Source organism: Exiguobacterium sp. SH0S7, assembly GCF_004337195.1.
Taxonomy (GTDB): domain Bacteria; phylum Bacillota; class Bacilli; order Exiguobacteriales; family Exiguobacteriaceae; genus Exiguobacterium; species Exiguobacterium aurantiacum_A.
Genome location: NZ_SJVA01000017.1, coordinates 1 through 41,584 on the forward strand (window position 1 = coordinate 1; position 41,584 = coordinate 41,584).

The 41,584-nt window shown below is 54.1% G+C and carries 30 protein-coding genes and 2 pseudogenes; 12 read left to right on the top strand and 20 right to left on the bottom strand.

The window, feature by feature from the left end:
- Nucleotides 1-134: 134 nt before the first annotated feature.
- Nucleotides 135-833, top strand: a pseudogene (locus EVJ22_RS14270) (exo-beta-N-acetylmuramidase NamZ family protein); the annotation flags it as partial.
- A gap of 109 nt (nucleotides 834-942) precedes the next feature.
- Complete coding sequence (locus EVJ22_RS14275) at nucleotides 943-1,866, top strand: CAP domain-containing protein (protein ID WP_131444167.1); 924 nt, start codon at nucleotides 943-945, stop codon at nucleotides 1,864-1,866.
- Between the two features lie 38 nt (nucleotides 1,867-1,904).
- Here EVJ22_RS14275 and EVJ22_RS14280 read toward each other — a convergent pair whose 3' ends face one another.
- A complete protein-coding gene (locus EVJ22_RS14280; protein WP_071398105.1) occupies nucleotides 1,905-2,102 on the bottom strand; it encodes a CsbD family protein in 198 nt (65 codons plus the stop codon).
- Nucleotides 2,103-2,157: 55 nt separating this feature from the next.
- On the bottom strand, nucleotides 2,158-2,556 hold the full coding sequence (locus tag EVJ22_RS14285) for a hypothetical protein (RefSeq protein WP_070328546.1): 399 nt from the start codon (nucleotides 2,554-2,556) through the stop codon (nucleotides 2,158-2,160).
- Nucleotides 2,557-2,705: 149 nt separating this feature from the next.
- On the opposite strand from EVJ22_RS14285, the gene EVJ22_RS14290 reads away from it, so the two are divergent.
- Genes EVJ22_RS14290 through EVJ22_RS14300 form a run of 3 tightly spaced genes read left to right on the top strand, consistent with a single transcriptional unit; the run spans nucleotide 2,706 to nucleotide 5,870 of the window.
- Nucleotides 2,706-3,638, top strand: coding sequence for an ABC transporter ATP-binding protein (locus EVJ22_RS14290; protein WP_070328545.1), 933 nt, complete (start codon nucleotides 2,706-2,708; stop codon nucleotides 3,636-3,638).
- Nucleotides 3,639-3,643: 5 nt separating this feature from the next.
- Nucleotides 3,644-4,783, top strand: a complete 1,140-nt coding sequence (locus EVJ22_RS14295; RefSeq protein ID WP_233589732.1) for an ABC transporter permease — start codon at nucleotides 3,644-3,646, stop codon at nucleotides 4,781-4,783.
- Nucleotides 4,770-5,870: an ABC transporter permease gene (locus EVJ22_RS14300; protein ID WP_131444169.1), complete on the top strand. Its 1,101-nt coding sequence runs from the start codon at nucleotides 4,770-4,772 to the stop codon at nucleotides 5,868-5,870. The genes EVJ22_RS14295 and EVJ22_RS14300 overlap by 14 nt, the downstream gene beginning before the upstream one ends.
- Nucleotides 5,871-5,909: 39 nt before the next feature.
- Here the strand turns inward: EVJ22_RS14300 and EVJ22_RS14305 are convergent, their stop codons facing one another.
- Nucleotides 5,910-8,594: an HD domain-containing phosphohydrolase gene (locus EVJ22_RS14305; RefSeq protein WP_233589733.1), complete on the bottom strand. Its 2,685-nt coding sequence runs from the start codon at nucleotides 8,592-8,594 to the stop codon at nucleotides 5,910-5,912.
- Nucleotides 8,595-8,796: 202 nt separating this feature from the next.
- On the opposite strand from EVJ22_RS14305, the gene EVJ22_RS14310 reads away from it, so the two are divergent.
- From EVJ22_RS14310 to EVJ22_RS14320, 3 genes are all read left to right on the top strand, one after another.
- Nucleotides 8,797-9,105, top strand: a complete 309-nt coding sequence (locus EVJ22_RS14310; RefSeq protein WP_071398108.1) for a PadR family transcriptional regulator — start codon at nucleotides 8,797-8,799, stop codon at nucleotides 9,103-9,105.
- Nucleotides 9,106-9,110: 5 nt separating this feature from the next.
- On the top strand, nucleotides 9,111-10,295 hold the full coding sequence (gene chrA / locus EVJ22_RS14315; protein ID WP_131444170.1) for a chromate efflux transporter: 1,185 nt from the start codon (nucleotides 9,111-9,113) through the stop codon (nucleotides 10,293-10,295).
- A 172-nt stretch (nucleotides 10,296-10,467) separates the two neighbouring features.
- Nucleotides 10,468-12,243 carry an acyltransferase family protein gene (locus EVJ22_RS14320; RefSeq protein WP_131444171.1) on the top strand — a complete coding sequence of 592 codons (1,776 nt, stop codon included), beginning with the start codon at nucleotides 10,468-10,470 and terminating at the stop codon, nucleotides 12,241-12,243.
- A 10-nt stretch (nucleotides 12,244-12,253) separates the two neighbouring features.
- Here the strand turns inward: EVJ22_RS14320 and EVJ22_RS14325 are convergent, their stop codons facing one another.
- Nucleotides 12,254-12,757: a YdcF family protein gene (locus EVJ22_RS14325; protein ID WP_071398111.1), complete on the bottom strand. Its 504-nt coding sequence runs from the start codon at nucleotides 12,755-12,757 to the stop codon at nucleotides 12,254-12,256.
- Between the two features lie 237 nt (nucleotides 12,758-12,994).
- Between EVJ22_RS14325 and EVJ22_RS14330 the strand changes: the two genes are divergently transcribed.
- Nucleotides 12,995-13,291, top strand: coding sequence for a hypothetical protein (locus tag EVJ22_RS14330; RefSeq protein WP_071398112.1), 297 nt, complete (start codon nucleotides 12,995-12,997; stop codon nucleotides 13,289-13,291).
- 52 nt (nucleotides 13,292-13,343) lie between these two features.
- Here the strand turns inward: EVJ22_RS14330 and EVJ22_RS14335 are convergent, their stop codons facing one another.
- The 13 genes and pseudogenes from EVJ22_RS14335 to EVJ22_RS14395 form a co-directional block, all read right to left on the bottom strand.
- Nucleotides 13,344-14,546, bottom strand: a complete 1,203-nt coding sequence (locus EVJ22_RS14335) for a glycosyltransferase family 4 protein (protein WP_131444172.1) — start codon at nucleotides 14,544-14,546, stop codon at nucleotides 13,344-13,346.
- Between the two features lie 14 nt (nucleotides 14,547-14,560).
- Entirely contained in the window at nucleotides 14,561-15,781 is a 1,221-nt protein-coding gene (locus tag EVJ22_RS14340; protein ID WP_131444173.1) for a DHHW family protein, read from the bottom strand.
- A gap of 12 nt (nucleotides 15,782-15,793) precedes the next feature.
- Nucleotides 15,794-17,224 carry an MBOAT family O-acyltransferase gene (locus tag EVJ22_RS14345; RefSeq protein WP_131444174.1) on the bottom strand — a complete coding sequence of 477 codons (1,431 nt, stop codon included), beginning with the start codon at nucleotides 17,222-17,224 and terminating at the stop codon, nucleotides 15,794-15,796.
- 41 nt (nucleotides 17,225-17,265) lie between these two features.
- Nucleotides 17,266-17,745, bottom strand: a complete 480-nt coding sequence (locus tag EVJ22_RS14350; RefSeq protein WP_131444175.1) for a hypothetical protein — start codon at nucleotides 17,743-17,745, stop codon at nucleotides 17,266-17,268.
- 80 nt (nucleotides 17,746-17,825) lie between these two features.
- Nucleotides 17,826-18,926 carry a non-hydrolyzing UDP-N-acetylglucosamine 2-epimerase gene (gene wecB / locus EVJ22_RS14355; RefSeq protein WP_071398117.1) on the bottom strand — a complete coding sequence of 367 codons (1,101 nt, stop codon included), beginning with the start codon at nucleotides 18,924-18,926 and terminating at the stop codon, nucleotides 17,826-17,828.
- A gap of 161 nt (nucleotides 18,927-19,087) precedes the next feature.
- Nucleotides 19,088-19,864 (bottom strand): annotated as a pseudogene (gene tagH, locus EVJ22_RS14360) (teichoic acids export ABC transporter ATP-binding subunit TagH); the annotation flags it as partial.
- A 7-nt stretch (nucleotides 19,865-19,871) separates the two neighbouring features.
- Complete coding sequence (locus EVJ22_RS14365) at nucleotides 19,872-20,669, bottom strand: ABC transporter permease (protein ID WP_071398135.1); 798 nt, start codon at nucleotides 20,667-20,669, stop codon at nucleotides 19,872-19,874.
- A 15-nt stretch (nucleotides 20,670-20,684) separates the two neighbouring features.
- Nucleotides 20,685-21,974, bottom strand: coding sequence for a nucleotide sugar dehydrogenase (locus EVJ22_RS14370; protein WP_071398119.1), 1,290 nt, complete (start codon nucleotides 21,972-21,974; stop codon nucleotides 20,685-20,687).
- A gap of 127 nt (nucleotides 21,975-22,101) precedes the next feature.
- The gene (locus EVJ22_RS14375; RefSeq protein WP_131444176.1) at nucleotides 22,102-24,273 is read right to left on the bottom strand and encodes a glycosyltransferase; all 2,172 of its coding nucleotides are present in this window, start codon (nucleotides 24,271-24,273) and stop codon (nucleotides 22,102-22,104) included.
- Complete coding sequence (locus EVJ22_RS14380) at nucleotides 24,270-27,338, bottom strand: CgeB family protein (protein WP_131444177.1); 3,069 nt, start codon at nucleotides 27,336-27,338, stop codon at nucleotides 24,270-24,272. Before EVJ22_RS14380 ends, EVJ22_RS14375 begins: the two co-directional genes overlap by 4 nt.
- A gap of 69 nt (nucleotides 27,339-27,407) precedes the next feature.
- On the bottom strand, nucleotides 27,408-27,725 hold the full coding sequence (locus tag EVJ22_RS14385) for a hypothetical protein (RefSeq protein ID WP_071398121.1): 318 nt from the start codon (nucleotides 27,723-27,725) through the stop codon (nucleotides 27,408-27,410).
- A gap of 9 nt (nucleotides 27,726-27,734) precedes the next feature.
- The gene (locus EVJ22_RS14390) at nucleotides 27,735-30,383 is read right to left on the bottom strand and encodes a glycosyltransferase (protein ID WP_131444178.1); all 2,649 of its coding nucleotides are present in this window, start codon (nucleotides 30,381-30,383) and stop codon (nucleotides 27,735-27,737) included.
- 170 nt (nucleotides 30,384-30,553) lie between these two features.
- Nucleotides 30,554-32,611, bottom strand: a complete 2,058-nt coding sequence (locus EVJ22_RS14395) for a bifunctional metallophosphatase/5'-nucleotidase (protein ID WP_199749343.1) — start codon at nucleotides 32,609-32,611, stop codon at nucleotides 30,554-30,556.
- A gap of 286 nt (nucleotides 32,612-32,897) precedes the next feature.
- Here EVJ22_RS14395 and EVJ22_RS14400 point away from each other — a divergent pair, with 286 nt between their 5' ends.
- Nucleotides 32,898-34,724, top strand: a complete 1,827-nt coding sequence (locus EVJ22_RS14400; protein WP_131444180.1) for a hypothetical protein — start codon at nucleotides 32,898-32,900, stop codon at nucleotides 34,722-34,724.
- A 34-nt stretch (nucleotides 34,725-34,758) separates the two neighbouring features.
- Here EVJ22_RS14400 and EVJ22_RS14405 read toward each other — a convergent pair whose 3' ends face one another.
- From EVJ22_RS14405 to EVJ22_RS14415, 3 genes are all read right to left on the bottom strand, one after another.
- The gene (locus EVJ22_RS14405) at nucleotides 34,759-35,265 is read right to left on the bottom strand and encodes a hypothetical protein (RefSeq protein ID WP_233589734.1); all 507 of its coding nucleotides are present in this window, start codon (nucleotides 35,263-35,265) and stop codon (nucleotides 34,759-34,761) included.
- A 171-nt stretch (nucleotides 35,266-35,436) separates the two neighbouring features.
- Nucleotides 35,437-37,497, bottom strand: a complete 2,061-nt coding sequence (locus EVJ22_RS14410; RefSeq protein ID WP_233589735.1) for a heparinase II/III family protein — start codon at nucleotides 37,495-37,497, stop codon at nucleotides 35,437-35,439.
- 115 nt (nucleotides 37,498-37,612) lie between these two features.
- Nucleotides 37,613-39,700, bottom strand: a complete 2,088-nt coding sequence (locus EVJ22_RS14415) for a heparinase II/III family protein (RefSeq protein ID WP_131444182.1) — start codon at nucleotides 39,698-39,700, stop codon at nucleotides 37,613-37,615.
- 318 nt (nucleotides 39,701-40,018) lie between these two features.
- Here EVJ22_RS14415 and EVJ22_RS14420 point away from each other — a divergent pair, with 318 nt between their 5' ends.
- Both EVJ22_RS14420 and EVJ22_RS14425 read left to right on the top strand, forming a co-directional pair.
- Nucleotides 40,019-40,474, top strand: coding sequence for a sigma factor (locus EVJ22_RS14420; protein WP_131444183.1), 456 nt, complete (start codon nucleotides 40,019-40,021; stop codon nucleotides 40,472-40,474).
- A 4-nt stretch (nucleotides 40,475-40,478) separates the two neighbouring features.
- Nucleotides 40,479-41,339, top strand: coding sequence for a tyrosine-type recombinase/integrase (locus EVJ22_RS14425; protein WP_233589736.1), 861 nt, complete (start codon nucleotides 40,479-40,481; stop codon nucleotides 41,337-41,339).
- Nucleotides 41,340-41,584 lie beyond the last annotated feature (245 nt).

Consider the following 41,584-nt stretch of genomic DNA (forward strand, 5'->3'; position numbering starts at 1 on the left):
TGCTTTGAATTCATCTGTATAGGTGCGGTGCGCTCTTTTTGGCATATCTGATGTTCTCCTCGTATGGATAATTTGTTTCAGTCTAATCGACCTCTACTTTTATGTCCAATTGAGTGTAGCCTATCCACCTCCGTGTCGAAGGACCGGTGCTCGATCCGGCCTATTCAAGCTTCATCGGCCTGTACCCGATCCCGCTCAAACACGGCATGACCGTCGGCGAACTCGCTCGTCTGTTCAACCGTGAATACCAACTTCAAGCCGACCTCGAAGTCGTCAAGATGAAAGGCTGGAAACGCTCGATGCTGTACGAAGATACAGGCCTCCCGTTCGTCATGCCGTCACCGAACATGCCGACGACCGACACGGTCAACGTCTATCCGGCGACCGGACTGTTCGAAGGGACGAACCTGTCCGAAGGGCGCGGCACGACGAAACCGTTCGAATTGATCGGCGCCCCGTACATCAACGCGCACGAGTACGCTAAGACGCTGAACGCGCTCGACCTTTCAGGTGTCACGTTCCGCGCCGCCTCGTTCACACCGACGTTCTCGAAGAATGCGGGCAAGCTGTCGCACGGCGTCGAAGTGTACGTCACCGAACCGACGAAGTTCAAAGCGGTCAAGACCGGCATCGCCATGTTGAAAGTGGCGCACGACTTGTACCCGGACGACTTCGAGTTCCTCGCGAACGACTTCATCACGAAGCTGACCGGTAACACCTACGTGAAGGACATGATCCTCGATGGGGAGTCGCTTGAATCGATCATGGATAAAGTCGAAGCCGAGCGCGACGCGTTCTTACCGATCCGTAAAAACTATCTCCTCTATAAGTAAAACGAAGGCAGGCTCAACCGAGTCTGCCTTTTGTAACACAATGGTAAAACCAATATTCACCTTTTCGATATATTATGAAGGTAGATCACTAAAAAAGGAGACTTCCCTCTTGAAAAAACCAACTGCCATCCTCGTATCAAGCGCACTCGCCGTGGCGCTCACGTTCAGCCCGTCGACAGCTTCACTCCCGCTCGAACAGGCCACCGTCCAAGCGGCGTATACAGAAACAGCTATTAATACGAAAGGTTCTGTCACGGGCATCAGTCAACTCAACGTCCGGAAGACACCGTCAAAATCGGCGACAAGTTTAGGTAAGATTGTCCGCTACGGCACGATGACCGTCCGGACGTCGTTTACCGTCGGTGGTTCAAAGTGGTACAAAATTCAATGGGGGGCTGGCGTCGCTTACGTCCCTGCCGCTTACGTCAAACTGTCAACGGCGGAAATCGCCTTCAAGAAAACAGCTTACGTCGCCCCGTCGAGCGTCTACTTGAAGTCGCGCCCGCTCACGACCTCGTCGAACGTCGTGTTCCTTCGAAAAGACATGAAGCTCGAGACGAGCTCGTACCGTTATACCGGCACGACGCGTTGGTATAAAGTGAACATCGGCACGAAGACCGGTTACATTTTGGCGAAACACGTCACATTCACCGCTCCTGCGAGCGGCGTCTTGTCCGAGACGAACAAAGAACGCCAAGCGGCCGGTCTGGCAACGCTCGCCGCCTCGAGCGAAGCGAACCGCGTCGCTCAAGCCCGGGCCGATGAGATGGCACGCACCGGTCAGTTCTCGCACCAACTCCGTGAGAACGGCAGCCCGGGTGACACGCTCGACGCCTACAACGTCAGCTACCGCGGCTGGGGCGAGAACATCTATATGGGTTCGAGCGATCCTGGACAAGCCGTCGATGCATGGATGAACTCGAGCGGGCACCGCGCCAACATCTTGAACGGCCGCTTCACGCATCTCGGGGTCGGCACAGCGAAAAACGAACAAGGATCGACGATTCACGTCCAAGTGTTTTTGACGAAATGAAAAATGGAGGATCGCCCCATGGCGGTCCTCCATTTTGATTAGCGGCGCTCGTCTTTCAGGCTTTCGAGATTTTGCTGGGCTTGGCCCGTCTTCTCTTTTGCCGTGCCCTTCACTTGGTCTTTTTGGCCTTCACGTTTGAGCGACTGATTGTCCGACGATTTGCCGACTGCTTCTTTCGCTTTTCCGGCCGCTTTATCGATGAAACCGTCGACTTTTTTGTTTAGTCCGTCTTTCATATGAATCTCCTCCTCGTGGTATCGTGTCTAAACAATGTACCACTCTGAAGAAAACTCAAACATAGTGCTCTTTGACGAGCACACGAAACCGCGGTCGGACGGTCAGCTCGATCGTCGTCACGGTCCGGGTCCGGTCCTCGGTCATGACGATTAAAAGCTCCCCGTGATCGCGTCGGTCTTCGAGCACTTCGACTTTACTGACGGTGCGGAGCAGTTGATAGTAGAGCAGTTCGCCCGTCTCGCCTTTGACGTTCACCTCGAACTCGTGGTAGCTTGGGGAGACTTTAAAATAGAACGACTCTTTCCCGTTCGTGAAGCGGAACACCGACTCGTCATAATAAAACGGGAGCGTCGCATCCATCCGTTTCGGCTCGACCGTGCAAAACAACGCCCACGCCATCTCGTCAGGAAATTTTTCGCCCGCTTCCCCTTTGTTGAACTGCCACCCTTTCATACTCAATCCCTACTTCCCTCTGTTTATAATTGTCTGAATAATCGGACTATAATAAATTGATTCGTCATCACGTTCAAAATCCCTGCAAACGGGAACAAATCTCTGTATGCTCTTTTTCTGTCCGTCCATCTGAAAGGGGTTGCGTCCACGTGTCCATCATCGCACTCGACCATGTCACGAAGCGTTTCGGGGAAACGATCGCCTTGAACGACTTCTCGCTCCACGTCGAAGCAGGCGAACTGTTCGGTCTGCTCGGTCCGAACGGGGCCGGCAAGACGACCGCCATCTCCGTCATGCTCAACCTATATCCTGCCGACAGTGGTACGATCCGTATCTTTGACCGCGTCATGCCGAAAGACGAACAGGCGATCAAGCAACGCGTCGGCATCGTCCCGCAGCACGTCTCCGTCTATGACCAGCTGACCGTGTTCGAGAACATCCAATTTTTCGCCGAACTTTATGGCTTCAAGCCGGCCGAGGCGAAACAAAAGACCGAGGCCGCCCTCGACTTCGTCGAGCTGACCGCTCACCAAAAGAAACGTCCGCCGGAACTGTCCGGAGGGCTACTGCGTCGTTTAAATATCGCCTGCGGCATCGTCCATGAACCGGAGCTCATCTTTATGGACGAACCGACCGTCGCCATCGACCCGCAGTCGCGGAACACGATTCTCGAGAACATCCGTGAGTTGAACCGGCGCGGGGCGACGATCATCTATACGTCCCATTACATGGAGGAAGTCGAGATGCTGTGCGACCGCGTCGCCATCGTCGACGAAGGAAAGATCATCGCCGAAGGGACGCAAGACGAGTTGAAAGACCAAGTCATGACGCTCGAGACGGCCCGCATCAAAGTCGATGCCTTGACGCCCGGGCTCATCGAACGGCTCGGCGCACTTAGTCAAGTAAAGAAAGTCGAGTATCATGAGCCGTACATCGAGGTGTCGCTCGAGAAAGACACGCCGCTCGCCCCGCTCCTCGACGTGCTCCACGACGCGAAGGTCCGCTTCACGTCGATCACTGTCGACCGCCCGTCCTTGAATACCGTCTTCCTGGCCTTGACCGGCAAGACGCTAAGGGAGTGACGGTCATGAAGACGTGGACGTTCATCAAATACGATGTCAAACAACAACTGCGCGACCGCTCGACCTTGTTTTGGATGTTGCTGTTCCCGATCATTCTCATTTTCGGGCTCGGCACGATGCTGTCTGCCATTTTCAGTAACGACTTCTCACTCCCGGTCACAGACGTCGCTTATGTCGAGCAGTCGACCGACGACTATCGCGTCCCGCTCGAGACGTTCCTAGCCGACGATGACATCAAGGCGTTCGTCAACCTCGTCCCGTACGACAGCGTCGCCGCTGCCGAACGTGGCGTCAACGACGGCGATGCCGACGTCATCTTGCACCTCGACGGGTCAAACGTGCGTCTCTTGTATGAAGAACCGACGACGATCGAGTTCGATGTGCTCGAGGCGGTCATCCGGCAATATACCGACGTCGCCAATCAACAGATCATGCTCGCCGAGTCAGGCGTCGCCGTCCCGTTCGAGCCGGAGACGTTCATCGACAGCGAGAGCGTCGACTTGTCGGGCCGCACCCCGACCTCGCTCGAATACTTCACGGTCACGATTTCGATCATGACCGCCTTGTTCGGCGCTTTCTATATCACGGGCATGCTCAGTGAGGAACAGCCGATGAAAGGCAGCTATCTCCGGATCCAGGCCGCTCCGGTCAAGACAATCGACTACCGGCTCGCCCGCACGTTCAGCCGTTACGTGCTCATCTTCCTGCAGCTCGTGCTCGTCTTTTGGTTCAGCCACTTCGTCTACCGAAGCTTCTCGCTCGACTACGTCCACTTCGGACTGTTGTTTCTCGCCTGGACCGCGCTCGCCCTTTACGGCACTGCGTTCGGATTTATAATCGCTAGTCTGCCTCGCGTCACGCGAAGTACGAAAGACGCGATCGTCAACGGTAGCGTCGCCATCATCATGATCCTCTCCGGGGGCTACGTGCCTGGATTCGACCAAGTGACGCTGAGCGTCGCACCGTGGGCGAAGTACGTGTTCATGCCGATCTTTATGCGCGACGGCATCCTCCAAGTGCTGCTCCGGGGCGGGGACGTCACCTTGTTTTGGCAAGGTCTCGGTTGGCTCGCCCTGCACGTCACTGTCTTCACCGTGATCAGCCTGCTGTTGTGGAAAGGAGTGAGCCTCCGTGGTCTTGTTTAGACACGTCGCCAAACGGATGCTCCGAAGAAAAGGGTTATGGGTGTTCACGTTCGTATCCGTGTTCGGATTCGCCCTCGTCCTGTCGTTCCTCAACTCGACGTCTGCTTTGAACGTCTCGATCGGTATTCTCGACCGTGACGGCGGCTCGTTGTCGGGCCGGGTCATCGAAGAGGCGGGCCGGTTCGGTTCGGTGACACCGCTTGAGACGGACGAGGCCGACGAGGCGCTGCTCGAAGGACAAGATATCGTCTTAACGATCCCGGACGGTTTTACGGAAGACTTGTTCGCCGGCGACATTCCGCGGCTCTCGTTCAGCGCGACCGAAGGGAGTGACGCCGCCTTGATCGAACAGGCGCTCAACTCCCATCTTTCCCGCGAACGGCAACTACTCGTCGCGAGCGAGTTTAACGAAGGGCGATTCCTCGAGTTGGCGGAAGCGGAGACAATGAACGGTTACACGCTCTCGAGCGAGCCGTTCCAAGAAAGTGTCGGCACGACCGCGCGGACACAGGCGTTCCTCGGATTGTTGTCGTTCGTCATGATGTCGGCGTTCCTCCAGTTCATTCCGCTTTTTGTCGCCGACGACCGGGATGAATTGATCTACTCGCGCTTGTTCGCGGCACCGGTCACGCCGCGCCGCTACGTCGGGTCGCTGTTTTTATCATTTTGTGCCGTCGGGCTCATCTACGTGCTCATGCTGCTCGTCTTTAGCGCCGTCCTCTATCGGCAAGACATCATCGCTCACCTGCCCGTGCTCACGTTGTTGTTCACCGTCTATTTGTTCGTCTGTCTCGCAATCGGTTCACTCATCGCGGTCCTCGCGACGAATCGGGACAAGGCGAACATTTGGCAGACGTCGGTCACGATGGCAGCCGCCATCACCGGGGGCGCCTTTATCAGCTTGACGTGGCTCCCGGAGTCGCTCCAGCTCGTCGGACGCTTCTTGCCGACCTATTGGTTCAACAGCGGGGTCGCCGACATGTATGACGATCGGTTCCCAACGCTGTCTGTCCTCGTCATGGTCGGTATGGCGCTCATCGTGTTCGCGGCGACCGTCTTCGCGTTGAAAAAACGACCGCTCACATGACACAAAAAAGGCGAGACACTCATCAGAGCGTCTCGCCTTTTAGCGTTGTAACGTCGGAACAATCTTTTGGAAGAACACCTCGACGAGCACAGGGTCGAACTGACGACCTGCCTCTTGTTCGATGACGGCGAGCGCCTCGGCGAGCGTCTTCGCTTGGCGGTACGGTCGGCCCGTCATCATGACGTCGAACGTGTCGGCGAGCGCGATGATCCGGGAGGCGAGCGGAATATCAAATCCGCTTATGCCGTTTGGATAACCGTTCCCGTCCCAACGTTCATGGTGCGCCAGCACAATCTCTGACAGCGTCCCGTACTCAGGGACAGTGCTCAAAATATTGTAGCTCACCTCGGGATGACGTTTGATCTCGCGCCACTCGGCTTCGGTCAAAGCACCCGTTTTGTCGAGAATCTCATTGCTGATCGCGACCTTGCCGATATCGTGCAAGATGGCGGCCGTCTTCAACTCGTTCACGTCACTGCTCGTCAAGTTCATCGCCTCGCCAAGCTGACCGGATAGCTCGGCGACACGCTGCGAGTGCGCCTCTTCGCGCGGGATTTTCTCATACAACGTCCGCATGATCAATTGAATCGAAGAGTGGCGGCGGCTCTGCTTCTCGGACACTTTATGATGGTACATCTGGTCTTCAGCCAAATTGAACACGTCCATGATCGACAGTGCGCCGTCGGTTTTGACCGCTTCTCCGAACGATGCCGAGATCGGCAACCCTTCAATCGATTTTTCAAGGAATAAACGGCTCAATCGATTGGACAACTGCTGCGCATCAGATAACGACGTATTCGGCAAGATGATCACGAATTCGTCACCGCCGATCCGGGCGACCGTATCGACACCACTGATTTCACGCTTCAAAATATTCGTCGCTTCAATCAAGAGACGGTCTCCGACCAAGTGGCCGAACGCGTCATTCGTCAGTTTCAGGCCGTTGATGTCGACGACGATGAGGGCGAGCGGGTAATAGCCCGGCTCGTCGAACGTGACGAGCGCCTCGTCGAAGTAGCGGCGGTTTTTCACCCCGGTCAACTGGTCGTGATAGCTCAAATACTCGATTTCCATCTCGTACGTCTTCTTCTCGGTCACGTCCCCGATGTAGCCGTGCCAAAGCACGTGCCCCTCGGCGAGCTTCTCGGGACGGGACGACCCGAGGATCCACTTCGTCCGCCCGTCCGGCGCATACACCCGGAACTCGGCGTCCCAAATCGTCAAGCTGCGATATGACTCTTGGATGCTCGCCATCACTTGCGGATAATCGTCCGGATGGATTTTTGAGAAGACGAGATTCGCATCCCGTTTCACCTCGTCCGCCGTGACCCCGGTCAACACTTCAAAACCACGGCTGAAGAACGGGAAGTAGAACGAACCGTCCGGCCGGAGCTCGAACTGGTAGATGGCGCCAGGGACCTGGTCGGACAATTTTGTCAGCAGACGGTCGCGCTCGGCGAGTTCCTCTTCGAGCTGGACGCGTTCGGTCACGTCCTTGGCGACGGCGTAGATGTAGTTGCCTTGGACTTTGCAATGCCATTCAATCGAGCGGTAATCTCCATCGATCGTCCGGAAGCGGTTGACGAACCGGAACAGTTCACGCGCCGTATCGAGCTCACTAAAGGCCGCTTCGGTCTTCACCTGATCGTCAGGATGGACGAGCCCGATGAAGTCCATGTTCTCGAGTGACTCGATTGGGAAGCCGAGTACACGCTCCCACGCCTTATTCAAATGCAGTACGTCTCGCGTCGTCAATGACATGATGCACTCGAGGTCGACGGTGGCGAACCCTTCAAACATCGATTCTTTCGCCTCACCGACTTGACGGTCGACTTTCGTCATCTGTTCGAGGATATGGACGATGTACAGCTCGACGAGACCGAGACGATCGGCCCGCTTCTTCCCTTGCATGACAATCGTCAAATCACCATAAAAGACGCCGTCTTTTTCAATCTTGAACAAGATGACTTGCCCGAGGTCGAAGATGCGTAAAATGTTTTTGACGAGCCGTTTCGGCAACACCCCGTCCATGAGTGGTTCGATCTCGTCCAAGATGATCGGACTCGGCAACTCCAACAGCTCGATGCGTTTCCGGCTCATCGGCCATTTCTTGCCGACCGGGTGGAAGCCGAGGACATCCAAGCTGCGTTCGAGCAGCTCGTCGATTCCAGAGATCGCGACCGTCGAGTACGTTTGTCCATCGTCATTCATCAAGTTGAGCGTCACCGCTTTCGCACCGGTGAAGTCCCGGATCTGGTCGAGGAAATGTTGGTTCATCAACAGTTCCCGGCCCGTGGCGACGAAGCGATGCGACACGTTGACGAGTTGCTTCAAGGCGTTGTTCTCTTGGACGTGCGGGGTGATGTCATGGAACAAGGTCGAGACGTGACCTGGCCGTTCGCTGAAGACCGACAGTTCATACCACGACTTGTTCCGGCGCGAGAAATGTTCGAACTTGATCGTCTCCCCGTTGTTCACCGCTCGCGCGACTTGAACGATCCATTCGCGTTCGCTGTATTCAAAGTCTTTCAACTGCTCGGTGATGCGTCCGCCGAGAAACTGCTTTCGCTTCGCCTTCATCATCTTTTCGAACGCTTCGTTCACTTCGACAAACTCATAATCGACCGGCTCCCCGGCACCGTCGAAGATGACTTTGAATTCGACGTAGCCTTGGGGCATATGGCGCAACAAAGATCTGTAATGGGTGCTGTCTCGTTCTGTCACGTCATTTCCTCCTACGCTGTTTTTCTACATTTTAGTTTACCTCATTTTCGATGAATTCCCTATATTTTCCGAATCGATTCCTCCCGATGTGCACACATTAAGTTTCTGTAAATCCCACCTCACAGGTTGCACGGTTCGCTCCTCGTTGTTAGTATGATTACGAAACCCGATATCGAAAATCGATTCCAAGGAGATGAAGCAAGTGGAAGACCGCGTCCTTCGTAAGCTGTTTCTTGGTTTTATTCATATCCACATCTTGCACCATGCGTCCGAACATCCCGTTTATGGGGCGTGGATGGTCGAAGAGCTACGCGAGCACGGTTACGCGATCAGTGCCGGGACGCTCTATCCGATCCTGCACGGCATGGAACAAGACGGCCTGCTCGCGCGGACGAACGAGTTGGTCGACGGTCATATCCGCAAGAACTATACGACGACCGAAAAAGGGCTCGTCGTCTTGGCCGAAGCCCGTCAAAAAGCGTACGAACTATTCAAAGAGATCAAGGAGTGAAACCAATGGCCAATCAACGTGTGACGTTCAAGACGTTACTGGAGATTTTATTCGTATCGACCCGGCTCGGCTTGACGTCGTTCGGCGGACCGGTCGCCCACCTCGGCTACTTCCACGAGGAATACGTAAGGCGCCGGAAATGGATGGACGAGCGCGCATATGCCGACCTCGTCGCCCTCTGTCAGTTTTTACCTGGCCCTGCGAGCAGTCAAGTCGGGATCGGCATCGGCATCGTCCGTGGCGGTATCCTCGGCGGTATCACCTCGTTCATCGGCTTCACGGCACCGTCCGTCATCGCCCTCATCTTGTTCGCCCTTTTAGTCTCAGGACTCGACGTCTCCGACGCGGGCTGGCTGTACGGCTTGAAAGTCGTCGCCGTCGCCATCGTCGCCCACGCCATTCTCGGTATGGCCGGCAAGCTGACACCGGACGCTAAGACGCGGACCATCGCCTTCTTCGCGCTCGCCGGTGTGCTCCTCTGGCAGACGACGTATAGCCAAGTGCTCGTCATCGTCTTGGCCGCGCTCGCCGGGTTCTTGCTGTTCAAGCCGCAACACCTCGACGTCAAGTCGGCGACGTTCCCGCTCTCGAAACGGCTCGGGGCAACGCTGCTCGGTCTGTTCGGTGCCTTGCTCGTCATCTTGCCACTCTTGCGCGAGGCGATCGAAAGCCAGTCGCTCGCCATGTTCGACAGCTTTTACCGGGCCGGTGCCCTCGTCTTCGGTGGTGGTCACGTCGTCTTGCCGCTCCTCGAGCGCGAGCTCGTACCGGCCGGATTCTTGAGCGAAGAGGCATTCCTCGCCGGCTACGGGGCGGCCCAAGCCGTACCAGGTCCGCTGTTCACGTTCGCGTCGTACCTCGGGACCGTCATCAACGGTGTCCCGGGAGGACTGCTCGCGACGTTCGCCATCTTCTTGCCGGCGTTCCTGCTCATCCTCGGGGCGTTGCCGTTTTGGGATGCACTCCGGCGCAATCCAAAAGTGGCCGGTGCGTTGATCGGTGTCAATGCGGCCGTCGTCGGAATTTTGATCGCCGCGTTCTATCAGCCGATCTTCACGAGCACGGTGAACGGCGCCGTCGACTTTGTCTTCGCCGCCCTCTTGTTCGTCATGATCGCCTATTGGAAACTGCCGCCTTGGGCACTCGTCATCGCTGGCGTTATCGGCGGGACGATTATCGGAATGTTGTAACGGGACTAGGGACTTCGTGTCCCTTTTTTCGTTCCCTGTTATTCTCCACTTCGGAAGCTAAAATGTTAATCATTTGAAACTTTTTCTAGTCTGGCACTCGCTATACTGGAGTATAGGTCCCTTTACAAATGAGGGAAACGTTCCGCTTGGATTTGAGAAAGGAAGTGGGGTCATGCAGCCCTTACACCATAAAGCAACGTATATGCCGGGTCTCGACGGCCTGCGCACGTTCGCCGTTTTTGCAGTCATACTCTTTCATTTGAACGCACCATACATACCCGGCGGCTTCCTCGGCGTCGACTTATTCTTCGTCCTGTCCGGTTATTTGATCACCGGCATCTTGCTTCGCGAGCAAGCAAAACACGGACGGATCAATTTGAAACGGTTTTATATCGCCCGGTTCCGGCGCCTATTGCCGGCGCTCGTCTTTATGCTCTCGGTCGTCATGGCGTACGTCACGTTGTTCGAGCGCGGACTGCTTGATACGGTGCGCCAAGACACACTAGCCGCGCTAGCCTACGTGAACAACTGGTGGTATATCTTCCACGACGTCTCGTACTTTGAGAGTTTTGGCAAGCCGTCACCACTCCAAAACCTGTGGTCGCTCTCGATCGAGGAGCAGTTCTACCTGGTCTGGCCGCTGCTGTTGATCTTTGGGCTGACCGTGAAGAAGCGTTTCCTCCAGCTCACTGGCATCGTTTTACTCGCCTCCACCGTTTGGATGGCGATCAGCTTCACACCCGGGACCGACCCGAGCCGTGTCTATTACGGTACCGACACGCGCCTGTTCGCGCTCCTCATCGGGGCGTTGCTCGCGTTCGGTTGGCGTCCGGATGCGTTCAAGCGCGAGATGCCAGCGCTAGGCCTTCGTATTTTGAACGTCGGTGGTGCCGGAGCGCTCATAACGCTTGTCACAGTCATGATGACAGCGAACGCTTATGATGCGTTCCTCTATTATGGAGGTTTCTTGCTCGTCGCCGTGGCGTCAGGTGTGTTGATCGCCGCGACGGCCCATCCGTCGACGCTCTGGTCCCGTCTGTTTGGAAGCGCTTGGCTTCGATTGATCGGGACACGGACGTACGGCATCTATTTATGGCACTACCCGGTCATCATCTTGACGACCCCGCTTGAGCGGATCAGTTCGTTCAATCCCCTTCTCGCACTCGGTCAAGTCATGGTCACGCTGCTCATCGCTGAAGTGTCTTACCGCTACATCGAGACGCCGATTCGCCGTAACGGGTTCCGCCATGTCATCCGCAACCTGATCCCGACTCGCAACATCAAACCGGCTCGACTGTTCGCGATCACAATCGCAACGGTCTTGTCATTCGTCCTTGTCGGGAATTTGACGATCCTCGCGTTCACGGATAACTCGGACCGGCAACACGAGCTCCCGGTCGTCAAAGCACCGAAGCCGAAGCCAAAAGAAACGACGGCCGAACGGCCGGTCGAGTCGTGTCCGCAAGCCCTTGCCATCGGCGACTCGGTCTTGCTCGGCTTGAACGAGTATCTCGGTACCACGTTCCCGAACATGACAATCGACGCCGAAGTCGGTCGCCAAGTCCATGACGCGCAAGATGTCGCCGAGGGCTATCGTGAATTCGATGCCCCCGGCCATGTCGTTTTCCTCCACCTCGGCACGAACGGAGCTTTCAAGATGGAACAGCTTGACACGTTGATCGGTATGTTTGAATCAGCCGATCAAGTGTACGTCATCAATACGCATGTCCCGCGCCCATGGGAACGCGAAGTGAACGAAAAGCTCAAGCGCGCGAGCGAACTGCACGATTTCGTCACGCTCATTGACTGGCATGAAGTATCCGCTGATAAAGGCGACTATTTCGAGAGCGATGGCGTCCATTTGAACATCGATGGCGCCGAGGCGTTCGGGAAGTTGTTATCTGAAGAAATCGGCTGTCACGACGAACAAGGACTTAGCAACCGCTAAGTCCTTGTTTTCATGGGCGCCACTTCCAGCGCATATAGTTGATGAACAGCTTGATATAGGCGAGCTGTTCGCGGATGACATACTTCGCTTTCGCCGCAGCCGGCGTCGGTGCATAGAGCGCGTCCGTCACGAGCCCGAAGTAGAGCCTCCCGACGAGCCGGGCCCGGCGCACATGGAAGTCGTTCGTCACGACCGTCAGTCCCGTCTCGCCTGCCCATACGTCGCGGCTGAATAAAAAGTTCTCGTACGTCGACGTCGATTCGGCTTCGACGTGAATTCGTTTCGGGTCGATGCCGCGGTCGATCAATTCCCGGGCAATGACGCGTCCCTCGGCCATCCCTTCGTCCGGACCTTGCCCGCCGGAAGCGATTAGTTTGACGTGCGGATATTGGTGCGCGTATGTAGCCGCCACGTCGATTCGGTTTCGGAGCGCCCGTGACGGTGCCGTCCCGTTCACTTTCGCCCCTAAGATGAGGACGTACCGATACGTACCGTCCGCCTGATGTCGTCGCATAGGGGTCACCTGCCTCTCACCTCTCATTGTATCATCCTACTTAGCACGAATCGGATTACGATAGTCTAATCCATCAGAAAGAAATAGATGCTTCGTTTCCAACATATTAACCTGAGTCACCTTATTAGATACGTCGAAATCATTGCCATTATATGAAAAATGAGGTTTTAAAAAACCCATTTTATAGTCTATAATGAAAATAATAAGGTTTATTAAGGAAGGATATGGGATGTTATCATGGAGCATGAACGATTCGGATCGACTCGCTTTTTGTATAAACGAGATACTCAGCTGTTTGCTGAGATTGAAGTGGTCGGGATTGACGACTCACTTTACAAATTCGTGATTTATCCTACAAAATTGTGGGACAACCATGATGGCTTACAGCACACGGGTCAATTCGATTCACTCACGCTCCCCTCTTCCTGTTACCACGTGAACCAAACGTACGATGAACAGTTGACTTGTTTGCGGGCAGCGATTCGCTACTTGTCTTCGCTCGGACCGTCTCGTCTTACTCCTCATGGGGCGTAATCAATAAAGAAAGGTGTACTGTTTCGGTTAATCGAAACAGTACACCTTTTTATCATTCTTCTATATCGTTGCGCAGCTGTTTCAGCTTCTCGTCTCGGGCCGACAATCGTCTTGCCAGTAAGGCGTTGGCCCGATGAAGGTGCAACTGTTCATACCGCGCGGCCGCATAATCGATTGGGGACGGACGCGGCCCTTCTTTGACGACACGGTCGAATAATGACATCAGGCACTCTTGAATCACTTCGTCTTCATAACGTTTCGCGAGCGAGGCGCTAAAGGCTGCGGTGCGATGACGGAACTCGACGTCTAGAAGTTTGAGCACCTCGTCGCCGAGCGCACCTCGTCGATATGATGCATGACGGGTACCGATGCCGCCGTAGTTCGTCGCTTCCGCGTCTACCCATGTGTCTTCTGTAATGAGACCGTGATAGCCTTTGCTGCCGGCCGCGATAGTCGGTCGACCGAGCGCTAAGCTCTCGATCGCTGCCCGGCTCGGAGCGACGACGAAGTCGGATTGACGCATCCTGTCCGCCACTTCATCTGACTCCAACCAACCGGCCCAATGAATCGACTGATTTGTCCCCTCGAGCTCGTCATCAAACCGCGCCTCATATTTTTCCCGTTGCGTCCCTGTTCCGACAAACGTCCAATCGATTGGCACGTCCTGTATCCGCTCATCGCCGACCCCGTCTAAGAGTACGTCTAACGGAAATACCATATCCGCGTCCATTCGGGATACGAACGTGGCGCGAATCCGGTCACGGGGCATCGGTTGCGGCGTTATCGTATAGCTTTCATCGACACCGTTCATGAGCACCGTCATTTTATCGTGAACGCTCGCGCACCGTTCAATCAAATATTTCGCGATCGCTTCCGCCACCACGATGACATGACTCGTCTGATCGATATAGTAAGGCAAGTCGTCGTCATACATCCCGTGAATGACGAGCACGAACGGGATGTGTTGGACCTCGGCGACGGCGAGCCCGATTTGCCTCGAATCGAACGGGTGGGCATAGACGAAGTCGAACGGTTCCTTGATAAGTTGTCGGAGTAAGCGGTGAACATCATTCGTCTGATAATCGGTCGTGATGACACGAGCACCTAAGTTACGCGCTTTGCCCGCAAACGGTCCCGGCTTACAGACGATCGTGACCTCGTGCCCGGCTCGCAGCACATGCCGGGTCGTCGCTAACACATGATGATGCAACCCGCCCATCGGTGCGTGAAAGAAGACGGGGACTAGGATACGCATACACTCATCTCCTTTTACAAACCTTCTTGGTACGTCGAACCTAACCCTGAGATGCGGTCGTTATGAAGGAACAAGATGCCATCGACATCGTTCTCTCTTGCATAGTCAGTAATATCGACCGGATAGTCCTCGAAATAACGGACATCGAGCGCGGTGACTTGCCCGAATGACTCGCCGAGATAGCCGAGTACCGGGTTGGCGTAAGAGTCTTTCAAGACGAGTAAATGATAATCGTTATCAGGGTTTTCTTGAGTGATCGTCGCTTGGGCGTAATTGTCGCCCATGAACAAGTTGTAATAGTTCGTGAAGTCGGTCGTATTGTTCAAGACGTCGCGGTCTAACACTTCATACCCGCAGTCATCGCCATTTCGGCAGACCGTCGTCGAAAAGCCGTCTTTTGGTTCAAGATACGTGAACGTATCGGGCTCTTCGACGTACGAGATCGAAATCTCACGCGCGCTCGACCCATAGAACGGGCCGTCGACCGTTTTCGTCTCCATGTCGCTCAAGCTGAGCGCGTCCGCGCCCGGAAACTGCTCACCGAGATCGCGCATGATTTGTTCATACGCTTTAAACGCCCCTTCAGCCCGCCAATGGTGGTCGGTCATGAAGTAGATGTCTTCCCCTTCATACTCGCCGAGCCGCTCCTCAAGATTAAATAACGGAATGTCCGCTTCTTCAATCCGTTGGTGGAGCTCGTCCCGGTTCGCCGCGTCTACGCTCTCGACGTATGGAGGGAACAGGTCTCTCCGTGTCGCATAGACCGGCTTACTCGGAGCCGAGGCGAAGTAGACCGGGATGTCCGCTTCATCCATCTCGACTTTCAAATCCTTTAAAAATTCACCGAAACTCGAGTATTCACTCGCATTCGTCTCTGGTGACAATAGCATCCCGTCGACGTTTATTACCCCGTTGTTCATCGCTTGGCGAAGAACGTTACGTTGAAACCACGATTGGCCTTCAATCCATAAATCACGTTGGAAGACTTGGTCGTTCGCAGACGATGCGAACGTCTCCATATAGGTCCCGTCTAAAAAGGTCGAGACCGAAAACTCAGGACGCTGTTCTAAAGCGCGTCCTTCAATATCAGACGTGTCCTCTTCTGTGCCGAACGCAAAGACAGCGAACCCGTAAAACAAAATACCGATAAAGCTGAAAAAGAGGATACTGTTTGTCACCCAAGACAACTTTCTCTTTTTCGCATGTTTAAGTTCAGTAGATGACAAGCGTTTCATGTTCAGTCCTCCTTAGAACCGGAAATAGATAAACGGGTTAAACGTACTCGAGACGACGTATGAGATTGACACGGCAAAAATGAACAAGATATATGTCACTCGCGCCAATCCTGCGCTCATCGCAAGTACTGTCCGTTCGCTGTCCGTCTCGTGACGTAAGAAGTATGCGACGGCATATTTCGGCAACGGTGTCGCTGCAATCATCGCAATGACGAGAACGACCCCGTATTGGACGAGATAGAAGTAAGCCGTCTGGTCGAACAGTTCGCCGCCATGCAGGCCGAACATGACTTGTAGATAGTCAATCGCGTATTCGAAGTTGTCGGCACGGAAGAATACCCAACCGACGACGACGATGAACAGCGTGAGCGTCCGGGCAAGCCAAGCTGGCCATACGGCGAGCCATCTGCCAAGAAACGCCCGTTCGAGCATGATGAAGATCCCGTAATAGAGACCCCAAGCGATGAACGTCCAACTCGCTCCGTGCCAGACACCGGTCAAGAGCCAAACAATCGTCAGGTTACGATACGTCATCAAACTCCCTTTCCGGTTTCCACCAAGCGGAATATAGACGTAGTCGCGGAACCAACTACCGAGTGAAATGTGCCACCGGCGCCAAAATTCTGACACAGATGTCGAGATGTACGGATAGTTGAAGTTTTCCAGGAAGTGAAAACCGAACATCCGACCGAGCCCGATTGCCATATCTGAATAGCCGGAGAAATCAAAGTAAATTTGGAGTGAGTAGGCGATGATCCCAATCCAAGCGAGAGTCGTTGACAACTCCCCTGGCGGTTGAGAGAACACTTGATCGGCAATATAGCCGGCACTGTTCGCAAGGATCATCTTCTTCCCTAAACCGATGACGAAACGTTGAATCCCCGAGACAAAATCATCGATCGTCTCCCGGCGTTCGACAATCTCGTCGGCGACCGTCTGGTAACGGACGATCGGACCCGCGATCAACTGCGGGAAGAACGAGACGTAGAGTGCCAAGTCAAAAATGTTTCGTTGCAGCCGTCCGTCTTGACGATAGACGTCGATGACGTAACTCATCGCCTGGAAGGTAAAGAATGAAATCCCAAGTGGAAGCGGAATCTCCGGGTCGTTCAATGAGAAGCCAAAAATCGTGTTGACGTTCTCGACGAAGAAGCTCGCGTACTTGAACACGCCGAGCATGGCGAGGTTACCCGCGACCATCGCTCCCATCGTCCACTTCAATTGTTTCTCTTGATGACGGTACTTGTCAACGAGCAAGCCGAAGACGTAGTTCATCGCAATCGAAGCGAGCATGATTAATACGAATCGCGGCTCACCCCAGGCATAGAAGAACAGACTAGCGGCAAGCAACAACGCATTCTTGATCCAACGCGGCGATATAAAGTACAGCAACAAAACGACTGGTAAGAAGTAAAATAAAAAAACCGTGGAACTGAATAGCATCCTGTTTGTTCCTTTCTCCCTGAAAAATCGACACGCCTAGCTTAGGTGAACGTGACGTATAAGTCGTCTAGGCGAATCGTGACCGGTTCGAGCGTCTCGACCACGTATTTATAAGACATTTTGAAATATTTTGCGTCTTCGATCCGCTTCACTGTTTCGCTCACTTGATTCATCCCCGGCTCAAGCGTTAAACGAAACCGTTTGTTAGACAACCGCTCTTCAGCCCCATATTGCATAAAGTACAGTTCAAACGCAATCCCTTTATTGCCTTCCACAAAAATCTCTGTCTTAATCCCAATCTCTTCACCCGGCTCAATTTTAGCATCCGTTAAAAAAATCTTAGACGGCGGGATCTCGAACTTCAAATCAAACAGTTGAACGTAAATCGAGTCCGTTTCTGCTTTCGGGAGAAACGTAACTTCTGTTTTATAGTCCTCTTCGCGCATCGAGAGATGGTCTTTATGTGTTCCGCGTGGGTAGTAATGATAAATCGCCGGACGAATCCGTTTCGTTGACGTCATGTCAGTTCCTCCAAATCTCGAGATGATGATATAGAAAAGAGTTGCTGTGCAACGCACAAGACAACTCTTAACTTGTTTATTCAGTTGGCAAGGATCGCATCGACGATACGTCGTGACGCTTCTCCATCACCATAAGGGTTTGATGCCTTAGACATTTTCTCATACGCCGTCGCGTCCGAGAGCAATTCATCCGCGAGCGAATAGATCACTTCTTCTTCAACGCCAGCCAACTTGAGCGTGCCGGCAGCGACACCTTCCGGACGTTCTGTCGTATCCCGAAGGACGAGGACAGGTACGCCGAGCGAAGGCGCTTCTTCTTGGACGCCACCTGAATCGGTCAAGATCAAGTACGAAGCCGAAGCGTAGTTATGGAAGTCAAACACGTCGAGCGGTTCGATTAAATGGACACGGTCGATGTCATGCAATATCTCGTTCGCGAGTTCACGGACGACCGGGTTCATGTGAACCGGATAGACGACTTCGATGTCCTCATATTTTTCGATCAAGCGACGGACGGCACGGAACATGTTCCGCATCGGCTCGCCGAGGTTCTCGCGGCGATGAGCCGTCAAAAGGACGAGGCGGCGACCTTGTGAACGGATCGAGTCGAGCAACTCGTTCGCATAGTCGTCGCGTACCGTCGTTTTAAGCGCATCGATAGCCGTGTTTCCTGTGACGAAGATCGTGTCTTCATTTTTACCTTCACGAAGGAGGTTGCCTTTCGACGTCTCTGTCGGCGCGAAGTGGAAGTCAGCCATGACACCCGTCAACTGACGGTTCATCTCTTCTGGGAACGGCGAGTACTTATTGTACGTCCGAAGACCCGCTTCGACGTGGCCGACCGCGACTTGGTTGTAAAACGCTGCGAGCGAAGCGGCGAACGTCGTCGTCGTGTCACCGTGGACGAGCACGATATCTGGTTTCGTCTCGGCGATGACTTCACCCATCCCTTTTAGGACGCGTGACGTCACATCGTATAACGTCTGCTTGTCTTTCATGATATCGAGGTCATAGTCCGGTTTGATTTCGAACAGTTCGAGCACTTGGTCAAGCATTTGACGGTGCTGCGCCGTGACGACGACGATCGGTTCAACGCCTTCACGTTTTTTCAATTCCAATACGAGCGGTGCCATCTTGATGGCTTCCGGTCTCGTCCCAAATACAGTCATTACTTTTTTCATAGGTCGTTTTGCACGGTCCTCAAGCGGACGTGCTTCCTCCTCTCGGATTCACCTCGTCAGCTCGACATCGAGACTGCTTGATGATTCTTCAACACTTCTTCTGAATGGGCCGGCAAGATGTAGGTCTCTCCGAGTTCGGTCTCATTGACGACCGTCGTCCGGCGCTTCAGCTTGTCAGCTTTAAAGCTGTCCTGCTGCTCTTTAGAGAGGCTGCGGAACCATTTCAAAAACTTGTTATATTCACTGAGCACTTCGTTGACCGGTCCGTACTCGCGTACTTCGCCAAACTCGAGCCAAAGACCGAGCGAACAAAATTGGCGGACTTGCGAGACCGAGTGGCTGATGAAGAAAATCGTCTTCCCTTGCTTCTTGAACTCGTTCATCTTGGCCAAGCACTTGTCGGCAAACGTTTGGTCACCGACCGAAAGCGCCTCATCGATGACGAGGATATCAGGGTTGACGTTGATCGAGATGGCAAAGCCAAGGCGCGACTTCATCCCGCTCGAGTACGTTTTGACCGGTTGCGTGATAAAGTCACCTATATCGGCGAACTCGATGATCGCAGGCGTCAAATCAATAATTTCTTGTTTTGTCATGCCGAGCATGAGCCCTTTTAACTCGATGTTCTCAAGCCCCGTCAAGTTGCCATTCAAGCCGGACGAAATTGCAATTAAAGCCGTCTTGCCGTGCAACTGGATCTTCCCGTGGGTCGGCGGCATCACATCGGCAAGCAAGTTCGACATCGTCGACTTCCCTGACCCGTTGATGCCGATAATCCCGACGACTTCACCGGGCGGCACTTCGAAGGTGACGTTACGGAGTGCGTAGAACTGTTTGCCGGCCGCTTTGCTGAAGAAAATCTCTTTCAACTTGTCGATCGGTTTATTGTACAACGTATATCGTTTCGAGACATTTTCAAACTTAACCTGGTACATAATGTCCTCCTCAAATGTAATCGATGAAGTGTCGACGGAAACGTAAGTGAATCATCGACCCGACGAAGAAGAGAACGATGACGATGGCCCAATAATAGAGGCCGTAAGCCCAGTTATTTGCTAACCAGTCAGACCCAAGGAACATCGACCGATATCCCTCAACCAAATAGTAAAGCGGGTTGATTTGAAGGAGATTCGCGAGATTCGCCGGTGGTACCCAGAAAATCGGTGTCAAATACATCAACATCCGCATCATCGATTGCAGCAAATTCTGCAAGTCGCGGACGATTGTCGTGAGAGCGGACGTGATGAGTGCAAGTGAATAGAGAAGCGCGAGTGCGCTGATTGCCAAATAAATAAACCAGAGCGAGTGCAGTCCCATCGGATACCCGAACGCCCACATCAAAATGAATGACACGCCGACTAACGCTACGTGACGGTAGAATAGCGCGAGTAAGACGTATGCGGGAATTGTCGAGATTGGGAAGCTCATTTTGGAGACCATACCGATCTTCGAATAGACCGAACGGGCCGTAGAGGTGATGGCCGAGGCGATAAAGAACCAAACGACGATCCCGGCGACGAGCCATGGCAGAAACGGCACGCCATCAATCGGCCTGCCGCTTCGAATACCAAATCCAAATACGAACCAGTAAACTCCAATCTGCAATAACGGTGTGACGAACTCCCATAAAAATCCGAGGTACTGCATCGAGTTGTTACTTCTCGTCTCATAAGTTGCGAGACGGAAGATCAAGTACATGCTCGACTTCAGCTCTGTAAAGATAGCTTTCGCGGATTTAAACATGTTCATTCACCAGAATCAAAGAACGAGATTCGTTTCCTTTGTGTATTTATAGAGATTTCCGTAGTTCACGACCGTCACATCTTCGCCCGCAGGTTTCACGATGTTGCGTGTATCGAAAATCATCGGACGACGCATTGTCGAGTTGAGTTCTGCGAAGTCGAGTGTTTTAAATTCGTTGTGGTCGACGAGGACGAGGACGAGGTCCGCATCTTGAAGCGCTTCTTCTTTTGACACGAGGTCAAAGCGGCTTGATGTCGACTTTTCAACGTGTCCGTCATGGACAGAGATGTTGACGCCACGGTCAAGCAAGATTTCACAGATGTCGACCGCTGGGCTTTCGCGCATGTCGTCGACGTTCCCTTTGTATGTCACACCGAAGACTGCCACTTTTGGCGCTTCGATTCCGTCCGTCAACTTCTGGACGTTATCTGCGACGTAAGCCGGCATCGAGACGTTCGTCTCACGTGACAAGTTGATGATTTTCGCGAGGTCCGGTGACTTCGCGACGATGAAGTACGGGTCAACCGCGAGACAGTGTCCACCGACACCTGGACCCGGGCTATGAAGGTTGACACGCGGGTGTTTGTTCGCCATCTCGATGACGTCAAGAACGTTAATGTCGAGGTCGTTACAAACTTTTGCGAGTTCGTTCGCGAGCGCGATGTTCACGTCACGGAACGTGTTTTCCATCAATTTAGACATTTCTGCCGTCTTCGCATCCGTCTTGACGATTTCGCCTTCAACGAACGTGCCGTAGACGCGAGCGCCTGCTTCAGCACAAGCCGGCGTGATCCCACCGACGATACGGTTGTTGTGAACGAGCTCATGCAAGATTTGACCAGGCAAGACGCGCTCTGGGCAGTGAACGAGGAAGATGTCTTCGCCGACGACGAATCCAGCTTCTTCGACGAGTGGCTTCACGAAATCGTCCATCGTGCGTGGCGCAATCGTCGACTCGACGATGATGACATTGCCTTTCTCGACGAACGGCAATACTTTACGTGTCGCATCCAATACGTACGTGAGGTCACATGACTTGTGCTCGTCATCGTTGTTCGGTGTTGGTACCGCGATGATGAACGCGTCTGCTTTCTCTGGCGTGAGTGACGCCCGGAACTTGCCTTTAGCGACGACGTCCGCCACCATTTCGCCAAGACCTGGCTCTTCGATGTGGATTTCGCCACGGTTCAATTTATCAACAACGTGTTGCGAAATATCAACGCCGACGACGTCGACGCCATAGTTGGCGAACACGGCCGAAGTCGGTAATCCAATATATCCAAGACCTACTGTACATACTTTCATTGTGTAGTAACCTCCAAATGTTTCTGATGCATTTCTGTTGAAGCGCATGCCCATCAGTTTAGTTCATAATCGATAATAAAACAATACTCATTATACTCTTGAACAAATCAGGGACGCAATTACATTTTCATGACAATGTTGCCGGTGTTTCCCCAATCACGACCCGTTCCAGCTTCGGAAACAGCTGATCGACGGCAAAGTGCTTCAGTGCGTACTGTTGATAAGGCGTTGCGTCCTCGACGAGGCGCGACGGCTGATCTTTATATGACAAAATCGTGTCGACCATCGCGAGCGGTTCATCGACGAGCAGTTCGTCCGGGTAGATCGTCTCGCTGCCCGTCCAATGACGGATGAGCGGATACGTACCTGACGCCATTCCTTCGGCCGGTGACAAGTGGAAACTCTCGAGGTCGCTCATCGACAAGACGAAGCCGATCTTTTGCAGCCAGTCATCGACGTCGTTGCCATGCCCGTCAAAATGGACGTGCCCTTTGAGCGGTGCTTCCTCGATCCGGGCGAGGAACGTCTCGTAGTACGTTCGTTCTTCTTCCCGTTTCGCGATCCAATAAACTTCGCTCGGATGATGCCCTTTAAAGAATAAGTGATAACGGTCGTCCTGCTCGAGCAACTTCTCTAACACGTCAAGGGCGAGGTCGGGACGTTTTAGTTTCGGGTTGATACCGATCATGCCGAGGCGGAACGGTAACGCGTCCGTCTGTTTTGGTTTTCGTAGCTTCGCCCCGTCGACCGCGTTATAGATCATCGTCATTTTGTGCCGTGGGATGTGGAAGAGACGTGACATCTCCTCGAGCATGTACGGTGAGACGAGAATGATCCGGTCGATATTGTCGAGATTGTATTCGGTCGGGAACGGCGTCTCTTTCTCTTGCCGGTGAATCCGGACGATCAGGCGCTGGTGCGGCAGTTTATGATTCGAATACCAGACGGCGTTGCCGAGACCCCACTCACAGAAGATGACGTCCGCCTCGGCGAGACAAGCCTTACTGTGATTGACATCATGAATCTTGTGCCCTTCCCACTCATCGACGATAACACGATAGCTCGGATTTTGCTCGAAGCGCTCCATGAACATGCGGATGAACTTCAAATCGTGGCCGGCGAACAAGATGGTCGTTGGACGCATCTCCCAAATCGCATCGCGCAAGCGCGCGTACGTGTTCGAGAACGTATAGTACTTCGCCATATTGTAGAGGCGTGTCGCCGCATCGCGGTAGATCGCCGGATGGGTGAAGGCGAGCTCGACCTTGTCGACGAACTCGTCTTCCGAGTTGACGAAGAGCGGATAACTCGAGCCGAGGAGCGACTCGTGCATCGGGTTGCGGTTCAAGAGGACCGGCTTGCCGAGCGCACCGTACTCAAGCAGTTTCGTCGACAGCTCTAAGCTCGCGTCAAGGTCCGGGTGGCGCCACGAGAGACCGATATCACTCGAGGCGATCAACGTCTCGACGTCCGCGCGCGGAATCCCTTTCAGCCAATCGATACCTTCGTCATGCTGCAGACGCGCGGTCACGTCTTTACGGAAGTTCGGGTTGTTCGGATCCTGGTTGAACTTATCGCCGGCGACTTTCAGCTCGACGTCCGGCATGCGCACGCGCAACCGTTCAAAGGCGTCAAGGATCTCCGACGAATACCAGAGCGGGGCGAACTTGCCCGTATAGACGAGCCGCTTGTGTTGGCGTTTGAACGTCGGTTCCTCGTCGCGCATGTTCGAAATCATCGGGTTAAGGATAAGGAACGGGCGCGGCGTCCCGAGGAACGTCTCAAAATATTGCTTCATCTCGGCCGTCTGACAGAGCATCCGGGCCGAAAGCCCGGCAATCTGCTTGAGACGAGCGAGCTCTTCTTGCGACGCCTCGGACTGATCATGCGTGAAGTCCGTGATATACGTCCACGTCTTCTTCATCGTCTCTTCATATGACGTGAGCTCGTAGGCGAGTTGGAAACCGCGGATGAACGCCATGTCGTAGTTGTGGGTCTGGACGAGCTCATGGATGAGCTGGGCCGCTTCATTTGGTTGCAGTACTTTCTTCTCATAGTACGGCTCGTCTTGCTTGCCCGAATCTTTCGTGAAGACGTCAATGAAACGAACGCGGTCGAGCTGTTTAATCGAGGCCGTCACTTCCGGTTTGACGATCGAACGTTTCAATAAGACGTCGACCTCGATATGTGGGTCTTGGTTCAACATGTGGACGACCGACGTGAGCCAGATGGCCGATCCGTCGATCAAGTTCAAGTTGACGTCCCCATACACTAAAATCCGAAGCTTCTGCTGCTTCATCTTGTTACCTCCTGTCGAGACGCCTCATCGATCGAGACGCCGCCTTTCACATATTGATACGGGTCGACGCTAAAGATACGTTTCCCTGAGCGCGCGAGGTCACGTAAACTCGCGTCGGCCTCGAAACGATGGAGCGCCGCTTCGACTGTGTCGAAACGAAGCGCCGCCGGGTTGATCATCGAACGCGACGGGATCGCATCGAACACGTAACGGAACGATTCGTCTTGATCATGCTTTTGCAACGTTCCTTCATATGAATAATAGTCGGCTTTCGTCAAAATGTCGGCGTCCGCGTAGCGGGCCGCGAGCAAATAGTCGGCCAAGTAGTCGGGACCGTAGTAATCGGCCGGGTCAAGATGCGCGACCCAGTCGAACGTGTCCAAGATCTCGGTGAGCGACGTATAGTGGTCGAGGTAGCTACGCATGAACGTCGAGATCGACTCAGTGTTATACGCATTGTACACGTCGATATGATCCTCGAACTTGTCGAGGAAGATGAGCAGTTTCTTATGCACATACTTTTGGGCCTCGAACTGTTTCACGACGTGGTCCGCTTCTTGTTTTGAGCGGACGAACGCCAAGACGGCGACGTTCGGGTTGTCGACGCGGTAAGGGATGCCGACGTCTTGAGCGATCTTCGCGAGACGCTGCGTGTACGTGTGATACGTCAGCACGTGACGCATCCCGCCGATCGCGACGTCCTCATAGAACGCCTCGTCCGTCATGAGACGGCGGAACGTCTCATCTAGATCTGACTCGCCGTCGTCAAGGAAGACGTAGTCGCCGAGCATCGCCTCGACACCGATTGAGCGCGTGCTGACAACCGGCGTCGCACAGGCGAGCCCTTCGAACACACGGCGCGAAAACATCGTCGGCGAATCGTTGACCGAGTTGACGTTCAACATGACTTTGAAGCCTTTATACGCTTTCGCGATCTGATTGTACTTCAAGCTGCCGCGGATCGAATCACGGAACTGTTCCGGGAACTGGAGCTGGTCGCTCTCCCCGCGCTGGTTGATCGCATAGTTGCGGTCGTAGATGACGAGCCCGTATTTGTCAGCCGCAGCGAACAGGCGGTCCATGTCGGCTTTACGCGACTCGTGACGGTTGGCGTAATACGAACCGGCAAAGCTCGCATACGGCTCGCGCGTGCCCGGCAGGCGGATCGGGTTATGCTCTTTCGGCTGGGCCGCGAACGGTAGCGCGTCGACACGGTCGTGGCCGCAATCGCGCTTATAGTCCTCGACACGGTTCAAGTCAGTCGTATAGACGTAATCGAACCGTTTTGCCGTCTCGATGAAGCGGTCGTAATGGATCGGGTCTTCTTTGTTCCAGAACACGGTCGGGATGTTTTGGACGCGGCACCACGCGAGCAAGGCGTCAAGCTCTTCCCACGTGTTCGTCCCATATTTGACGATCTTCTTCTCCCACGCCCCGCGGTTCCCTTTCCAGGCCGACTCGACGATCAAGACGTCCGGCTGTTCATCGAGCAACGTCGACTTCCAGTCGTCTGGTGTGAACGTGATGAGCTGGCATTCCGGCTCATAAGACGCCATCGTGAACTCATCGAAGATGGCTGCGACTTTCAACTCGTGGAGCTCGCGCGGTTTCGGCGCGAAGAACCTGGCCTCCCGCACGTCTTTAAAGTCAGGATGTTCCGTCCCGTCACTGACGAGCTCTTCGGCGACTCGGATCCGGTCGACGTGGGCCTCGCCTTTCCCGTCAACACGGAGGGCGAAGCGCAAGAAGCGAATCGAACGGTCGAAGTAGAACACTTTCTCGCTGCCGATTTGAACTTGTTGCATGATTTGGCGCTCGGTCGCTGAATAGGCGACGAGATAGAGGACGACGTTCGTCCCTTCCCCCGCCTCGCCGTCGACCGTGACGCGGTAGCGGCAGTTCGGTTTCACTTCGTATGGGAACTCGGTCGGAAGTTTTTTGAAGCTGTTGTTCATCTCTGCGTACGAGATGTACCGGCGCTTGTCATCTTCCCCTTTCAAGTCGATCACGAGCTGATTGTCCCGTGCCTTCAACTTGATCACGTCCGGTGCCGGGATCGTCCACATCGACGGTTTGAGCGAGAATATGTCCTCTTTACGGACGCTCTTCTCACGGATCATGCCGACGTGCATCTCCCGCAAGTTGCCTTGGCCGCTCACCCGCATGAAATAACGGATTGAGCGGTGCGACGGCGCGATGCGGACGATACCGCTCAATCCGAGCGGCACTTCGATGAGACGGTCCCGTCCCGCTTGCGTATACGTCGCGATAAACAGTGAAGCGTCTACCGTCCCGTCCGCCTCACCTTTAAAGTAGAAGCGGTACAAGTCGTCATCCATGTCCCCGGTCGGGAAATCGATGCCGCGCTCAGTATCAACGTGCGGCAACGCCACCTCACCGACGCCATAATGGGCGTACTGGTTGCCGCTTGCCTCGACCACGAGCGTCCCGTCCTCAAAGCGGGCGATGGCACGCTCAGGTGTCATCGATTGGAGCGTCTCTTCCGTGAGCGGACGAACGAAATCGAACGCCTCGAGCGCCACGTTCGCCGCGAGCCCTTCCCCTTGCCAAATCGGTACTTGACCGAGGCGGATGTCGATGATGCTGAACGCGCCTGTCCCATTAATTTCGAGATGAGCTCGTACAATTTGTTCGCCTACGCCGAGCACGACTTCTTCATTGTCTCCATCATGCAAGGTGACGAGGCGTTTACGGCCACCTTTACGATACACCTCAAGATGCAGCACGGGTGCGAGACGATCGCGTCGTTTGACGCGAAGTGACGCCATAAATGACTTCGTCCCTTCCTCTAGCAACTTCTCGATCGCGACGACGTCGCTCTTTCCGTCAGGACGATACGTCAAGACGACAGTCTCATCACTCGTGAACACGAGGTCTGTCCCTTCTGTATGGACGTGGGGCGAGCGCGTATACCAATTTGGTGCGACTTCACGCCATGCCTGTCCTGTCTGTTGAGTCGTCTTCTTGAGCACTTTACGCCCGAGACGTTTTGACCGTTGCACCCCTAAATAGGCGGCGCGCCGTGCTTTTTTCTGCCAATCCATCTGATGCCCTCCGTGTAAACCGATTTAACCGCGAAACGAAGTGACAGCAACTGCCACTTCGCTCACCGTTTATTTTTTAATTCGTTTTGCGGCCGCCTGTACTTTCAAAATCGCTTTCCCGGCCCTTGAGTGGACGAGACGACGATAGCGATGATCGAGCGCCTGATATTTCTGCGACCATTCTTTCACGGTCTGTTCTTTTTGTTCGAACGCTTTGATGAGCCAATCGAACGTATATAATAGTTCGCCATACTTTTGGACGAGACGGCGATATTTTTGACGTGCTAGCCGCTCATCGTGTTTTAGACGGCGAATTTCTATCTGTTGTTGCTCGAGCCGTTGTTTTAACAACCCGATCTCTTTTTCGAACTCGTTTTCGTTGTTCATGCCGTCACCTCACAAATACGCGTCGAAATAGAGACGCTTCAATTCAGATTGTTGGCCCGCTTCGTGCAATTCCACAAACTGTTTGACGAGCGGACGCGTCAATTCGAGCGGACGGTATTGTTCGACGATCGTGTAGAGCTTCTCCACGTTGTCGTTGAAGTCTTCCGGGCGGCTCCGGCGCAAGAACACTAAATACCACATCTCAAAGAAGTATTCGAAACGTGAGTCACGATATGCGTCTAGGACGCCTTCACGGGCGAACGCTTTCGCCCGGGCCGTCTCGCGGATGACACATTTATCGAAATATTTCTTCGTGATCGTATTCACCGTCGAACCGGCAACAGCCGCGTAATAGTCGTGAATCGTCAAGTCGACGAGAGCGACGCGCTCCGCCCGCAAGAACATCTCTTGGAAGAAGAGCGAATCTTGTCCGACCGCACCGATGACTTGCGCCAAGTGATTCGCGTCGAGGAACGATTTGCGGATGACCATCGTCTGGATGCTTTGGACTTTAAAGTTATGTTCGAGCAAGTAAGCCCGTGGGTCGTCGAGGATTTTCACGCTGTCCGGCTCAAGGTCATTCAACTCGATCATCGCTTCACGCGAGGCGAGCTTTAACATGCTGCCGACGGCGAGGTCGAGCGAGTCGTCCTCCATAATGCGGAACAGTTCGGCATAGCCGTCGTTGACCGCCTCGTTGTCCGGGTCGAGGAACGCGATGAACTTTGTCGTCGCGAGTTCGACGCCTTTGTTACGAGGACGTGAGGCGCTGCCGCTCCCACCATCATTGAAGGCATACGTGTAGACGTTCGGATACTTGCGGACGAGGCGCTCGATATAACTCGCCGTCTCACTGTCAGTCGACCCGTCGTCGACGAGCCAAATTTCCATCTCGTCAAACATCGAGCTGCGGCGCAGACTCGAGAAGCACTTGTTATACAAGTAGCGTCCATTATTGTAAATCGGGACGATCATCGACAGTTTGTACGCACCCGGCTCGTTCTCGACGAGTTCGTCTGTTCCGTCCAACCGTTCAAACCGATCGATGACATAGCCGTTACCTGATAACGTTTCTTCACCTGTCAGGTGGTCGATTGAAACGTCGGCCGCTTTAAAGACGGTGAGCGCGACGTCCGTATAGCAATCGACGAAGTCGTGCTCGACTTGCCCGGCAGCCGGTTTCGTGACGAACGACGAGTCCGTATATTTAAAGGCGTTGATTAAGTCTTCGACGTAATAGTCGAGGTACATGTGACGGCTGTCGAACACGGTCACGTAGTCGACGCTAAGCAGGTCCGCCTCCGTCAAGTCTGTCTCGGCGACGAATCGTTTATATGGATAAGACTGGCGCTCAAACTGGGCCTCGAGCTTAGCTGTGTCTCCCCGTCCGATGACGAGGACATGACGACGGACTTTTTTATCGATGCCGAGCGCGAACAACATCTCACTGAATCGATCATACATCGTATGGTTCGAGAAGATGTTACGGACCCCTAACAATTGATGCTCGTACCGTTCGTCCTTCGACTCGAACATCTCGAGGATGCCTTTAGCGTCGAGGGCGCTCGTCGCGATGAACGCGTTCGGGAAGTCGTTGTTGACGGCCACGTTATAGTTCGTGATGACGAGGTTCCCTCGGGCTTGCGCCTCATAGATCGACGTCTCGGTCATCGTCGGGCTGCCTTTCACTTCGTTGACGTGAAGGATCCAGTCACTCGCCCGTTTCAACTGTTCCGCTTCAGTCTCATCTGCCAAGACGAGCGCGTCGTGCAGTTCTTGCGGGGCTTCCGACAAGAACGCCTCGTGCCGTTCCCGTAAGACGAGGAGCGGTTTGTTGGCGGCGCGCACGCCTTCAGCGAGCATCGTCAAGTCGTTCATGAAACGGTGAACCGGGAACGCGTTCGTGACGAGCGCCGTCTCGTGCCGGCCCGCATACATGCCGATCGGGTTGAAGCGGATCGGGTCGATGCCCGGACGGATGACGAAGACGCGTTCGTGCCCGGCTTCTTCCATATAATCGTTCAACCGTTCTTCGTTCGATGTAAAGATATAGTCCGCCTTTGCCGCGAGTGACGAGAACCGGTCAAAATGGTTCGTATCGAGCGTAGTCTCGAACACGACCGGCACTTCTTTACGTCGCGCCTGAATGATCAATTTTTCGAGCCAGTGGCGTGAGTGCGAGAGCGGCGTGCCCATATGGTGGAACGTCGTCGTCTCTTCCTCGACGAGCGCGGCCGAGATTAATAAAAAGTCGAGCTTTTCGGTCTCTGTGATTTCTAAAAATCCAGACACGTTCTCAAAGAGGTGCGTATGACAGATGCGTTCGAGTTCGTTCGCCCGCCGGACCGGGCCGACGAAGGCGATGTGTACGTCTGTCTTTTCATAATAGCCGCTCCCGTTCGATTCGACGAGGGCCGGTAGTTCACGCGGCAAACGGTCTTTCGCTGCCGCCACTTCCATCTCAAGCTGCTGCAACCGCTTCGCCCCTAATACATCATCAAGATGAGGCTGTTGGGTTTTTCTTGAAAGAGACGGCAAGTCATCGATGAGGACGAGCTCGTCACCGGTGATTCTGTCGTTCCCTTTGATTCGTTCTTTCTCATCTTTTAACCACTTAATGTGCGCCTGCACATCACGCAGCGTCGTTTTCACATCCATGCGTTCGCTCCACCTTTTCTCATAGTCGTTCCTCTAGTATCAATAGGCATATCCTCCTGTATATTAACAGAGTTGTATGACAGTCGCAATTCGCCCAATCGAGGCGCCGATTTCCGACAAATTACGACACAAAAAAGGTGTATCGGATAGTCCCGATACACCAATCAAGCTTATTCGTTTACGTCGACGATACGTCCTTCAACCGTCGGTGTGATTTCACCGAGGCTGATCATATGGTCACGCAAGTTCTCCCAGTCGCTGAAACCGAGATCCGTGACGCGTCCAGCTTTGAACGCTGCTTCAAACTCAGCGTAGTTGTCGCCGCCTTGAGCTGTGAAGAAGTTTGTTGCGATTTTGTACGTGCCGCCTGTTTCGATGGCTACGTCTTCTGTGCCGTTGTTATACGTCACGCTGACGATGCGTTCGTTCGCAGGTTTCGAACTGTCGAACTCGACTTTAAGTCCTGAAACTTGGAGGAATCCACCGTTTTCAAGCGGGTAAACACTGACGCTGCGCTCGAGCGCCGCGAGGAGTTCTGCCCCTGAGAGTTCCATGACTGCGAGCGTGTTACCGAACGGAAGCGTCGTCAATACTTCACCTGTCGTGACAGGGCCAGCATCGATGCCCGCACGGATTCCACCACCGTTTTGAACCGCTGCGATGATGTTCGCGTCAAACGTTTTCGCTTTCGCGAGCATGCCGTCAGCGATCAAGTTACCAAGTGCTGTCTCGTTCGAACGGACACTGACAGGCGATGGGTCAGATAGACGCGGGTTAACCAATGCGTCTGTGAGTGTCACACCGATCGGCGCGAGGCTGATTTTGTCGACGTCCTCTTTAAACGGTGCGAGGAGTGCGACCGCACGTGCGTCCGGCTCAAGCACTTTCACGTCGATCAACTTACCAGCTTGGCTGATGACTTTTCCGCTATGGTCAAATTCGACGTCGAGCGTCCCGAGGAATTCACTGTATTGGTACGCTTGGACGATGACCGTCGGCTCTGTCTTGCCTTCTGTGATGACGACCGGTGCGTTGAGACGCGTATGCGTGTGACCGCCGATGATGACATCGATGCCGTCGACGTTTTCAGCGAGTAACAAGTCGTTGTCGACGTTCGGGTTGTCGTTATACCCGAGGTGCGACACCGCGACGATTTGGTTGACGCCCATCGCTTCAAATGCTGCGACCGCTTTTTCAGCCTCTTCGATATAGTCTTGGAACTGGATTGGTCCCGGGCTCGCGATATCGGCAGTCTCTTCTGTCGTCAAACCGAAGAATCCGACTTTCTTGCCGTCGACGACTTTAATGACACCTTCATAAAGGCGACCGTTGTAAGCTTTTTCTGTCGTCTCGTCACGATACAAGTTCTTCATGTATTGGTCGCCCGAGTAGTCGACGTTCGAGCTGACGAACGGGAAGTTCGCGTAGCGGACAAAGTTTGAAAGTTCTTTATGGCCTTGTTCTGTCCCGAGGTCGAACTCGTGGTTACCTGGTACCATCAAGTCGTATTTCATATAGTTCATGAGTTTAAGGTCGGCTTGACCTTTGAACTCGTTAAAGTAAAGCGATCCTGAGAAGACGTCCCCAGCGTCGATCAACAGAGCATCCGGGTTTTCAGCGCGGACTTGTTTGATTGCCGTCGCACGGTTCGGTGCATAGCGGAGTGATGCGTGTGTATCGTTCGTATGCATGACCGAGAGCTTATAGCCTTCGACTGTGTAAGGTACTTCGAGTGTGATTGTCTTGCCACGGTTCGTGTACGTAGCCGTCGCGATGAATTCGCCGACTTCGCTCGTATCGATTCCGCTCCAACGGACCGGTTTCTCGTATGTGCCGCTGACAAACTCAACGTGTTGCTTCAAAATACCTGTCGCCGCTTTACCTTGCTTGAAGACTAGCGGTTCTTTCGGTGCTAGAATTGCCATCGGATAATCGAGGACGCGGACGCGTTTCTCGACGATCAAGCCTTTCCCTTTGACATAACCCCGTGCCGTTTGGAATTTCCCGAGTTTATGCAAGTTGACGCTCGACTTGTACCAGTGGATCGGCGCCCCTTTATATGTAGCATCCAACGCGCTGTCGAGATCTCCTCCGGTGACGTAGGCCGCGCCTAACTTGACGTCCGCCGCTTTCGGTGCGGCTTCAACTGCCGCCGGTGTGATCGATGCTGCCGAGACGGCCGCTACCGCGAGTGCAGTGTAAAGCCTCCGTGATGTTTTCTGTCGCATAAACAATTCCCCTTTCAGTTTTCGCAAACAGCACAAAAAAAGGTAAGCGCTTACATCGTTCGACTCGAATCTATCCGTTTTTACCCCAAAGTCGCCCAATTCTTCCCTCATTATGTACGATTCGCTCTAGTTCTAGAGTAACGGATATCCTCCTATTCAACAATCACGAATTGAAGATTTTAAAACTTTTTACAATTTCCACAAAAAACGCTTCCCGTAATTTGTTAATTGATGCCATTAACTAATTTCTATTTCTATATAATGGGGGAAGAAAGGGAGGCTTATTATGTATAAACCGTTATCAGCTCTAATTCTTACATTATTACTCATCTTTAGTGTCCAACAGGCGGATGCAGCGGCTCCGCCTTATAAAACAGTCCAATCGACCCATCTTAAAGCTTCGGCGAAGTCTAGTGCCAAAACGCTCCAGACACTGAAGGCGAACACCCGCCTGACCGTCATCAGCAAGACGAGCACGTGGGCGTATGTCCAAACCGGGAAGACGAAAGGATACGTCACGACTGCCTCAATCATCTCGGATGAAGTGCCCATCAAACAATTCGACTACAATGAGGTGATGACATATAAAGGGACGGCCATCGTCAGCCTCAATGGGAAGAGCGTCAAGATCGACCCGGCGCTGTTGCCGCTGTTTAAACAAAATGCGGACGCGCTCCGCAGCACACTCGTAAAACCAGTCGTCAAAAACAATACGCTTGTCGGGTTCGAGAACTTAATCCTTGGACAGTTCGTACCGGTAAGTAGGACGTTCTCAATCGATAAAAACGCAGCGGCACGAATCGACAGTCTGACTTTACAAGTCAGACAATCAATCACTGTGACGACGGCCGCACCGCTTCGCCAAGTCATCTTTAACGGCTCACCTTATTTCGCTCCTTCAGAAGACGAGTTGCTGAGCGTGACGCTGAACGGACCTGTCCAACAGTTTCACAGTAACGGCGCTTTTACGCTGAAAGGCAAAGGAACGATCGAGCGTTGGGATATCAATAAGGCACAACACTCGTTCGAGTTGCCGGTCATGTACAACGGAGAAATCGGTTTTTTGAACGTAAAACATGCTGACATTCTCGTGCGCGGCACAAATACATTTAAAGTACGAGCCGTTTCTACCCCAACAAAGACGCACATTCTCGACGGCCCGAACGGATTACTAGGTTCGACGAAACCGGCCGTCGTCCTCCAAGGTAAACGGATGGACACGGATGAGAAAGCCGTCGCTACGGCATTGCAAAACGTGACCGTGACCAAGCTCACGCAGCTGTTTAAACAGTTAAACATCGTACACACACCGAAACATATGAACGATTACGTCAAGGCTTTCGCGTCGAATGACACGGCCGGCCCGAACGAACGTTTCTTTGCAACAAAAGCCGACGTCCAGTACGTCGTCAGCACGGTCGACCGCGTGATGACGTTCGACCAGTTCAGCGAACCGCTCGTCGCTTTAAGCAATCAAAGCAATCTTATCCAAATTCAAACCGAGAACAAACCCCACGGCTCATGGAGCTATCCAATCTACCATAAACGCGCCGTCAATGCCCTCATCGGTGAACTTGGTTTGATGGCAATCACATTCAAAGGTCCTGACGTTATTTCAACCGAGATTGCCCGAAACGAACAGGATGGACACTATTTCATCTACGATCATCCTCATGGACTCGGAACGTTCCGCGTCGTCACGATTGACGGCGCAACGATTGACGGCTTCACCTATGAAGTTGAAATGGGTCGGCTTTCATATAGTGAGTATAGTCACATCGATCAAGAAGAACTTGTACGCATCGGCAGCAAGACACTTGACGCTTACAATCAAGCACCGCCTGCATTCGAAGTCAAAGTCGTGAAAGGGATGCGCGGTTCCAGTTCATACTTGGCGGTCCGCTCGAGCGACAAACGCTGGCTCGAACGCGTGTACGGATATGAATTCCAAGTCAACAAAAATTACTGGGCGGGCGGAAGACTCAGCTCGGACGAGGTCGACCTCGCCGGCTGGGACCCGAAACAAACGATTGTGTTGTCGCAACTCGACGCGAAATTGAATGACAGTTTGACCATTCAAGCGTTCGGTTACCAAGACGCGAAACAAAAATAAGACGAAGCCTTCTCGCGCGCGAGGAGGCTTCGTCTTATTTCGGTTGGCTGATGATCGTCATCCAAGCGTTCGAGAATGGCCCGGCGATAATCGCATAGTCGACCGGGTCTGCTAGATTGAGGAGTCGACCATTTTGATAAAAATACAGGTTCGTGACGACACCGCCGCCCGAGGCGCCGATTGTGATACCTCGTGCCGTGAGCGTTTCATCCGGGTCGACGATGATCGAAACGACCGAATCGACACGATCCCGTCGGACCGTCAAATAGCCACGGTTCTGATCTATGTAAGCTTCTTTGAATCCAAGTGGATAATGTGCCGCATTCGCATGAATGTAAGGCCCATTTACAGGATCAAACCGTAGCGCCATCCCGCTGAATGTTAACTGTTCTCCTGTGACAGAAGGAAGAAGTCCTGTATCGGCATCGGCATCGTTCTCTTGTTGGATCCACAGCACACTTGAAAGAAGTAGCAGGCAGACAAGCGCAACTTGCTTCCATCTTTTAGTTGTTCTTTTCATTCGTTCTTCAATTCGGCTCATGACTCCTCCTTGTAGGCATATATACCTAATTAAATTTTTGTTACATACTCATTTTAACATATGTAATTTCAAAATATGTTAATAATGTCCAAAAATAGAACTTATATAGTTGATTTTATGGTACATATCAACCATATGCAAGGAGAAAGACTTGTGTTATCGAGCATTCAATCAAATAATTTCTAGTACTTTTATCACGTGTTTTGATCCACTCGCCAATCTGTACGTGACGATAGTCGTCTCGTCTCGTTGCTCAATTTTCGTTTCGACGATTGGATTGTCGGTCCGGTCGAGCCGGATGAGCGTCAAGTAGCGGACGTCCGTACCGTATTCGACCGAGACGACTTGTTTGCGCGGCACCCACTCAAAGTCGCGGCTCGCGACGTGGCTCGACTCGATCTCCATGTAAGACCCGTCCGACCACATGAGCTGGACGAGTTGAATCGAGCGCCGGTTCACGTCGCGGAACAAGACGTCGCGCGCGGTCCCCGATTCTGCGACGAGTTCGAGGCCTGCTCCGAGGTGGAACCGCTGCACGAACAGGTCGGGCTCAGGCGACGTGATCCGGTCATAGACGAGGAGCGTGCGCGCTTTGTCATAGATGAGCCTCCGCTCATGCGTCGCCCCGTTCCCGATGAGTCGGCTGACGCCGCGGGCAACGCTAGCCTTCGTATCTTGTTCGACCGAAACGATCCCGCTCTGTCCGATGTTCTCGACCGACAAGTCGAGCTCTTCGCCGAGCCGGTGGACGGTGTTATGGGCGGCGACCCGTAACGCCTGGGTGCGCTCGGTTCGGTCCGTATAGCCGTAGCGGCCCGTCTCGACGATAAAATCACGACCAAGGCCGTACAGCTCTAAACTGAGGTCGTCGGCGTGCTTGTGGGCATAGCCGTTATAGCCGGCCGTCATCGTGATATGCGTCGCGTCGCTGAAAACACGTTTCGGATGTGCCCAGTATTCGCGCATGATGGCGTATTGCGTCCCGAGCCGTTTGACGAGCTCGGTCGGCTGGCTCCCTTCCGTCCCGCCGCTGAGCGCATAGGCGAGCCCCGGGAAGTCGCGCGTGTCAGGGACCATGTCGAACGGACGGATATGTCCGCTCGTATCGCCAAAGATCGGCAGCGTCCGGTTCGGCTTAACAAAATAGACGAGCTGCGCAGGCATGTGTCGGATCGTCTCGAAGCGGCGCGGCAACAAGATGCCGTTCAAGCCCGCCCACTCACTGAAGCGGGCCAACGTATGGTAGACGTAGACGTGGTACCCCGGCGAGTGCTCAAGATGGGTCCCATCCTCAGACAGGCTCGTCTCGAGCTGGTCATCGAGCCGGGCGCGAGCGATGCGGGCCCAATCTTCGCTCTTGTCGAACTCGGGGAACGTCTCGGCGATGGCGAGCAGCGCCATGTCCTGGAACAGTCCATGATTATGGCGCATCCGGTAAAACGTCGGCGACGCCAATAAGACCGCGTGATCATAGACGACGCTCAAGATGCGCTCGGTCAGACCCGGGTCGCGATGGAGCTCGGTCTTACGGTACGCGTCCCAAAAGCTGAGCAGATGGAAGACACGGACGGCGGTGCCGTGCTCGTTATAGGCGACGCGGTCGGCGCGCATGACGGGATACCGCTTCGTCCAACTGAGGACGACACGCTCGGCGTAGGCGAGGTAATCGAGCCGACCGGTTTGCCGGTACGCCCGCGTCAACTGGTTGACGGTCGTCCAGTAATGGAGCTGGAAGCGGAACGACTTGCTGTCGACGTCCGGGACGTCACGCTCCCAGTCGAACGACTCGACGTCGTCGACACGGATGCGGTGCGGTGCCGTCGGGATATACCAGTCCCCATTGAGCGTCTGGTCGGCGAACGTGACAGCTTGGTCGTCCGCCAACCGTTCATATGTATACGGAGTGTACGCCGCTTTCTGTCGCATATAGTTATGGACGAGGACGCGGTTCAAACTGCCCCCGAGCCTCGCTTTCGTGAGCGGACGCGTCAGGATGAGCTCAACTGTAGACGTCAAGACGAGAAGTTGCCGCGACCGTGACCGGACAATCGTGTAGCGGCCATACGGTCGGATCAGGCGATATTCAGTTGTCGCGCTCGTCCGCATGTACGGGACGACCTGCTTGCCTTTCCATTGGTACAACATCGTCCCCGGTGCGAGCCGGGCGTTCCAGTCGCTGCTCGCCCATGGCGTGAGCTGGCTGACGAATTGTCTAGAGATTGAGTGTTCCATCGTGTCCCCCACTTCATTTCCATTCATTACTTGAAAATTCTACCTGAACAGGGCATAGGATACAACGAAAACTCCCGGTAAATAACAGAAAGCCCGGCACGAGGCCGGGCTTCATTCATTTCGGGATCGTCATCGTGCCCGTCTCTCCGTTCGAGACCGTATACGTGACGACATAGTCGTTTTCGCGTTCCTCGATGTCCGCCTGCTCGATATACGTGTTCGTCCGGTCGATCCGGATGAGCGTGATGTAACGGACGGACGTCCCGTACTCGACCGAGACGACCTGCTCGCGCGGCTTCCATTCGAAGTCACGGACCGACAAGTGGCTCGGCTGGATTGACATGTACGAGTCCTCGTCCGTCTCGAGCTGCATGAGTTGGATTGTGCGGCGCGTCGAGTCTCGGAACTGGACGTCGTTTAGCTCGATCGAACCGCGCGACAAGTTCAACCCGTCCCCGAGGTGGAACCGCTGTACGAACATGTCGGGCTCAGGAGACGTGATCTTGTCATAGACGACGAGCGTCTTCGCTTTGTCGTAGACGAGCGTTCGGCGATGCACCCCGCCTTTGCCGACGAGTTCGCTCTCACCGATGGCGATGCTCGTCGCACCAAGATCCTCGACGGAGACGATGCGGCTCTTGCCGACCATGTCGGCGCCAAGGTCAAGCCCTTCGCCGTAGCGGTGGACCGTGTTGTGCGCCTCGACTTTGAACACTTCACGCCGTTCCGGGCGGTTCGTGTAGCCGTAGCGTCCCGTCTCGACGATGAAGTCGCGGGCGAGCCCGTATAAGTCGATGCTCAGGTCGTCGGCGTGCTTATGGGCGTTTGAGTGATAGCCCGCCGTCATCATGACTTGCGTCGCACCGGAGAACGTCTGCGGCGGTTTCGCCCAATATTCGCGCATGAAACTGTACTGGCTACCGAGCTGCTTCGTCAACAGTGCAGGCTCGGTCCCTTCCAGCCCGCCGCTGACGGCGTAGGCGAGCTCAGGATAGTCAGCTGCGCCCGGGATGATGTTCATCGCCCGCAAATGTCCGGCCGTGTCGCCGAAGATTGGCAACGTCCTGTTCGGTTTGACCATGTAGGCGAGCTGGACCGGGATTTCTTTAATGTCCTCGATGCGCGACGGCAACGTGAAGGCGTTCGCCTCGGCCCATTCGAGGAAGCGGCCGAACGTGTGGTAGACGTACACTTGATAGCCCGGCGAATGCTCAAGATGGATGCCGTCGGCTGAGATGCTATGCGAGATTTGTGCTTGGAGCCGCGTGCTCGCGAGTGACTGCCACGCACCGCTCTTGTCGAACTCGGGGAAGCTCTGGGCGATGGCGGTCAGCGCCATGTCTTGGAAGATACCGTGGTTGTGGCGCGACTTATAGAAGTCGGGCGATGCCAAGATCTCGCCGTGTTCGTAGATCGTCTTCAGCATCAGTTCGGTGAACGCAGGGTCCTTGTGGAGCGACGTCTTCTTATAGATGTCCCAGTAGTTCAACAGGTGGAACACGCGGATCGCCGTTCCTTGGTCGTTATAGCCCCACTTGAGACGTTTATAGTTCGAGGCCGGGTGGGCTGTCGTCCAGCTCTTGATGAGACGTTCGCCGTACTTTAAGTAGGCGAGGTCGCCTGAGTCGTTGTACGCCTGTGTCAACTGGTTGAGCACGGTCAAGTAATGGAGTTGGAACGGATACGACGTGCTGTCGACCGCTGGCACGTCCTTATGCCAGTTGAACGTGTCGATGTTCGGGACGAGGAGCTGGTTCGGCGCGGTCGGGATGTACCAGTCGCCACGAAGCGCCCGGTCGGCGAACTGTTTTGCCTGCTCCGTCGTCAAGCGGTCATACTCGTACGGCGCGTGGCCGGGAGTCCCGCGCATATAGTCGTGGACGAGCGAACGGTTGACCGCGCTCGTGAGCCGTGCTTTCGTGAGCGACCGGGCCGGGACGACCTGTGCCTGGCTCTTCTTCACATAAATTTGCTTGCCGCCGGACATGGCGAGGTAGTACCAGCCGGACGGACGGACGATGCGGTATTCCCGCGTCGTGCTCACCGTCTGGAGCGGCACGACCTTCTTATCTTTCATCTGATGCAGCGTCGTCTTCGGGGCGACACGGACGTTAAAGTCCGAGTTGGCCTCGGCCGCGAGCGGTGACAAGACGAGCGTGCCGCCGAGTAGGACGGTCGCGATCTGGCGATTGAATCGGTTCATATGTTTTGCCTCACAATTCCAAAAGTTTGTCATTTGTAAATTGTATCCAATAAATGAAGAATAAACAATAAAAAGTGGCTATCATTCCCCTTTTAATGCAATTAACATCGATTTTATACCACCCTCCTATAATGGTTGTTATGCTGTTTTTGCACCTCGCCAACCGCGTCGTTCCGTCACGGCAACCGTTATGTATAACGTCCCGGAAACACGAAACAAGCGCTAGGCGTTGTTTCACCTAACGACCATTTCTCTATAACAACCATTATGCTGTATTCACCTAGGAAAACCTGAACGCGCGCGAGAAAGCAGCCGACCATGAACGAGATCGACCAACAACTAAACGATTGGGAACCGATGATTCATTACGTGATCCGTCAGCTCCACATCCATCAAAACGAGACCGACGACTGTGCCCAAGCAGCCCGCATCGCCCTCTGGCGCGCCATCCTGGACGGGAAGACGCTGTCGAAGACGTACTGTTACATCCGGGTGCGCGGCGCCATCCTCAACCACCGGGCGACGAAGACGAAGACGCTCATCCATGAGGTCGCGAGCGAGCGTCTGCCGGAACAGATCGATCCGGAGGCGATGCCGTTGTCGCTTTGGCTCGCCGACAAGCAAAAGACTTTACCAAACCGCCACTACACTTTACTCTGCCATTTGCTCCGCGGCACCGAGGACACGCTCGGCTACTCCCCGAGCCGGCTCCGCGCCTATAAGGCCGAGCTGCACCGGATGCTCCGCGAAGACAACGAGTACGAGGAGAAATGAGATAATGATTCGAATCGATGAGGCTGTCAAACGACACCTCCACTTTTTACGCATGACCGGGAAGGCACAAAACACGATCGACCAAGCCGACTACAAATTTAACCGCTTCCTCGAGCTGATGGGACCAGACAGTCACCTTGACGACTTCAAGACGCGCCAAGACGTCATGCCATATATCGATGCGCTGCGTGACAAGCAATGTCAGCCCGTGACGATCAACAACTATTTGAGTGCCTTGCGCGGACTGTATGACTGGGCCATCGCCGAGCATCTCGTCACCCACAACCCGTTCCACCAGCTCCGTGTGAAAGTGAACGAGCCGCTCCCGCAAGACGTCCCGTCCCCGCGGACGATCCTCACCATCATCGACACGATCGACGTCCCGCTTTACCGGACGTTCCTGACGCTCCAGCTCCATACCGGGATGCGCATCAACGAAGTGCGGACGCTCGAGCTCGGTGACGTCGACATGACAGAACGGCGCATCCATATTCGGGAGTCGAAAGCCGGGAAGACACGCACCGTCCCGTTGAATGACATGATTTACGCCATCATGCAGACGTATCTCGAGGAAGAGCGTCGCCGCGTCGACTCGCCCCTCGTCTTCCCGTCGCTGCGTGCAGGGACGATCTGCAAGACGACGATTAACAGCCACCTGACGAGAGCAGCGGCCGAGGTGATCGGCCATAAGATCACGTCGCATAAACTGCGGCACGCGTTCACGACCCATCTGTATGAACAAGGGGTCATGGAGACGACGTTGTCGGAATTGCTCGGGCATCGTGAGCCGAAGACGACGCGACGTTATATCCGCGTGCAGGAAAACCATTTACGCGATGCGGTCGGGCGATTAAGACTGGATTAATTACTTATCACTTTCCTGACTGCACATTACTTGCTATGAACACTTGTACAGAAAGAGATCCGACCTCATTTTCTGAACTGAACCCCGAATGAAGGACACTTGAAATAAGTGACCCATTTGAACTGCCCCATAAAAGTTGGACATAAAAATCCAACTTTTATGGGGTGTTTTTATGGTCAAATTTACGAAGGCTTTCAAAATTCATGTGGCCGAACGCTACTTGACGGGCAAAGACGGATGCACAA

Bases quoted from the DNA above. Each gene is read 5' to 3' on its own strand.
- EVJ22_RS14280 (WP_071398105.1), bottom strand. From the start codon at position 2,102: ATGAAAGACGGACTAAACAAAAAAGTCGACGGTTTCATCGATAAAGCG.
- EVJ22_RS14285 (WP_070328546.1), bottom strand. From the start codon at position 2,556: ATGAAAGGGTGGCAGTTCAACAAAGGGGAAGCGGGCGAAAAATTTCCT.
- EVJ22_RS14295 (WP_233589732.1), top strand. From the start codon at position 3,644: ATGAAGACGTGGACGTTCATCAAATACGATGTCAAACAACAACTGCGC.
- chrA (WP_131444170.1), top strand. From the start codon at position 9,111: ATGGCCAATCAACGTGTGACGTTCAAGACGTTACTGGAGATTTTATTC.
- EVJ22_RS14320 (WP_131444171.1), top strand. From the start codon at position 10,468: ATGCAGCCCTTACACCATAAAGCAACGTATATGCCGGGTCTCGACGGC.
- EVJ22_RS14325 (WP_071398111.1), bottom strand. From the start codon at position 12,757: ATGCGACGACATCAGGCGGACGGTACGTATCGGTACGTCCTCATCTTA.
- EVJ22_RS14330 (WP_071398112.1), top strand. From the start codon at position 12,995: ATGGAGCATGAACGATTCGGATCGACTCGCTTTTTGTATAAACGAGAT.
- EVJ22_RS14335 (WP_131444172.1), bottom strand. From the start codon at position 14,546: ATGCGTATCCTAGTCCCCGTCTTCTTTCACGCACCGATGGGCGGGTTG.
- EVJ22_RS14340 (WP_131444173.1), bottom strand. From the start codon at position 15,781: ATGAAACGCTTGTCATCTACTGAACTTAAACATGCGAAAAAGAGAAAG.
- EVJ22_RS14345 (WP_131444174.1), bottom strand. From the start codon at position 17,224: ATGCTATTCAGTTCCACGGTTTTTTTATTTTACTTCTTACCAGTCGTT.
- EVJ22_RS14350 (WP_131444175.1), bottom strand. From the start codon at position 17,745: ATGACGTCAACGAAACGGATTCGTCCGGCGATTTATCATTACTACCCA.
- wecB (WP_071398117.1), bottom strand. From the start codon at position 18,926: ATGAAAAAAGTAATGACTGTATTTGGGACGAGACCGGAAGCCATCAAG.
- EVJ22_RS14365 (WP_071398135.1), bottom strand. From the start codon at position 20,669: ATGTTTAAATCCGCGAAAGCTATCTTTACAGAGCTGAAGTCGAGCATG.
- EVJ22_RS14370 (WP_071398119.1), bottom strand. From the start codon at position 21,974: ATGAAAGTATGTACAGTAGGTCTTGGATATATTGGATTACCGACTTCG.
- EVJ22_RS14375 (WP_131444176.1), bottom strand. From the start codon at position 24,273: ATGAAGCAGCAGAAGCTTCGGATTTTAGTGTATGGGGACGTCAACTTG.
- EVJ22_RS14380 (WP_131444177.1), bottom strand. From the start codon at position 27,338: ATGGATTGGCAGAAAAAAGCACGGCGCGCCGCCTATTTAGGGGTGCAA.
- EVJ22_RS14385 (WP_071398121.1), bottom strand. From the start codon at position 27,725: ATGAACAACGAAAACGAGTTCGAAAAAGAGATCGGGTTGTTAAAACAA.
- EVJ22_RS14390 (WP_131444178.1), bottom strand. From the start codon at position 30,383: ATGGATGTGAAAACGACGCTGCGTGATGTGCAGGCGCACATTAAGTGG.
- EVJ22_RS14395 (WP_199749343.1), bottom strand. From the start codon at position 32,611: ATGCGACAGAAAACATCACGGAGGCTTTACACTGCACTCGCGGTAGCG.
- EVJ22_RS14400 (WP_131444180.1), top strand. From the start codon at position 32,898: ATGTATAAACCGTTATCAGCTCTAATTCTTACATTATTACTCATCTTT.
- EVJ22_RS14405 (WP_233589734.1), bottom strand. From the start codon at position 35,265: ATGAGCCGAATTGAAGAACGAATGAAAAGAACAACTAAAAGATGGAAG.
- EVJ22_RS14410 (WP_233589735.1), bottom strand. From the start codon at position 37,497: ATGGAACACTCAATCTCTAGACAATTCGTCAGCCAGCTCACGCCATGG.
- EVJ22_RS14415 (WP_131444182.1), bottom strand. From the start codon at position 39,700: ATGAACCGATTCAATCGCCAGATCGCGACCGTCCTACTCGGCGGCACG.
- EVJ22_RS14420 (WP_131444183.1), top strand. From the start codon at position 40,019: ATGAACGAGATCGACCAACAACTAAACGATTGGGAACCGATGATTCAT.
- EVJ22_RS14425 (WP_233589736.1), top strand. From the start codon at position 40,479: ATGATTCGAATCGATGAGGCTGTCAAACGACACCTCCACTTTTTACGC.